Origin of the sequence: Rhodoferax sp. AJA081-3 (assembly GCF_017798165.1) — a bacterium.
In the GTDB taxonomy this organism is placed as follows: Bacteria; Pseudomonadota; Gammaproteobacteria; order Burkholderiales; family Burkholderiaceae_C; genus Allorhodoferax.
Genome location: NZ_CP059068.1, coordinates 3,665,363 through 3,719,847 on the forward strand (window position 1 = coordinate 3,665,363; position 54,485 = coordinate 3,719,847).

At 59.9% G+C, this 54,485-nt stretch carries 63 protein-coding genes (2 of these 63 running past the window's edge); 41 read left to right on the forward strand and 22 right to left on the reverse strand.

Annotation, left to right across the window (positions count from 1 at the left end):
* The 7 genes from HZ993_RS17165 to HZ993_RS17195 form a co-directional block, all read left to right on the forward strand.
* Window positions 1–46, forward strand: the 3' portion of a protein-coding gene (locus HZ993_RS17165; protein WP_209398554.1) for an alpha-D-ribose 1-methylphosphonate 5-phosphate C-P-lyase PhnJ. It extends 851 nt beyond the left edge of the window; 46 of the gene's 897 nt are visible here — the last part of the coding sequence; the start codon falls outside the window, past its left edge; it ends in the stop codon at window positions 44–46.
* A gap of 61 nt (window positions 47–107) precedes the next feature.
* Window positions 108–914 carry a phosphonate C-P lyase system protein PhnK gene (gene phnK, locus HZ993_RS17170; RefSeq protein WP_209393956.1) on the forward strand — a complete coding sequence of 269 codons (807 nt, stop codon included), beginning with the start codon at window positions 108–110 and terminating at the stop codon, window positions 912–914.
* An 11-nt stretch (window positions 915–925) separates the two neighbouring features.
* Window positions 926–1,624, forward strand: coding sequence for a phosphonate C-P lyase system protein PhnL (gene phnL / locus HZ993_RS17175; protein WP_209393957.1), 699 nt, complete (start codon window positions 926–928; stop codon window positions 1,622–1,624).
* A 20-nt stretch (window positions 1,625–1,644) separates the two neighbouring features.
* Window positions 1,645–2,787, forward strand: a complete 1,143-nt coding sequence (locus tag HZ993_RS17180) for an alpha-D-ribose 1-methylphosphonate 5-triphosphate diphosphatase (RefSeq protein WP_209393958.1) — start codon at window positions 1,645–1,647, stop codon at window positions 2,785–2,787.
* A gap of 17 nt (window positions 2,788–2,804) precedes the next feature.
* Entirely contained in the window at window positions 2,805–3,452 is a 648-nt protein-coding gene (locus HZ993_RS17185; protein WP_209393959.1) for a DapH/DapD/GlmU-related protein, read from the forward strand.
* 108 nt (window positions 3,453–3,560) lie between these two features.
* Window positions 3,561–4,064: a helix-turn-helix domain-containing protein gene (locus tag HZ993_RS17190; protein WP_209393960.1), complete on the forward strand. Its 504-nt coding sequence runs from the start codon at window positions 3,561–3,563 to the stop codon at window positions 4,062–4,064.
* The gene (locus HZ993_RS17195; RefSeq protein ID WP_245213993.1) at window positions 4,022–4,549 is read left to right on the forward strand and encodes an IS30 family transposase; all 528 of its coding nucleotides are present in this window, start codon (window positions 4,022–4,024) and stop codon (window positions 4,547–4,549) included. The genes HZ993_RS17190 and HZ993_RS17195 overlap by 43 nt, the downstream gene beginning before the upstream one ends.
* Before the next feature lie 85 nt (window positions 4,550–4,634).
* Here the strand turns inward: HZ993_RS17195 and HZ993_RS17200 are convergent, their stop codons facing one another.
* Window positions 4,635–6,143, reverse strand: a complete 1,509-nt coding sequence (locus tag HZ993_RS17200; RefSeq protein WP_371816939.1) for a cytochrome P450 — start codon at window positions 6,141–6,143, stop codon at window positions 4,635–4,637.
* 24 nt (window positions 6,144–6,167) lie between these two features.
* Here HZ993_RS17200 and HZ993_RS17205 point away from each other — a divergent pair, with 24 nt between their 5' ends.
* On the forward strand, window positions 6,168–7,082 hold the full coding sequence (locus HZ993_RS17205; RefSeq protein WP_209393962.1) for an AraC family transcriptional regulator: 915 nt from the start codon (window positions 6,168–6,170) through the stop codon (window positions 7,080–7,082).
* Between the two features lie 7 nt (window positions 7,083–7,089).
* On the opposite strand, the gene HZ993_RS17210 is transcribed toward HZ993_RS17205, so the two are convergent.
* The 14 genes from HZ993_RS17210 to HZ993_RS17275 all read right to left on the reverse strand — a co-directional run bounded on the left by HZ993_RS17210 (window position 7,090) and on the right by HZ993_RS17275 (window position 18,478).
* The gene (locus tag HZ993_RS17210; protein ID WP_209393963.1) at window positions 7,090–8,277 is read right to left on the reverse strand and encodes a trans-acting enoyl reductase family protein; all 1,188 of its coding nucleotides are present in this window, start codon (window positions 8,275–8,277) and stop codon (window positions 7,090–7,092) included.
* Window positions 8,278–8,379: 102 nt separating this feature from the next.
* Window positions 8,380–10,137 (reverse strand): hypothetical protein, encoded by a 1,758-nt coding sequence (locus HZ993_RS17215; RefSeq protein WP_209393964.1) that lies wholly within the window; start codon window positions 10,135–10,137, stop codon window positions 8,380–8,382.
* A 154-nt stretch (window positions 10,138–10,291) separates the two neighbouring features.
* Window positions 10,292–10,645, reverse strand: a complete 354-nt coding sequence (locus HZ993_RS17220; RefSeq protein ID WP_209393965.1) for a DUF1428 domain-containing protein — start codon at window positions 10,643–10,645, stop codon at window positions 10,292–10,294.
* Window positions 10,646–10,672: 27 nt separating this feature from the next.
* Window positions 10,673–11,041 carry a YciI family protein gene (locus HZ993_RS17225; protein ID WP_209393966.1) on the reverse strand — a complete coding sequence of 123 codons (369 nt, stop codon included), beginning with the start codon at window positions 11,039–11,041 and terminating at the stop codon, window positions 10,673–10,675.
* Between the two features lie 13 nt (window positions 11,042–11,054).
* The gene (locus HZ993_RS17230; protein ID WP_209398558.1) at window positions 11,055–11,624 is read right to left on the reverse strand and encodes a YceI family protein; all 570 of its coding nucleotides are present in this window, start codon (window positions 11,622–11,624) and stop codon (window positions 11,055–11,057) included.
* Between the two features lie 11 nt (window positions 11,625–11,635).
* Window positions 11,636–12,043 (reverse strand): SRPBCC family protein, encoded by a 408-nt coding sequence (locus tag HZ993_RS17235; RefSeq protein ID WP_209393967.1) that lies wholly within the window; start codon window positions 12,041–12,043, stop codon window positions 11,636–11,638.
* Window positions 12,044–12,145: 102 nt separating this feature from the next.
* The gene (locus HZ993_RS17240; protein ID WP_209393968.1) at window positions 12,146–13,405 is read right to left on the reverse strand and encodes an RNA polymerase sigma factor; all 1,260 of its coding nucleotides are present in this window, start codon (window positions 13,403–13,405) and stop codon (window positions 12,146–12,148) included.
* Window positions 13,406–13,658: 253 nt separating this feature from the next.
* Complete coding sequence (locus tag HZ993_RS17245) at window positions 13,659–14,069, reverse strand: hypothetical protein (protein ID WP_209393969.1); 411 nt, start codon at window positions 14,067–14,069, stop codon at window positions 13,659–13,661.
* 111 nt (window positions 14,070–14,180) lie between these two features.
* Complete coding sequence (locus HZ993_RS17250) at window positions 14,181–15,539, reverse strand: ATP-binding protein (protein WP_209393970.1); 1,359 nt, start codon at window positions 15,537–15,539, stop codon at window positions 14,181–14,183.
* Entirely contained in the window at window positions 15,536–16,207 is a 672-nt protein-coding gene (locus tag HZ993_RS17255; RefSeq protein WP_209393971.1) for a response regulator transcription factor, read from the reverse strand. The genes HZ993_RS17250 and HZ993_RS17255 overlap by 4 nt, the downstream gene beginning before the upstream one ends.
* Before the next feature lie 5 nt (window positions 16,208–16,212).
* Window positions 16,213–16,458: a PepSY domain-containing protein gene (locus tag HZ993_RS17260; RefSeq protein ID WP_245213670.1), complete on the reverse strand. Its 246-nt coding sequence runs from the start codon at window positions 16,456–16,458 to the stop codon at window positions 16,213–16,215.
* 23 nt (window positions 16,459–16,481) lie between these two features.
* Window positions 16,482–17,012 carry a glycine zipper 2TM domain-containing protein gene (locus tag HZ993_RS17265; protein WP_245213671.1) on the reverse strand — a complete coding sequence of 177 codons (531 nt, stop codon included), beginning with the start codon at window positions 17,010–17,012 and terminating at the stop codon, window positions 16,482–16,484.
* Window positions 17,013–17,237: 225 nt separating this feature from the next.
* Window positions 17,238–17,717: a hypothetical protein gene (locus HZ993_RS17270; RefSeq protein ID WP_209393973.1), complete on the reverse strand. Its 480-nt coding sequence runs from the start codon at window positions 17,715–17,717 to the stop codon at window positions 17,238–17,240.
* A gap of 353 nt (window positions 17,718–18,070) precedes the next feature.
* Window positions 18,071–18,478: a DUF1428 domain-containing protein gene (locus tag HZ993_RS17275; protein ID WP_209393974.1), complete on the reverse strand. Its 408-nt coding sequence runs from the start codon at window positions 18,476–18,478 to the stop codon at window positions 18,071–18,073.
* 199 nt (window positions 18,479–18,677) lie between these two features.
* Between HZ993_RS17275 and HZ993_RS17280 the strand changes: the two genes are divergently transcribed.
* A complete protein-coding gene (locus tag HZ993_RS17280) occupies window positions 18,678–18,968 on the forward strand; it encodes a hypothetical protein (RefSeq protein ID WP_209393975.1) in 291 nt (96 codons plus the stop codon).
* A 198-nt stretch (window positions 18,969–19,166) separates the two neighbouring features.
* Here HZ993_RS17280 and HZ993_RS17285 read toward each other — a convergent pair whose 3' ends face one another.
* Window positions 19,167–19,613 (reverse strand): GNAT family N-acetyltransferase, encoded by a 447-nt coding sequence (locus HZ993_RS17285; protein WP_209393976.1) that lies wholly within the window; start codon window positions 19,611–19,613, stop codon window positions 19,167–19,169.
* 337 nt (window positions 19,614–19,950) lie between these two features.
* Here HZ993_RS17285 and HZ993_RS17290 point away from each other — a divergent pair, with 337 nt between their 5' ends.
* Window positions 19,951–20,364, forward strand: a complete 414-nt coding sequence (locus tag HZ993_RS17290) for a hypothetical protein (RefSeq protein ID WP_209393977.1) — start codon at window positions 19,951–19,953, stop codon at window positions 20,362–20,364.
* Between the two features lie 132 nt (window positions 20,365–20,496).
* Here HZ993_RS17290 and HZ993_RS17295 read toward each other — a convergent pair whose 3' ends face one another.
* Genes HZ993_RS17295 through HZ993_RS17305 form a run of 3 tightly spaced genes read right to left on the reverse strand, consistent with a single transcriptional unit; the run spans window position 20,497 to window position 22,414 of the window.
* Window positions 20,497–20,973 (reverse strand): DUF6152 family protein, encoded by a 477-nt coding sequence (locus HZ993_RS17295; protein ID WP_209393978.1) that lies wholly within the window; start codon window positions 20,971–20,973, stop codon window positions 20,497–20,499.
* A gap of 41 nt (window positions 20,974–21,014) precedes the next feature.
* Window positions 21,015–21,461 carry a hypothetical protein gene (locus HZ993_RS17300; protein ID WP_245213672.1) on the reverse strand — a complete coding sequence of 149 codons (447 nt, stop codon included), beginning with the start codon at window positions 21,459–21,461 and terminating at the stop codon, window positions 21,015–21,017.
* A gap of 8 nt (window positions 21,462–21,469) precedes the next feature.
* Entirely contained in the window at window positions 21,470–22,414 is a 945-nt protein-coding gene (locus HZ993_RS17305) for an AraC family transcriptional regulator (protein ID WP_209393979.1), read from the reverse strand.
* Between the two features lie 137 nt (window positions 22,415–22,551).
* Between HZ993_RS17305 and HZ993_RS17310 the strand changes: the two genes are divergently transcribed.
* From HZ993_RS17310 to HZ993_RS17320, 3 genes are all read left to right on the forward strand, one after another.
* The gene (locus tag HZ993_RS17310) at window positions 22,552–23,394 is read left to right on the forward strand and encodes an NAD(P)H-binding protein (protein WP_209393980.1); all 843 of its coding nucleotides are present in this window, start codon (window positions 22,552–22,554) and stop codon (window positions 23,392–23,394) included.
* A gap of 105 nt (window positions 23,395–23,499) precedes the next feature.
* On the forward strand, window positions 23,500–23,772 hold the full coding sequence (locus tag HZ993_RS17315; RefSeq protein ID WP_209393981.1) for a YlcI/YnfO family protein: 273 nt from the start codon (window positions 23,500–23,502) through the stop codon (window positions 23,770–23,772).
* A complete protein-coding gene (locus HZ993_RS17320; protein WP_209393982.1) occupies window positions 23,769–24,089 on the forward strand; it encodes a type II toxin-antitoxin system RelE/ParE family toxin in 321 nt (106 codons plus the stop codon). Before HZ993_RS17315 ends, HZ993_RS17320 begins: the two co-directional genes overlap by 4 nt.
* 127 nt (window positions 24,090–24,216) lie before the next feature.
* Here the strand turns inward: HZ993_RS17320 and HZ993_RS17325 are convergent, their stop codons facing one another.
* Both HZ993_RS17325 and HZ993_RS17330 read right to left on the reverse strand, forming a co-directional pair.
* Window positions 24,217–26,445 carry a malate synthase G gene (locus HZ993_RS17325; protein WP_209393983.1) on the reverse strand — a complete coding sequence of 743 codons (2,229 nt, stop codon included), beginning with the start codon at window positions 26,443–26,445 and terminating at the stop codon, window positions 24,217–24,219.
* 106 nt (window positions 26,446–26,551) lie between these two features.
* A complete protein-coding gene (locus tag HZ993_RS17330; RefSeq protein ID WP_209393984.1) occupies window positions 26,552–28,450 on the reverse strand; it encodes an SEL1-like repeat protein in 1,899 nt (632 codons plus the stop codon).
* A gap of 221 nt (window positions 28,451–28,671) precedes the next feature.
* Here HZ993_RS17330 and HZ993_RS17335 point away from each other — a divergent pair, with 221 nt between their 5' ends.
* The 11 genes from HZ993_RS17335 to HZ993_RS17385 all read left to right on the forward strand — a co-directional run bounded on the left by HZ993_RS17335 (window position 28,672) and on the right by HZ993_RS17385 (window position 45,413).
* Window positions 28,672–30,591: an RNA-binding domain-containing protein gene (locus tag HZ993_RS17335; protein WP_209393985.1), complete on the forward strand. Its 1,920-nt coding sequence runs from the start codon at window positions 28,672–28,674 to the stop codon at window positions 30,589–30,591.
* A gap of 79 nt (window positions 30,592–30,670) precedes the next feature.
* Window positions 30,671–31,867 carry a CaiB/BaiF CoA-transferase family protein gene (locus tag HZ993_RS17340; RefSeq protein ID WP_209393986.1) on the forward strand — a complete coding sequence of 399 codons (1,197 nt, stop codon included), beginning with the start codon at window positions 30,671–30,673 and terminating at the stop codon, window positions 31,865–31,867.
* Window positions 31,868–31,937: 70 nt separating this feature from the next.
* Complete coding sequence (locus HZ993_RS17345) at window positions 31,938–32,855, forward strand: LysR family transcriptional regulator (protein WP_209393987.1); 918 nt, start codon at window positions 31,938–31,940, stop codon at window positions 32,853–32,855.
* 173 nt (window positions 32,856–33,028) lie between these two features.
* Window positions 33,029–34,849, forward strand: a complete 1,821-nt coding sequence (locus HZ993_RS17350; protein ID WP_209393988.1) for a thiamine pyrophosphate-binding protein — start codon at window positions 33,029–33,031, stop codon at window positions 34,847–34,849.
* Window positions 34,846–35,652 (forward strand): citryl-CoA lyase, encoded by an 807-nt coding sequence (locus tag HZ993_RS17355; protein WP_209393989.1) that lies wholly within the window; start codon window positions 34,846–34,848, stop codon window positions 35,650–35,652. Before HZ993_RS17350 ends, HZ993_RS17355 begins: the two co-directional genes overlap by 4 nt.
* On the forward strand, window positions 35,649–36,452 hold the full coding sequence (locus HZ993_RS17360) for a hypothetical protein (protein WP_209393990.1): 804 nt from the start codon (window positions 35,649–35,651) through the stop codon (window positions 36,450–36,452). Before HZ993_RS17355 ends, HZ993_RS17360 begins: the two co-directional genes overlap by 4 nt.
* Before the next feature lie 89 nt (window positions 36,453–36,541).
* Window positions 36,542–38,629, forward strand: a complete 2,088-nt coding sequence (locus tag HZ993_RS17365; RefSeq protein ID WP_209393991.1) for a TonB-dependent siderophore receptor — start codon at window positions 36,542–36,544, stop codon at window positions 38,627–38,629.
* Window positions 38,630–38,792: 163 nt separating this feature from the next.
* The gene (locus tag HZ993_RS17370; RefSeq protein WP_209393992.1) at window positions 38,793–39,419 is read left to right on the forward strand and encodes an IS30 family transposase; all 627 of its coding nucleotides are present in this window, start codon (window positions 38,793–38,795) and stop codon (window positions 39,417–39,419) included.
* Window positions 39,416–39,781 (forward strand): IS30 family transposase, encoded by a 366-nt coding sequence (locus tag HZ993_RS25110; RefSeq protein ID WP_209393993.1) that lies wholly within the window; start codon window positions 39,416–39,418, stop codon window positions 39,779–39,781. Before HZ993_RS17370 ends, HZ993_RS25110 begins: the two co-directional genes overlap by 4 nt.
* 98 nt (window positions 39,782–39,879) lie before the next feature.
* Window positions 39,880–40,956 (forward strand): ABC transporter substrate-binding protein, encoded by a 1,077-nt coding sequence (locus HZ993_RS17380; RefSeq protein WP_209393994.1) that lies wholly within the window; start codon window positions 39,880–39,882, stop codon window positions 40,954–40,956.
* 14 nt (window positions 40,957–40,970) lie between these two features.
* On the forward strand, window positions 40,971–45,413 hold the full coding sequence (locus HZ993_RS17385; protein WP_209393995.1) for an EAL domain-containing protein: 4,443 nt from the start codon (window positions 40,971–40,973) through the stop codon (window positions 45,411–45,413).
* 87 nt (window positions 45,414–45,500) lie between these two features.
* On the opposite strand, the gene proC is transcribed toward HZ993_RS17385, so the two are convergent.
* A complete protein-coding gene (gene proC / locus HZ993_RS17390; RefSeq protein WP_209393996.1) occupies window positions 45,501–46,322 on the reverse strand; it encodes a pyrroline-5-carboxylate reductase in 822 nt (273 codons plus the stop codon).
* Window positions 46,323–46,621: 299 nt separating this feature from the next.
* Here proC and rplN point away from each other — a divergent pair, with 299 nt between their 5' ends.
* From rplN to rpoA, 17 genes are all read left to right on the forward strand, one after another.
* The gene (gene rplN / locus HZ993_RS17395) at window positions 46,622–46,990 is read left to right on the forward strand and encodes a 50S ribosomal protein L14 (RefSeq protein ID WP_117178124.1); all 369 of its coding nucleotides are present in this window, start codon (window positions 46,622–46,624) and stop codon (window positions 46,988–46,990) included.
* Between the two features lie 9 nt (window positions 46,991–46,999).
* The gene (rplX, locus tag HZ993_RS17400; RefSeq protein ID WP_209393997.1) at window positions 47,000–47,320 is read left to right on the forward strand and encodes a 50S ribosomal protein L24; all 321 of its coding nucleotides are present in this window, start codon (window positions 47,000–47,002) and stop codon (window positions 47,318–47,320) included.
* 2 nt (window positions 47,321–47,322) lie between these two features.
* A complete protein-coding gene (gene rplE / locus HZ993_RS17405) occupies window positions 47,323–47,862 on the forward strand; it encodes a 50S ribosomal protein L5 (protein ID WP_209393998.1) in 540 nt (179 codons plus the stop codon).
* Between the two features lie 8 nt (window positions 47,863–47,870).
* Window positions 47,871–48,176, forward strand: coding sequence for a 30S ribosomal protein S14 (rpsN, locus tag HZ993_RS17410; protein ID WP_209393999.1), 306 nt, complete (start codon window positions 47,871–47,873; stop codon window positions 48,174–48,176).
* Between the two features lie 18 nt (window positions 48,177–48,194).
* Window positions 48,195–48,590, forward strand: coding sequence for a 30S ribosomal protein S8 (rpsH, locus tag HZ993_RS17415; RefSeq protein ID WP_209394000.1), 396 nt, complete (start codon window positions 48,195–48,197; stop codon window positions 48,588–48,590).
* Window positions 48,591–48,613: 23 nt separating this feature from the next.
* Entirely contained in the window at window positions 48,614–49,147 is a 534-nt protein-coding gene (gene rplF, locus HZ993_RS17420) for a 50S ribosomal protein L6 (RefSeq protein ID WP_209394001.1), read from the forward strand.
* Window positions 49,148–49,158: 11 nt separating this feature from the next.
* Window positions 49,159–49,524 carry a 50S ribosomal protein L18 gene (gene rplR, locus HZ993_RS17425; protein WP_209394002.1) on the forward strand — a complete coding sequence of 122 codons (366 nt, stop codon included), beginning with the start codon at window positions 49,159–49,161 and terminating at the stop codon, window positions 49,522–49,524.
* 17 nt (window positions 49,525–49,541) lie between these two features.
* Window positions 49,542–50,066, forward strand: a complete 525-nt coding sequence (rpsE, locus tag HZ993_RS17430; RefSeq protein WP_209394003.1) for a 30S ribosomal protein S5 — start codon at window positions 49,542–49,544, stop codon at window positions 50,064–50,066.
* Window positions 50,067–50,080: 14 nt separating this feature from the next.
* Window positions 50,081–50,263 (forward strand): 50S ribosomal protein L30, encoded by a 183-nt coding sequence (gene rpmD, locus HZ993_RS17435; protein ID WP_209394004.1) that lies wholly within the window; start codon window positions 50,081–50,083, stop codon window positions 50,261–50,263.
* A gap of 13 nt (window positions 50,264–50,276) precedes the next feature.
* On the forward strand, window positions 50,277–50,708 hold the full coding sequence (gene rplO / locus HZ993_RS17440; protein ID WP_209398564.1) for a 50S ribosomal protein L15: 432 nt from the start codon (window positions 50,277–50,279) through the stop codon (window positions 50,706–50,708).
* 23 nt (window positions 50,709–50,731) lie between these two features.
* Window positions 50,732–52,042 (forward strand): preprotein translocase subunit SecY, encoded by a 1,311-nt coding sequence (gene secY / locus HZ993_RS17445; protein WP_209394005.1) that lies wholly within the window; start codon window positions 50,732–50,734, stop codon window positions 52,040–52,042.
* Between the two features lie 16 nt (window positions 52,043–52,058).
* Window positions 52,059–52,277, forward strand: coding sequence for a translation initiation factor IF-1 (gene infA / locus HZ993_RS17450; protein ID WP_007869286.1), 219 nt, complete (start codon window positions 52,059–52,061; stop codon window positions 52,275–52,277).
* Window positions 52,278–52,337: 60 nt separating this feature from the next.
* Window positions 52,338–52,451 (forward strand): 50S ribosomal protein L36, encoded by a 114-nt coding sequence (gene rpmJ, locus HZ993_RS17455; protein ID WP_012348927.1) that lies wholly within the window; start codon window positions 52,338–52,340, stop codon window positions 52,449–52,451.
* A 24-nt stretch (window positions 52,452–52,475) separates the two neighbouring features.
* Window positions 52,476–52,841, forward strand: a complete 366-nt coding sequence (gene rpsM / locus HZ993_RS17460) for a 30S ribosomal protein S13 (protein ID WP_114972516.1) — start codon at window positions 52,476–52,478, stop codon at window positions 52,839–52,841.
* 19 nt (window positions 52,842–52,860) lie between these two features.
* Window positions 52,861–53,265: a 30S ribosomal protein S11 gene (gene rpsK, locus HZ993_RS17465; protein ID WP_209394006.1), complete on the forward strand. Its 405-nt coding sequence runs from the start codon at window positions 52,861–52,863 to the stop codon at window positions 53,263–53,265.
* A gap of 82 nt (window positions 53,266–53,347) precedes the next feature.
* Window positions 53,348–53,971 carry a 30S ribosomal protein S4 gene (rpsD, locus tag HZ993_RS17470; RefSeq protein ID WP_209394007.1) on the forward strand — a complete coding sequence of 208 codons (624 nt, stop codon included), beginning with the start codon at window positions 53,348–53,350 and terminating at the stop codon, window positions 53,969–53,971.
* A gap of 107 nt (window positions 53,972–54,078) precedes the next feature.
* On the forward strand, window positions 54,079–54,485 hold the start of the coding sequence (gene rpoA, locus HZ993_RS17475; protein ID WP_209394008.1) for a DNA-directed RNA polymerase subunit alpha. It continues 583 nt past the right edge of the window; 407 of the gene's 990 nt are visible here — the first part of the coding sequence; it begins with the start codon at window positions 54,079–54,081; the stop codon falls past the right edge of the window.

The window sequence follows — 54,485 nt, forward strand, 5'->3', positions numbered from 1 at the left end:
GGCCGTTACCCTGCACAACGCGCTGGCCCAGCAGGAGGCCGCATGAGCGCCGCGCCGGGCCGCCCCAAGCAAGCTCGCACCGCAGTGCGCAGCACGAAGGTTATCCAATGACCGCGCCGGTTCTGCTGTCTGCGCGCCAGGCCGGCAAGGCCTTTATGCACCAGGGCCAGCCGCGCTGGGCGTGCCGGGGTGTGAGTTTTGATCTGTACCCCGGAGAGGTGCTGGCCGTGGTGGGGGAGTCCGGCTCCGGCAAAAGCACCCTGCTGCGCCTGCTGGCAGCGCGCCATGCCTGTGACGAGGGATCGGTGCACTACGACGTGCGTGCAGAGTCCGACGCAGCGTCTTCCGGTTTGGTGGACCTGGCGGAGCTGTCCGAAGCGCGTTTGCGCTGGCTGGCCCGCACCGATTGGGGTTTTGTCGAACAACATGCCCGCGACGGTCTGCGCATGAACGTATCGGGCGGTGCCAATGTGGGTGAACGCCTGATGGCGTTGGGCTCGCGCAACTATGGCGGGCTGCGCAGCGAAGCTCTATCGTGGATGCAGCGTGTGGAGCTGGACACCACCCGCATAGACGACTTGCCCGCCACCTACTCCGGCGGCATGCAACAGCGCTTGCAGATCGCGCGCAACCTGGTGACCCATCCGCGGCTGGTGTTCATGGACGAGCCCACCACGGGTCTGGATGTGTCGGTGCAGGCCCGCCTGCTGGACCTGCTGCGTGAGCTGGTCGACGAGTTGCAACTGGCCGCGGTGCTGGTCACCCACGACCTTGCCGTTGCTCGCCTGCTGGCCCAGCGCATGCTCGTCATGAAGGACGGCCAAGTGGTCGAGCAGGGGCTGACCGACCGGGTGCTGGACGACCCCCAGCACCCCTACACCCAGCTGCTGGTTTCTTCGGTTTTAACCCCTTGAGAGCGGACACTATGGTGACTGTCATTGAAACCATTGCATTGTGCAAAACATTCACCCTGCATCACCGCGCAGGGGCCAAGCTGCCGGTATTTGCCAACATCGACCTGCAGGTTCAGGCCGGTGAATGCCTTGCGCTGACCGGCCACTCCGGCAGTGGCAAAAGCTCTTTGCTGCGCTGCCTGTATGGCAACTACGGTGCCACCAGTGGTGAGGTGCGCATCCGCCATCTGGACCACTGGGTCAACCTGGGCCAGGCCGAGGCGCGCGAAGTGTTCGATGTGCGCCGGCGCACCATGGGATATGTGTCGCAGTTTTTGCGGACCATTCCCCGTGTTTCCACGCTGGACATCGTGGCCGACCCGCTGCGCCGCCTGGGGCATAGCGCCGCCGAGGCCCGCGCCCAGGCCGCGCAGTGGCTCACCCGGTTGAACCTGCACGAACACCTGTGGCACCTGCCACCCGCCACGTTTTCAGGCGGGGAGCAACAGCGCGTCAACATCGCTCACGGAATGATCACCAACCCGCCGGTGCTGCTGCTGGACGAGCCCACGGCCTCACTGGACGCCGACAACCGCCGCGTGGTGGTGGAGCTGATACATGCCGCGCGCGCCAAAGGCAGCGCCATCGTGGGCATCTTCCACGACGACGAAGTGCGCGAGGCCGTGGCCACCCGCAGTTTTGACGTGGAACAACACCGTAAACCCAATTGATTTTGCAGAAAGACATTTGTATGAACCAACGCATCATTCGCAACGCCCGTGTGGTCACGGCAGACGAAGAATTTACCGGCACCGTGTGTATCGAGGACGGCATGATCCGCTCCGTGGACCGTGGTGACACCGCTGTGCCAAACGCGCAGGACTGGGCCGGCGACTGGCTCATGCCCGGCTTGGTGGAAGTGCACACCGACAACCTGGAGAAACACCTGTCGCCCCGCCCCGGTGTGTTGTGGAACGCCCACTCCGCCATGATGGTGCACGACGCCCAGTGTGCCGCGGCCGGCATCACCACGGTGCTGGACTCGGTGGTGATTGGCGACCTGGACGCCGGCGGCGCGCGCTGCCAGACACAACACACGTCGATTGCCGCGCTGCACCAGTGCCGTGATGAAGGCCTGATGCGCGTGGAGCATTTGTTGCACCTGCGCTGTGAAGTGTCGGCCCCCGATATTCTGGAAGTGTTCCACCAGTATGCGGATGACAGCCTGCTCAAGCTGGTCAGCGTGATGGACCACACGCCCGGCCAGCGCCAGTGGCGCGACCTGACCAGCTACCGCCGTTACTCCGAGCGCAATGGCCGTTACAGCGATGCAGAGTTCGATGCCATGATTGCCGAGCGCAAGGCCGACCAGCAGGCATTCGCCTTGCCCCACCGCAAAGTGATTGTGCAGGCCAGCCGTGCGCGCAACATCCCCCTGGCCAGCCATGATGACACGCTGGTCAGTGATGTGGAGCTGGCGATTGAGGAGGGCGTGGGCATTTCGGAGTTCCCCACCACCGTGGCCGCCGCACAGGCTGCGCGCAAGGCCGGTTTGGCCATCGTGATGGGTGGGCCCAATATGGTCAAGGGCGGCTCCCACTCGGGCAATGTGTCGGCAGCGGAGCTGGCGCAGCTGGATTTGCTGGACGTGTTTTCGTCTGATTACGTGCCCAGCAGCCTGTTGCTGGCCACCTTCATGCTGGGGCAGCTGGACGGCTGGAGCCTGCCCAAGGCGGTGCGCACAGTCACGCGCAATGCGGCGCACTCCATAGGCCTGCAGGACCGTGGCGAAGTGGCCCCCGGCCTGCGCGCCGATCTGCTACGGGTGCGCATGACCCAGGTGGGCACACCCATGGTGGTGGAGACCTGGCTGGGCGCCCAGCGCGCGCATTGAGCACAGGTGCTACCGCGATGCCACTGACCCATATTGCCGCCCACAACCTGCCCAGCGCCGTGCGCCTGGGTGAGGCACCCACACTGGCGTCCAGCGCCGTGGTGCGCGATTGCCACTTTGGCCGCTACACCCAGGTGGGTGAACAGGTGCAGATGCAGGACTGTGTGCTGGGTGACTACTCTTACCTGCAACCCCACTGCGACCTGATCTCCACCGACATCGGCAAGTTTGCGAATATTGCCGCCATGGTGCGTATCAACCCCGGCTTCCACCCCATGGAGTGCCCCACGCTGCACCACTTCACCTACCGGCCCGTCATGTACGGTATGGCCGAGCAGAACGATGAAGACTTCTTTGCATGGCGGCGCCGGCAGCGGGTCATCATCGGCCACGACACCTGGATAGGGCACGGCGTGGTCATCATGCCCGGCGTGCACATTGGCAATGGCGCTGTGGTGGGCAGCAATGCAGTGGTCACCAAGGATGTGCCGCCTTATGCCATTGTGGGCGGGGTGGCCGCCAAGCTGATCCGCTACCGCTTTCCCCGCGCCATTGCGCAGGCGCTGGAGGCTACCGCCTGGTGGGACTGGGACCATGCCACGTTGACCGCGCGTTTGCCCGAGTTCAAGGACCTGCGGAAATTTTTGGCCCAGTACGCTCCCTGAGTGGTTTATGGGGCGGATTCAAGTACGAAGTGCAACGTTTTAGAAACGGGTTAGGCCAAGAGTGAATAGGATGCACTTTTGTGACCGGCCAGTCCCAAACGTTGCACCATGACCTATACACACTTGACCCAAGAAGAACGATACCAAATTCACAACCTCACGCGCCAAGGCATTCATCTGTCGCAAATTGCAGCAGAGCTTGGACGTAGCAGCTCGACGATCAGCCGCGAGCTCAGGCGCAATGCCAGTGCCCGGGGCTACCAACCTGCACTGGCCCAAGACAAAGCGACTCAGAGACAGACACAGCGTCGCAATGCACGCCAGTTCGAGCCAGAGCAGTGGCAACTCGTGGAGCTGTATCTGCGCCTGAGCTTGTCTCCCCAGCAAGTCAGTGACCGCCTGGCTTTAGAGGATCGTTTGTCGATTAGCACCGAAGCCATCTACCAATACGCCTATGCCAACAAAGCCCAGGGCGGTGATTTAGTCGGGTACTTGCGCTGTCAAAACTTCGTAGAAAGCGCTATGCCAGTGGTCGAGAGCGCCGTGGGGTACTCAAGAACCGGGTCGGAATTGAACATCGCCCCGCAGTGGTGGATAGCAAGAAGCGCATAGGCGACTGGGAGGGCGATACGGTGATCGGCGGGGGGCGCAAAGGCGTGTTGGTGACACTGGTGGAACGCAAGTCCCGCTATACCTTGGCGCATCCACTACGCTCCAAGCACAGTGCGGGGGTGACGCAGGCCATTGTCGATTTGCTGCGCCCCCACAGACATGCCTGCAAGACACTGACCTTTGACAACGGCAAGGAGTTCGCTGAGCACGAATTCATTGCAAGTTGTTTGAGGGCGAAGGTGTACTTTGCCAAGCCCTACTGCTCATGGCAGCGTGGGCTCAATGAGAACACCAACGGGCTGCTGCGACAGTTCTTTCCAAAGGGGTGCAGTTTGCTCAAGGTGACACAGGCTCAGGTCGATGAAGCTGTGTACTTACTCAATCATCGGCCTCGTAAGTGCCTGGGCTATCGCACACCGCATGAGGTCTTCTACAACCTACCCGTCAGACCTCTTACACTGCATTCCGTTGCGCTTTGTACTTGAATCCGCCTGAAAAAATGGCCTCTAGCTCCCGATAAATATAACGATATAGCTATCAAATATATAGCATTTGGCTCTGAGGCAAACCTCAGGGCGCGACGATGCGGCTGAGCCGCAACTGAACAGACTGCTTGGGGCGCAGCGTCACATGCAGCTCTGGCGTGCAGGCTGCGGCGCCCGCGGGCAATTCCAGCGTGAAGCGTTGCAGCAGCATGGCCGACAGCAGCGTCATTTCCACCATCGCGAAGTGCTGACCCAGGCACACGCGCGGGCCGGCGCCGAAGGGCATCCAGGCGCCTTTGGGAATGGGCGGCGCACCGTCCATGAAACGCTGTGGCCGGAAGGCGTGGGGCTGGTCAAACCAGCGTCCGTCGTGGTGCAGCACCCAGGGTGTGATGCGCAGCATCGCGCCCTTGGGAATGTGCCAGCCATCGACCATGATGGGTGCGGTGGTGCGCCGGCTCATGATGGCCGCCACGGGTGGGTACAGGCGCATGGCCTCCTTCAGCGTGGCAGTCAGCCACGGCAGCTGGGCCATGTGCTGCGGCCCAGGCGTGCCGCTGCCTACTACGGCGCGCACCTCGTCCCGCGCGCGTTGTGCCACCTCGGGGTGTTCGGCCATCAGCCGGCTCCACCACAGCAAGGCCGTGGCCGAGGTTTCGTGGCCGGCCTGGAAGCTCACCATGCACTGGTCAAAAACCTCCTGGTCCGACAGACCGGTGCCGGTTGCCTCGTCGCGCAGGGCCAGCAGGCGGCCCAGCAAGTCCTGCTGGTTGGCCTGGTCGGGTTGTTCGGCGATGGCGGCTTGGCGTTCGGTGATGTGGCCTTGTATCAGCTGGCGCAAGTTGCGCAGCGCTTTGCGTTTGGCGGCCTTGCCGGGCAATGGCAACCAGTCTGGCAGCGTGAACAGGCGAAACATTTCACGGAAGGCGGTGGCTGACAGGGTTTGTGTGGCGCCGATGGCGGCCAATGAGTCCTGTTGCGCCGAGCGGCTGAACATCGTACGCAGAATAACATCCATGGCCACCCGGTTCCACAGTGCATCCATCGTTACCAGTGCGTGGCTCTGACCCTCTGCCACCAGCTTGTCAAACGCTTCCTGTGCGGCAGCCGTCATCAGCTCGGCATAACCCGCTACTTGCTTGGGCGTGAAGGCAGCCATCAGCATGCGGCGCTGGCGTTGCCAGGTGGCGCCCTCGGTGACCAGCACACTTTGGCCAAAGACCTGGGCGAACACTTCGATGCCACGCTCCCAGCGGATCAGGGCATCGGCATGGGTGACCAGGGCCTCGCGCACCAGATCGGGCGACATCAAGTCCCACGCGTGTTCATTGCCCAAACGCATATAGCTGATGTCGCCGTGGTTGCGCTGCAGCTTGGTGACAAAACCCAGGTAGTCGCGTTTCATTTCTCTCAGCAGGGGCAGACCCCACCAGCGGGACACGGGGCCGGGAGCGTGGGTGCTGCGGGCGGGACTTGGAGGGGTGGACGGTGTGGTGGCGGAGGGGGCGGAAGGGGCGGAAGTTGGGGTTAGGACTGCGTTCATGTGGGGCATTGTGTTGCGCCCATGGGTTGCCGTATTGAACGATTGCGACATGTGGCCCACACTACACTGCGGGCCATGGCAAGCCCCAGCACTAACACGATTGCGTTTGATCCCGCCCTGTGGCCCAGCGGCACGCTGTGGCAACCCCGCGCATCGCTGTCGGCTTGTGTGCGTGCCAGCATGGTGCGCAACACGCTGGGTGCTGACCATACGGACGCGCAGCGGGTCAACCATTTCCCGGCCTCGCCCATGTGCAGCCTGAGCTGGTGGTTCAGTGGCAGCAGCCAGTGTTTGAACAGCCCGCCCGCCGTTGCTGCGGAAGGTGTGTTTGGTGAAACCATGCCCATGCCAGGGCGGTGGGTGCTGTGCGGGCCACAAACGCGGCCCGTCTCCACCTGGTGCCCGGGGCCGGTGCACTCCATGATGGTCTTGGTGATGCCCGACGCCTTGCATGCGCTGACGGGGCTGCAGGTGTCCGATCTGATCGACCAGTTTTTTGACGCCAGCACCATATTGCCACCCGATTGGCTGCCCATGCTCCAGCAGGTGCAGGACGCACCGGACGATGCGCAGCGGCTGCAGGCCCTGGAGGAATTTCTGGAGCCCCGCTGGCAACGGTACAGACCCAGCCAACCCTTGGTCCAACAGCGCTACTCGGACTGGGTTGCCCACCTGGCGCTACGGGCGGCGGTATCGGCTCCGGGGCGCAGCCTGCGCCAGCTGGAGCGGCGCATCAAGCAGTGGTCCGGTCTGCCTCTGCGTGAACTGCGGGTGATGGGGCGGTCTGAAGAAGCCTTTTTAATGACCGCTGCACTGGCCACCCAAACCACGGCCAAGCTGGACTGGGCGCAGATCGCGGTGGATACGGGCTACTCCGACCAATCCCACCTGATCCGCACCACCCGTCGCATCACCGGGTTTACGCCGGATGCGTTGGGCAAAGGCATACAGCAGCAGGAGAGTTTTTGGGCCTACCGCTTGTGGATGTAGGCTGCAGCTACTCTTCCATCGCAAACGTCAGGCCGGCATTGGCCTTCAAACGCGCGATGAGTTTGGTGCCCATGGCAGCAGCGGGCGTCCAGATGCCGCCCTTGGTATCCGTCGCATCCGTCAACAGGCACACGGCAGACTCGGCAATCATCTTGGACGTGGAGCCGTAGCCGGGGTCGCGGTCGCCGGTGACGCCCACCCGCACGGTATGGCCCGCTGCATCGTGGCCCAGGAACAAGGCGTCGTAGTGGCCGGCGTCGCGCTCGGCCTTGGACGGGCCTTCGCCGGGCTTGGGGCCATCGTCGGCACCCATGGATTTGTCGTTGGCCAGTGCATTGGCGCGCGCCTCGCCCTTTTCGCCGGTGCCGGTGACGGTCATCTCGTCGTAGACAAAATCGGTGCCATAGGGGTGGCCCAGCAAGAAGTTGGAGCGGTGCACATTGCGGGTGTTGATGGCGGCCATGACAAACGGTCCCACCCAGGCGCCTATGGCTTCGTCAAACAGCGGCTTGTTGCCAAAGGGTTGGGGCGGTCCTTCGAAACCCGGCGTCAGCGAAAAGGCGTTGCGCAGCAAGGCCATTTCTGCTGGGTTCTGCTTGGCGGAGACCATGGTCTCTTTCAGGCTGGCCGAGGTACCGCCGGAGAAGGTGCCCTTGAGCTTGCGCACCCGCCCGCGCACGCGGTTGGCGGTGGTGCCGTACTTCGCTTTCATCTCGTTTTGCAGCATCAGCACACCCAGGTCAAACGGAATGGAGTCAAAGCCGCACGAGAACACGATGCGCGCACCGCTGGCCTTGGCCGCGGCTTCGTTGGCGTCGATCATCTTGCGCATCCACACGGGCTCGCCGCAAAGGTCCACGTAGTCGGTGCCCGATGTGGCGCATGCCGCTACCAGTTCATTGCCGTACAGCTGGTAGGGGCCAACCGTGGTCAGCACCAGGCGCGTGCGGTCGGTCAAGGCCTTCAGGCTGGCCGGGTCCGTGCCTTCGGTGACGATCAGCGGTGTGTCGGCCGGGGCACCAATCTCCTCGCGTACCGCCGCCAGCTTGCTGGCACTGCGCCCGCCCATGGCCCAGTGCAGGCCGCTGGTGTTGGACCCATTGGGGTAACGGGCCATCAAGTACTCGACAACCAGGCGACCGGTGAAGCCGGTGGCGCCATGTACGACGATGTCGAATTCTTTGCTCTTGCTCATGGTTTGCGCTCCTGAATTGTTGGCTCTTGGGGTAGGGATCAGTCTACCGAAACTGCCCCAGCATGGCATCCATTTGCAGTCCCTGTGGCGACTGGGGGTGGGTCAGCGAATGGTTGGCAAAACGACCAACAGCAAAATGGCCGCAAACAGGCCAGCCAGCAATACCTTTTGAACCAGCGGCTTGTTTTTGAATGCCAGCCAGGCCAGCGCCTGATCGTCGACCAGGTGATCTGGTGGCAGGCGCGACAACACGGCGCGGTTGAGTAGGTCCATGTCGAACATGGGCTCTCCTACTGCTGCCGTCCTTCCGAGTGTTCTGAAGCGTATGACTTTTGCGCCCAATAGCAGGGCGTTACTGGAGGCGTGCACCTCATTCAACGGCGCTGCACACACCACTTGGTTGCTTCTGAACCATCCCACACGGTGCTCAGTGACTCGCAACTCAGAGGTCCGCAACAGGTCGCGCCAGGCGAACCAGGCGCTCGCGCAGGATGCGGCAATGCCGAGCATAGCGACGAACAGCAGTTTCCAGTTGCGAAGGACACTTTCAAGATTGCCAGGTGTGAGCCAAAGCCCCGCCAACGCTGTTGTAGCCGAAACGGCCAAAAGAAACGGCAGTAGCACAAAGAGCAGCACCTGCTTGCGTATCGCCTTGCGATAAGCCGCTGTCTGCTGCAACACTACCGGAAACTCCAGTGTGGTACCAACCCCACCCAAGGCTGCCAATGCAAGCTTGGCCTGGTTGTCAAATTGCCCGGGCAGCTTGGGTTTCTGGCCAAATCGCCAGCCCAGCAGGAGCCCCACCACAATGACGACCCCGCCACCCACCATGGCTCCTGTGCGCCACAACGCGCCCGTCCGCGCCTTCGCTTGCAGTGGGGCCAGTTCTGCCTGGAAGGCGGCACCACCAAACGTGCCCAGGTCGCGGCCTTGTGTGTCAATGCGGTTGATCGTGATCCGGGTGTAGTCGGCTACCAGGGCGGAATCACCCAATGTGTCGATGAACAGCGGGTCGCTGTCCTCGGCAAGTCCCGCCCTTGCGACGGGGAGCCGTTGGGCATCGAATACCAGCACATCGCCGTCGCGTTGCCGCTGCTTGACCGCCAGCATCCAGACCGTGCCGTCCGGGCCAAAAGCCACGTCCGTGACTTTGCCGCGGCCTGCCCTTGCCTTCCCGTGGTCGGCCGAGTACAGGCTGCGCAGCAGCTTGGGTGGCTGGCCGGGTGTGACCCGCAGCCAGATCAGGCGGCGGTTGTCGTTGTCGGCTACGGCCAATGTGTCGTCGCCAAGGTAGCGCAAGCGGTTGGGAAAAGCCAGAGGCAGCGTCTGCGGATCCGTGCTGGTCAGGGCCTTGCCTGCCAGGTCGAATACCTGCACGCGGCCGCTTTTGGCATCGGCGATGAAGACACGCTGCCCGATGGCGTCCACCGCCAGGTGGACGGCGAGGGAGCGCGGGTTGGTCTTGAGCTGCGGGCCCGTCATGGCGTTGCGGCAATCCTGCAGGCGCAGTTGCTCGGGGCTCCATATGCAGCGCAGCACTCGGGGCACCGTATCGTCAAAAAACCAGGCTTCCACGCGCTGCTGTGCGTCTACGGTCCAGTCCATATCGTTGGGGGCCTCGGTCAGGCCTAGCGTCTGCAGCTCTTGGCGCACGATGCGTTGCCCCGCGGCATCCAGCACATGCAAGGCCTTGTTGGCGATGACCGCGACGTGTTCACCGCCTTGCACGGTCTTGAAGACGCGCAGGGCTGTAATTCCATTGCCAGGGTCTTCCAGCCTCTGACCATGCACAAAGGCCGCTAGGCACAGTGCAAAGCTGATCAGCAGCGGGATTGCCAGTTGCCATTCGCGTTTTGTCATGGGGTTTCGGTGATGGATGAAAGGGGGGCAGAATGTTTTGAGTATAAATGGCCTGCAGCCCTTGTCCTTGCTATGTAAATTGCTCCTAAATTAGGAGCAATATGGATTTTTAATCCCACGACAAACGGCATCCGAATGCGCCTGACGTGCGAGGCTACATCTCCACAATCGTCTGAAAGCCCCCATAAATCAGCCGTTTGCCGTCAAAAGGCATGGGATTGGCCTCTGATGTCATGCGGGGATCGGCCATGAGTTTTGGCCATGCCGAGTCGCGCACTGCGCGCGAAGGCCACACGACCCAGGAGAACACCACGCTTTCGTTCTCTTCTTTCTTGACCGCCAGCGGAAAGGAGGTGAGTTTTCCGTCTGGCACGTCATCACCCCAGCACTCCACCACCTTTAGCGCCCCGTATTCCTTGAAGAGCGGCGCGGCCTGCGTGGCGTGCTGGATGTATTTTTCCTTGTTCTCGTTGGGCACGGCGGCCACAAATCCATCGATGTAGTGCATGTTGAGCTCCTTGTTGTTTGAGTTGTTTTAGGAAGAAAGTTCGGGCGTGAAGGATTGAAAACCCGCTACGTCCAGTTCCCTCACCGGCCGTACTTCGATGCTGCCGTATTGCACCGGCGGGATCTTGGTGGCCAGGCGGATGGCGTCGTTCAGGTCTTTGGCCTCCAGCAGGTAGAAGCCTGCCAGTTGTTCCTTGGTTTCGGCAAAGGGGCCATCGGTCATGGACAACTGGCCATTGCGCACCCGCAGCGTGGTGGCGGTTTCTACCGGGTGCAGGGGTTCGGCAGCCAGCAGGTGCCCGCTTGCTTGCAGTCCCTTGGCCGCCTCGAAACACACGGCGTCCGGGCAGGCGCTCCACTTTTCTTTGGACAGGTAGACCAGGCAGAGGTACTTCATGGAAGTCTCCTACTCACTTTGTGGCCACCGCTTCGACCTGGATGCGCAGGCCCACATCCATGCTGAAGCCATAGTCCTTGCCGGCCGACAGACCAAAGGCGTCCCGTTTGAAGCTGCCACTGGCGTCCGCGCCACAGAGCTCGCGTTTGAGCATGGGGTGAGGGATGCACTTGAAAAGATGGATGCTGAGGTTGACCGGATGTGTGTGGCCATTGAGCGTCAGCGCACCGCTAACCTGTGTCGGGCTGCCATCCACAAACTTTTCCAGGCTGCCTTTGTAGGTGGCGCGGCGAGACTTCTTCACGTTGAAGAAGTCTTTGCCCGTCGCCCAGGCGTTCATGGCAGGCAGGCCGAAGTCGATGGATGCCAGATCAATGGTGATCTCCACCGTGCCGGTTCCTGCAGCGTTGTCCAGCATCACGGTGCCGGAATTTTTGGTCATCTTGCCCCGCCAGACCGAGATACCCATGTGGTCGGCCTCAAAACTGGGGTAGGTGTGGGCCGGGTCTATGGTGTAGCTGACCGGTGCAGCCACAGCACTGCCAGATGCGACCAGCGCAAGTGCAGCCCACAAGGTTTTCAAACGGGACGTGATCACTTGGATGCCTCCACGTGTTGCGCAAACTTGTTCAGAATGGATTGCCAGCCGAAGCGCTGCTGCTCCACCGGGTGTTCGTTCTCAGCGTCAAAGGTAGAGCGCACGGTGACACCGTCGGCACCTTCAATGAATTCGACAGTGCCGGTGCGGTCGCCAAAGGCGTATTCGATGCGCTGGTTGGGCACGATCTTGGTGTAGGTGCCCGCAAAGTCAAATCCAAAGCTGCCGTCCTTGGCCTCCATGCGGGACGAGAAGGCACCGCCTTCGCGCAGATCGACCGTGGATTGGGTGGTGTGCCAGTCGTCGGACGCGGCGTTCCACTGGACGATGTCGGCGGGGGTGGTGTACGCGGCCCAGACCTTGGCAACAGGGGCGTGGATAAGGGTTTCAACGGTGATTTGCATGGGAGTGAGTCCTTTGGGTTGGATGCCTTTAGGCGGCGGGTTTAAACAAACTAGTCGAACAAGCCAGGGCCATTTCGACATCGACGACAAAAAAATATTGGATCAGCTTGCAATTTCCGACAAACGCCGCTCCAGGAAGCGGCGTTCGGGCTCCAGTTGTACCCGTGCCAAAGCTGCCTGGTAAGAGGCACGTGCTTCGTCCCACCGTTGCAACCTGCGGCACAGGTCGGCCCGCGCCGCATGGGCCAGGTGGTACTCCTGCATGGCAGGGATCGTGAGGAGTTCATCCACCAACGCGATACCTTGCGCACACCCGGCGTGCATGGCAACAGCCACCGCTCGGTTGAGCGCCACGACGGGGGAGGGCTCCATGCGCAGCAGCTCGTCGTAGAGGCCAACAATCTGGGCCCAATCGGTCTGGTCGGCAGTTTGGGCCTCTGCATGTACTGCAGAAATGCCGGCCTGCAGAGCATAGGGACCAATGCCGGGCATGTGCAGGGCCTTCTCCACCAGGGCGCAGCCCTCTGCAATCAGGTCGGCATTCCAGCGTGTGCGGTCCTGTTCTTCCAGAGGGATCAGCTTGTCCGCGCCGTCTGTTCGTGCGGCGCGGCGCGACTCGTGCAGCAGCATCAGCGCCAGCAAACCATGGACTTCGGCCAAGGGCGGGGGTGGCAACACGGTGGCGATCAGCCGGGTCAGGCGTATGGCCTCTTGCGACAGGTCGGCACGGGTCAGCAGCGCGCCCGATGACGGAGAGTAGCCTTCGTTGAACACCAGGTAGAGCACCCGCAACACGCTGGGCATGCGCGCGGCCAGTTCATCGGCCTCGGGCACGCGGTAGGGAATCTTGGCGTCCCGTATCTTGGCCTTGGCACGCACGATGCGCTGCGCCAGCGTGGGCGCAGGCGTCAGGTAGGCGCGTGCGATCTCTTCGGTGGTCAGGCCACAAACCTCGCGCAGCGTGAGCGCCACCTGGGCATCGGGCGCGAGGGCAGGGTGGCAGCAGGTGAAGATCAGGCGCAGCGAATCGTCTTCCAGCTCGGCCGATGATGCGTCGGCGGCGGGCTGCGTTTCATCGGCAATCGCATCCAGCGGCTGGTCCATGGTTTCGGTGGACGTGAAACGTGCCTGCCGGCGGATGCTGTCAATGGCCTTGAAGCGCCCGGCCGACACCAGCCAGGCTGAGGGGTTGCCGGGCACACCCTGCGCGGGCCACTGCTCCAGCGCAGCGCGAAAGGCCTCGTGCAGCGCCTCTTCTGCCAGATCAAAATCACCCAGCAGCCGCACCAGCGTGGCAAAGACGCGCCGCGCATCGCGGCGGTACACGGTTTCAATCGCTTGTGTGGTGTGGGCCGTGCTCATGTCTCAAGAATATCGCAAACGACCGGTACATCCGAGGTCGGCGCGTATTCCTGAAATTGCTGACCGGCCTGCGTGTCTTGGCTAGGATGTTCATCGAAAGGCGCGCTGAATCTTGGCTGGACTCGACCCGAACCTGCGGTCGCTTCCAAACACACTCCAGACTATTGCCATAGCCCCAACTGGGTGTGCTGGGGTGCCGTCTGGTGCCCACCGGAATGACCCCGAGGCGTCAGATGGACGAAGACATCTCCGCTCACCGCCAGTTCGGATTACCCGGGAAACGGTCGTAGCGGTTGGGGATGCCGTCATTGTCGTAGTCACGCATGTGGCGACGGTTGTTCATGTCGCGGCCATGGTGGTGGCGTTGGTGGCCCCAACCACCGTACACAGGAGCCGGCTGCGTGTAGTAGACAGGGCGGGGATTCCGATAGCTCGATATCGGCTGGGCATAGACGGGCTGGGGCTGCACATAGACTGGAGCTGGCTGCACGTACACAGGGCGGGGGTGCGCATAGACCGGAGCCGGTTGCACATAGACCCCAGGGGTTCCCAGCGTGATGGAGAATTGCACGTCGTCGCGCGCATGGGCCGTGGTGGCGGCAGCCAAAGTGCCCAGAGCCAAAGCGGCTGCGGCAAGAGACTTGAGGATAGTGATGCGGTTCATGGATTGCTCCTTGGATTGACAGGGTTCCATGGTGCGCCCTGGTGCCTGAACGCAAACTGAACCAAAGCAACAAAACCCGGCTAGAAGCTTGAATGAACGTAACACCGTGTTTCAGGCTGCGGGCAGCGCAATGTCCACATGAGCCCCACCCCAAGCAGAAGCCCCCAGCGCCAGAGTACCTTCGTGGCTGGCCACCAGGTCATTCACCACGGCCAGACCCACGCCGTGGCCGGGCACTTTTTCGTCCATGCGCACATGCAGTTGCAGAACGGCCTGCGTGTCGGTAAAGCCGGGGCCGTCATCTTGAACACTGATGCGCAGGTCACTACCTTCGCGCCACAGCCGCACGTCAACGCGCCCCGCGGCCCACTTGGCTGCGTTGTCCAACACATTGCCCAGCATCTCGAATGCGTCACCTTCGTCCATGCGCCAAGTCAGGTCGGGCGGGCAATCCACCGTGAAGACCAACTGTTTGTCGGCATAAACCTTGGCCAGCGAATCGCGAATGCGCCCCACCACCGGTGCTAGCGCCAGCGAGAGCGCAAAACGCGTGGCACCTCTAGCCCCTGCTCGGCCCAGTTGGTGCTGCACGATGTTGTCCATGCGCTTCACTTGTTGCGCCACGGTGTCAGCCAGTTGGTCGGGTTGGCCCAGGGCGGAGCGCAGCACGGCCAGCGGCGTTTTCAGGCTATGGGCCAGATAGCTCAGCGCCTCTTTGTAGCGCGTCTGGCGCACCCGCTCTTGTTTTATAAGGGTGTTGAGGTTGCCGGTGAGGGCGGCGATTTCGGCGGGGTAGCGACCCTGCACCTCGGCCTGCTCGCCGCTTTCAATACGGGCAATTTCTTGTGACACCCTATGCAGCGGCGCCAGGCCCCAACGCAACAGCAAGGTCTGCGACAGTAACAACAACAGACCCGCCCCGCCCAGCCAAGCCCACAGCGTGCGCTGAAAGGCCCTTGTTTCGCGATCGAACGCGACGCTGCTCTCCACCACCGATAACACCAGTCGCACACTGGCCTTGTCCTGCCCTGCCCAGCGCACGCCGTAGCTGGCAGACAAGAATGCGCCCGCAGGCGCCTGCACGGTGTCGTAACGCCACTCGCCCACCGGAACGTCGCCATCAAAGGGAGGAGCCAGCCCAAGGGTGGATGCCGATTGCCATGCCTCACCCCGCGCCACATTGACGATGCGGGCGTAGAGGCCCGAGCTAGGCAGGGACAGGCGGGGTTCGGCAAACTCAGCCGGCATGACCAGCGCCCCCGCAGCGTCCAGCTCGGCCCCGGCTAGCAAAAGGTATACCGTACTTTGCAAACGCGCGTAATGCGCGGCGCGCACGCCATCAGTATGGGCCCGTTGCAGGGCCACGCCGGCCACGGCCATGAATGACAACAACACTGCGGCTCCGCCCACCATCAGCCGCGCGCGGATCGACAACGCGTCAAACTTTATGGGAGGGGCGACTCGCGTCATTCAAGGGTGAAGCGGTAGCCGCGCCCGCGCAAGGTTTCTATCGGGGCCAGCGTGCCATCGGGGTCCAGTTTGCGGCGCAGGCGGCCCACCAGCACCTCCAGTACGTTGCTGTCGCGGTCCTGGTCGTGGGGGTAGAGGTAGTCGGCCAGCTCTTGCTTGCTGACCACACGTGCACGCTCGCGCACCAAGAATTCGAGCACACGGTATTCAAACGCCGTCAGCTCCATGGGCGCACCGTTTAGCTGGGCGGCCTGCGCAGCAATGTCCAGGCTGAGCGGCCCCACGGTCAGCACATCAGTAGCAGCCTTCATGGCGCGGCGCAGCAGCGCCTTGACGCGCGCGGCCAGCTCGGGGTATTCAAACGGTTTGACCAAGTAGTCGTCGGCGCCCGACTCCAGCCCAACCACCTTGTCTTGCCAGCTGCCGCGTGCAGTGAGGATGAGGATGGGCAAGGCTCTGCCATCGGCGCGCAGCCGTTGCACCACCGTGAGTCCATTGAGCTTGGGTAAACCTAGATCGACGATGACCAAGTCCACTGGGTACTCGCGTGCTTGGAACAGGCCGTCTTCCCCATCAGTGGCCTGATCCACCCGGTAGCCATCGGCCTCCAGACGCAGTGCGAGCGAAAGCCGCAGCGGCGCATCGTCTTCAATCAGCAGCAGGCGCATTTAAATTAAAGCGGCTTGCCCGTGGCGGCGTCGATCATCACCACCCGCACCTCGCCACCCGCAGTGACCAGCTTGACGCGCCACGCTGCCCTGTTGCCGACCTGGGCCTTGTCTACCGCCAGCACCCGCCCACCCGCCGCCTGACGAGCGGCAGCAGCAGCTTCATCTCGGCCCACGTCGGCCCACGCGGGCGCGCAGGCCAGCATAAGGGCGACGAGCAGCGAGTGTGCAATGCGGGAAGTCATGGGCATCATCGTACTACCGGAAGAGCGGTTTACCGCAGGGCAGGGCCAACGGGGTCCACCGACACACGCACCTGCAGGTATGGTCCGGGGTTTTCACGCATCAGGGTGGTGTAGGTCTGGCCGCGGTAGTCGTAAGCCACGCTGTAACCGGTCAGGCGTGCCTGGACATCGTTGACCACTTGGCAGCGGTTGACTTGGTGCGGGGCTTCCTGGACTTGCGCGTAGCGGCTATTGTTATTGCTGGCAATGCGGTCGCCAGCAATGGCTCCCACCAGCGCGCCCAAGGCTGTGGCAGCCTCGCGGCCCCCGCTGCCGCGGCCAACCTGATTACCCACTACACCACCGGCCAGCGCACCCAGTGCCACGCCACCATAGTGAGGGCCTTCGTTGTAGACGCGCGGGAGCGGAGTCACCCAATCGGTGCGGCACTCTTCGCGCGGCACGGTAACGTTTTCATACTGCGGCTCGGCGCTGCGCACGTGGGCGTTGTCAAAGAAAGTGTTGGCCTGCGCAGCAAAAGCGCCAACAGTACATGCGAGAGCGATAGCAAGACGTTTCATAGGATGCCTCTTTGGATTGGTATGGGGCATCTTGCGCGCGACTGGGTGAACGGTAGCTGAATGGATGTGAGAAAACGGCATGATCTATATGCACGGCCAATGCAGGCTACGGCCTGCGTCAGCAGAATTGGACCGGATGGTCCTAGCGCACATAAAAAAAGGACAGGTAAACCCTGTCCTTTTTTGAACCGTTGCAGGCATAACCTGCAAACAAGTGCTTGTCGATTACTTGCTACCGGCTGCTTTCACATCGGCCTTGGCTTCTGCTTTGACTGCAATGGTTTCAACTTTGGCAACACTCTTGTCTGCAGCGGCGTTGGTCTTCACGGTCTCTACCTTGGCGTCTGCCTTGATGGCAGTTTTGTCGGCTTTAGCGTCTGCGTTGGCACCGGCTTTTTCAGCTTTGGCAGTGGCCTTGGCTTTGTCTTCGGGGTCAGCCTTGGCTACGTCGGCCTTGGCCTTGGCTTTGGTGTCGGCGGACTTGGTCACAGCCTTGGTTTTCTCTTCAGCGGCTTTGACTTCTGCCTTTTCCACTTTGGCGTCGGCCTTGGCCTCAACCTTGGCTTCGCTCTTCACGGCAGCAGCGACTGCTTTTTCGGCCTTGGCTTCTGCCTTCACTACCGCTGGAGTGGCAGGGGCTGAGGCTTGCGCGAAAGCAGCGCCGGTAACCAGGGTGGCGATCAGAGTGGCGAGTAATTTGTTCATGGAAGTCCTTTGAGTAACATGTTGTCATCAAACAATGTTTGGTGATCTCATCCTCAACGCATCGCGTGACCATTCCGATGACACAAACTTACTTTAGCCCCGACAAAAGGCAAAGCGGAAGTGACTGCTGCCACCGGTAACTTTGGCTTAGGGATTGGATGATTAACGGCCACGCGATAGAAGACTGAATCGTTGCATACCGATGAAGCAACAGACCTTTGCTATGACGGTCAAGGCAATCCAAGAAACCAATCGCTAGTAGGCCAACTGCTTTAAGAACTGTACGCGGCTATCGCTTGTCTTCCGGAAAGCTGTCACTCGCCAATGCCCGCAGCTGGCCCTCAGCTGCGTGATTACGCATCTCTGACACCGAGTTGCATAGGTTTAAAGCCCGCCGCAATAAGCCGCCTGCCGTCGAATGCGGGAGGCTGATCACCAAACTGCATGCGCGGATCATTCGTGACCTTCACCATTCCTGCGTCCCGCGTGGCCTTGTCCGGCCACTCGACGTACGATAGAACGACCGTCTCACCCTGCCGAGCTCCTGCGGCAGCGACAAAACTTCCGTATTCAACCTGGGATTGTTTGGTTTCCGCACCGTGGTACGAGCTGACATCTGGTCCTGATTCATCAAGCCAGCATTCGATGACGTTTAGAGCTCCATACTCTGTAACCACCTTGGCAGAGATCCTGGCGAGCTCTTCGTAGGCAGCCTTGTTGGCTCGGGGAACCGGGGCGAGGAAGCAGTCGATGTAGTTCATGTGAACTCCTATGGCAATGGCGAACTGAGAAAAAACGTCCCGCCCATCAAAGCGGCTGATGCGACATACATTCTGGACTCATTGATTCAGGCTCACACCTCATCGCACAAGACTACGGTTGTGCTGGTTTTGTGTTCCCGAATACACTGAGGAAGAGTATCCCTGTACGTAGAGGCCCACCGTCAAATGGAGGAAGTTCATGAGTCAAGGATTTGGTCGTGAAGTACCAGCTCGCCATGTTCACACGGAACATCGAGAGGCAGCCAAGTACTTGGTCGTCATACCAGCTGCGGAGGGCCCGATTGCCAAGCTGCTTCTTGCCAACCGAGAGCAGACGGCGGAGTTGGACGCCAATACCGAAGAGGCAACGTCAATGACCAATGGGCTGACTGCTTTGATCGGCGCTACCGGCCCAGAGTGGGACCAAGCGCTTTCAGGCTATAGCGCTGCGGAACGCGCCGCCGCGAAGGTCTATACATTTAAGACGTAAGGTCGTTCCGGTCAGACGGATAGCAGAACGCGGTGAGATATCGCGTGCTGCGTTGGAATGCCAGTCTATTCTTTGTACGCCAATGTTTTGATGACCTTGACATCATTGATACCAATCAGATTCGTCAAATCGGTCATACATCAATCACTGCAATTGGCCCCATACGGAATTCCTTTGCACGTAAACTCTAGCCAGCGCCTACTCTGCACATTTCACAACGAACGCCTTCTTTGATTGGGCATCGAATCCTGCGCTTTCGTAGAAGTGATGGGTCGCGGCATCCTTGCGACCGGTCATTAGCATCACCTTGTAGCAGCGTTGCGACCAGCCAAATTCTAGGGCCCGGGCCAGCAGTGCCTTTCCATAGCCATTGCCTCGATGTTCTCTGTGGGTCACAACGTTTTCAATAAGCCCGTAAGGCCTAGCACCCCGCGTCAAGTTTGGGATAACCATGATCGTGCAACTAGAAATAAGTGCTTGGGCTATGAATCCACCAAAGTATCGACAGCGCGGATTTTCAAGCGCTTCTGCCCAAACTTGTCCAAGTTCGCGGCTACCCGGTGACGGATCGTCGTTGATGTGAAGATGGGTATATAGCTGAAGCAATCCATCAAGGTCCCCGGTTTGAAGCGTGCGAATCTGCATTTTTGAGTCCTAGCGAATTTGTGGAGGGTCCATTTTCAGAGAGACCTAGCCCACTGGAGCACACATTTGGTTGTCCGCTTTCGCTACGTTGTCCAAGAATAGATGGCGCTAAATTTACCTCAACCCGCTTCCCGAAACCGATCGTTCGCGATAGCCCGCAAGTGGCCCCAATTTCCACTCGACTCAAAGCGAGTCTGTCATATCGCGATAGGGATCTGTCAGTTGCTGTCGTTCAGTTAAAGTCCTCGCCCACAGGGTGAGGCTTGCCCATGTCGAGCACTTCGCATTTCGGTGGGCATCGATCCCCAATGACTTGGTTTGAAAAGAGAAAAACAAAATGCTGTTAACTGATATCGCCGTCGAGCACACGCTTGTGTCGAAAAAGAATGGGGTTCGTCAGACTTTTTTGCTGCATCCGTTTACCAATACGCAGCGCGATACGCTTGGTAAATTCGAGATCGTTCGTGACATCCGTGAGCCAGGGTTTAAGGGCGTTAAACGCTCAGCCTTTGTGACGTTTCAACAATTGGCGGAGTTGTATGCGAAAGGGGTACTCGAAGAATTCGGGTTTTCCGTTCGCATGTGTCCGGGTCAGGGCACGTACCCCACGGTGAATCCCGTAAAAAAGATACTGCCAACCAACATCAGTCCCAGTTCACCGTTCGACCTTGCTGTTCAAAAGGTGGATGTTTCAAAACCTGCCAATCGCGAATTGAGAACAGCTTTGCTTCGCACTAACGTCAAAATTTAAGGGCTTCTTCCTCATAGCAGTCATATTGGAATGTCTGAAACTGGCCCGGTACACACGAAACTAGGCAGACGCTCCAAAACATTACCAACACCGTTGGGCACTTCAGCGGATATAACCGACGAGCCCGCGCCATCAAGCTGGCGAAGACCGCAAGGCGTAGGTTTTGCCATCGAGCCACAGGTATTCAACCCGCAGTATGGCGCCGCCCTTTTCCTCTTTGAAGGTGAAGCCCAGCATGGCCAGTGTTTGCCCTGGTTTGATTTCGGGCACTTTCCAGGCTTCCATGCGCGAAAGTGGCGCTAGTTCAATTTCCCATGTTCTGTCCGTCCGTTTGGGCAAAACCGCCTTTTTCAACAAAGTGGGCCCGTCAACGCTGGCCGTTTGTGCCGGAACGCTGCGGCTGGCCAAGTCAGCAGGCAGCGCCAGCGTGGCCGACAGTTCAAGCATCAACTCAGTATGTGGGTTCTGCCATTTCACCCGTGTGGCCTTGCCCTCAAGGTACAGCGGGCGATCCAGATCAAAACTACTCCAACCGTGGTGCGCCAATGCATCCAGGCTGAATGGCAAAGTCGTAGTAGCAAGCAATTGAATAGCGGTTCGTCTGTCCATGCAAAACTCCGGTGGGTCGTGGTGTGATGAAAGGTTCAAGATTAAATATAGGCGATCCAGCGTCCACACCCTATCACCGCAATCCAGATGAGGGTGGACGCCACGGTCTGCAGTCGGGCGATGCCATCCAGCTTTACCAGCGAACCACGCCCGTGAAACCACGCCGCGTTGCATGCAGCCAGCGTCAGCAAACCCATCTTGACAACAAACGCGCGGTTGGCAATGAGCTCGTTGGCCTGGCTCACAAACATCAGCATCCCGGAAAGGGCAGCCAGCCCGAACCCGGTCGCAACCAGCACCAAAGTCAGGCGGGCCAGGGCGGGCACGGGCAGCGCAGCCCCAGCGCCCCACACACGCAGCTCCAGCAACACCAGATTGCCCAACAGCAACGCGATGCCAATGATGTGGAAAACCTCTAGCGCAGGGTAGGCAAAAGCGTGTGTTCTGATGGGGGAAAAGGCCAGGGCCAAGGCGTCGATGGGTTGCACAATCGGCCTCAGGCGATACGCCAAGCCAGTGACTTGTCCTGCATATCCTGGCGGCGGAAGTCGCGCGGGGCCAAGCCCACCGTGCGCTTGAACACCTTGGAAAAGCTGAACGCATCGGTGTAGCCGACCTCCCGGGCAATCTGCTCCAGTGAGCGCTCAGACTCGCTCAGCGCGGCCATGGCCTTTTGCATGCGCACCGTGCGCAAATAGTTGAGTGGCGTATTGCCCATGGATTCGCGAAAACGCTCCGCCAGACTGGTGCGCGACAGCCCTGCGTGTTGTGCCAATTTGTCCAGCGTCCAGGCGTGTGCGCAGTCGTCGTGCATGGCCTGTACCGCCTTCATCACCAGAGGGTCCTGGATGCCGTGGCTCCAGCACGATGCGCCCTCACCCTGGCGCTGCAGCATTTCGCGCATCAGCAATACAAATATCACGTCCATCAGCCCGTACACCAGGGTTTCACTGCCCAGCTCGCGCAACGCCAGTTCCTGCTGCAGCAGCTCCATGCTGTGCGCCATGGCGCGGGGGTAGGGTCCATCCTGTGCACGCAAAACCAGCCAGTCAGGCATCTCTGCAAAAAACGGATGCACCGGTGTGTGCCAGAACTGGTAAGCACCGCTGAGGAGGGCGTTCTGCGGGGCCTCGCCAGGCGCCCCATTCTCTGGCAAGGGCAATGGCTGGTCGAGGGCAAAGGTCTGCACCGATCCCATGTCTTCATGGGTGCTGATGGTGTGCACGCAGCCGCGCGCCATGACGGCCACATCTCCGGTTTGCAGACACAGGGGCTGCGGCAGGGTTGGAGCATGCAAATACACCTGCCCCGCCGTGACCACGTGCAAGCCCATGCTGCGTTCGCACGGGAACTGCAGGGCGGTGGCTTCGCGCAGGTGGCGCTGGTCCAAGAGCCGGCGGCGCAGCCCCGCCTGGCGGAAGATGTCAGTCAATAGGTCCATAGGTCTGAAGGCCAGTTGCGAAGTGAGTGGGATGATTCGTTTGTACGATTGGACATGAAAAATGGTTTTTTGTCTATTCAGAGTTCGGTGTTTTGGACGGATCATCCACCCATCAACCACTCTGATAGGAAATGAATATGTCTCGCACACTCGTCATCGGTGCCAACGGCACGGTCGGTTCTGAACTCGTACGCTTGTTGCGCGCGGCAGGGCACAACGTGCTCAAAGCGACCAGCCGCCCGGTCACCGACCCCGCCACCGAGGTACACCTGAATCTGCTGACCCGTGCCGGCCTGGACACTGCGCTGCAGGGTGTCAGCAAAGTGTTCATGTTGTCCCCACCCGGCCATACCAACCAGGACGAACTGCTCAACCCGGTGGTGGACGCAGCCAAGGCCAACGGCGTGCAGAAGATCGTTCTCATGACCGCCATGGGGGCCAATGCCGATGACAACGCGCCCCTGCGCAAAGCCGAGCTGCATCTGCAAAACTCGGGCCTGGCGTACAACATCATCCGGCCCAACTGGTTCATGCAGAACTTCAACACCTTCTGGATCCAGGGCATTCTGGAGCACGGCAAGATTTTCCTACCCGTGGGCGCCGCCAAAGGCAGCTTCATTGATGCACGCGATATCTCTGCCGTGGCTGCGCGACTGTTGAGTACGGATGACTTCAACCAGCGCGACTTTGACCTGACCGGTGGGGTGGCAATGGACCACGACGCGGTGGCCGCGATTCTGTCGAGAGTGACCGGCCAGACGATCACCTACCAGGACATCCCTGAGGGCGACATGCGCGGCGCCTTGTTGCAGGCAGGCCTGCCACCGGCCTATGCCGAGTTTCTGCTGATGATCTTGGGCTTCTTTAAGCTGGGCTATTCAGAGCGCACGACGGACGCCGTGCAGACCCTGTTGGGCCGCCCGCCCATTACGCTGGAGCAATATGCGGCCGACTACCGTAGTGCGTGGGTTAAGGCCTGAAGCGCATCCGCCACGCTGACACCCTGTGGAGGGCCGGCGTGGCGGTACCGTACAAAAAAGGCGCTACACTGATTGCATCGCAACTGCAACGCAATACCTGCCCCCATGAAAACCGCCACCCTGCCTTCGCTCCGCGTGGAACCCCAGTTGCGCGCTGCTGCCGAAAGCGTGTTGCGTGATGGCGAAACGCTGACCAGCCTGATGGAAACCGCCGTGCGCGAAACCATTGCACGGCGGCGCACGCAAGGCGAGTTTCTGGCACGCGGGCTGCGTGCAGCGCAAGACTCCAAGCAGACCGGCATCTATTACGCCGCCGAGGCGGTGCACGATGAGCTGGCCCAGCGGCTGGATGCCCGGCGCCGGCAGGTGCTGGGTTGAAGGCGCAGTTTGAAGTCCGCTACACCGCAGCGGCGCGTGAGGATGTGCTGCGTTTGTTCGATTTTTTGCTGGAGCGGGTGCAAACTATCGAGGACTTTGACGCCGCTCAGGCCGCCATTGACGCCCTGCGCAATGCGGTGCAAAACCACCTGAGCCGCACGCCGTTCATCTACCGCAAGGCCGGTGACAGTGCATTTGTGCGGGAGCTGATCATTCCCTTTGGCCACTCGGGCTTTGTTGCGCTCTTTGAGATTGCAGGTGCTGAGACCGTCAACATTTTGGCCGTGCGGCATCAGCTCGAAGACGACTACCACTGAGCCAAAAGCAAAACGGCACCCTAGGGTGCCGTTTCATTCAGGAAGACTATAAGCCAAATCGGCCTCTAGCCCCCGTATTCATTCACGGAGTTGCTCCTAATTTTGGAGCAAATTCCCGCCCTGCCGATCAGGCCGCAGCCTTGACCTTCAAGCGCCAGGCATGCAACAGCGGCTCGGTGTAGCCGCTAGGTTGGGCCAAGCCCTTGAACACCAGCTCACACGCCGCCTTGTAGGCCATCGACGTGTCAAAGTTTCCGGACATGGGCTGGTACAGCTTGTCACCGGCATTCTGCTTGTCCACCACGGCCGCCATGCGCTCAAAGGTCTCGGTGATCTGCTCTTTGGTGACGACACCGTGGTGCAACCAGTTGGCCATGTGCTGGCTGCTGATGCGCAGTGTGGCGCGGTCTTCCATCAGGCCGATGTTGTGGATGTCGGGCACCTTGGAGCAGCCCACTCCTTGGTCAACCCAGCGCACCACGTAGCCCAAGATACCCTGGGCGTTGTTGTCCAGCTCCTGCTGTTTCTCGGCAGCAGTCCAGTTGGGGGTAGCGGTCACAGGCACTTGCAGCAGGTTGTTCAGGATGCCATCGCGGGCCTTTTCGTAGTTGGTCTTTTCCAGATCCTTTTGCACATCGCTGACCAGCAACTGGTGGTAGTGCAGCGCGTGCAGCGTGGCGCCGGTGGGGCTGGGCACCCAGGCGGTGTTGGCGCCGGCCTTGGGATGGGCAATCTTCTGCTCCATCATGGCCTTCATCAGGTCAGGCATGGCCCACATGCCCTTGCCGATCTGCGCCTTGCCGCGCAGGCCGCAGCTCAAGCCCACCAGCACATTGTTCTTCTCATACGCAGCGATCCAGGCGCTGGTCTTCATGTCGCCCTTGCGGATCATGGGGCCGGCTTGCATGGCGGTGTGCATCTCGTCGCCGGTGCGGTCCAGGAAGCCGGTGTTGATGAAGGCCACACGGCTAGAGGCGGCGGCAATACAGGCCTTCAGGTTGACGGATGTGCGGCGCTCTTCGTCCATGATGCCCAGCTTGACGGTGCTGTCCTTCAAGCCCAGCATCTTCTCGACACGGGTGAACAGTTCGGCGGCAAAGGCCACCTCGGCGGGGCCGTGCATCTTGGGCTTGACGATGTAGACCGAGCCTTTGCGCGAATTGCGGATCGCGTCTTTTTTGGTGCGGGCCAGGTCGTGCATCGCGATCGTGGTGGTGACCACGGCGTCCATGATGCCTTCGGGAATCTCTTGCGTGCTGCCGTCTTTGGCGGTGTACAGGATGGCCGGGTTGGTCATCAGGTGGCCGACATTGCGGACAAACATCAACGAGCGGCCGTGCAGCGTGACTTTGCCCTTGCCGTTGGCTGCGGAGTACACACGGTCTGCGTTCAGGCCACGGGTTAGCGTCTTGCCACCCTTTTCAAATGATTCGGTCAGCGTGCCATTCAGAATGCCCAGCCAGTTGCTGTAGGCCAGCACCTTGTCATCGGCATCGACCACGGCAACCGAGTCCTCCAGGTCCAGGATGGTCGAGAGTGCGGCTTCCAGCACTAGGTCGGCCACGCCGGCGGCGTCACTTTTGCCGATGGGGGTGGCGCGGTTGATGATGATGTCCAGGTGCAGACCGTTGTGCTGCAGCAGAACGGATGAAGGTGTTTTAGCCTCGCCCTGGAAACCGATGAACTGCGACTTGTCTGCCAGTTTGGAGGTAGAGCCATCCTTCAATGTGACCACCAGGTCACCGCCCTTGACGGCGTAACCGGTGGAGCCCACGTGTGAACCCTTCTTCAGCGGCGCCGTACGGTCCAGCACATGGCGTGCATATTCAATAACCTTCTTGCCACGTTTGGCGTTGTAGCCCTTTGGCCCAACCTTTTCGCAGCCTTTTTCTTCGCTTATCACATCCGTGCCATACAGCGCGTCATACAAGCTGCCCCAGCGTGCGTTGGCGGCGTTCAGCGCGTAACGGGCGTTCAGCACCGGCACCACGAGTTGTGGGCCGGCTTGTTTGGCCAACTCGGCATCCACATTGCTGGTCGTGATCTTGGCCTTCTTGGGGCTCTCCACCAGGTAGCCGATTTTTGTCAGAAAGGCCTTGTAGGCGGGCATGTCGGTGATGGGGCCGGGGTTGGCGGTGTGCCAGGCATCCATCTCGGACTGGATGCGGTCGCGCTCAGCCAGCAGGGCGATGTTCTTGGGGGCCAGGTCGGCGACGATGGCGTCAAAACCCTTCCAGAAAACCTCGGGCGTTACGCCGGTGCCGGGCAACACCTTGTCTTCAATGAATTGGTGCAGAACGGTGGCCACTTGCAGGCCATGTGCAGCGGTGCGGGGGGTAGAGGATGGGGTGGTCATGGGAGAACTCTCCTAGAGTGATACGGGAATGGCTCTACTGTATTCGATACTTGTTGTGCGACTATATGGAGAAATATCAATCTATTCGTGACAATAAAGCGTGTAATCAGGTGCGGCCCCGCAGCATGTGCAGCAACACGGCCGCACCCACCAGAAAACCCGCGCCTGGCAACAGCGCCAGTGCACTCATCACCGCGCGTTTTATCCCGCCCCAGTCCAGATCGGCCGTGCAGCGCCAAACGCCAAAGGCACTCACCAGGCCCACGACCAGGGCGATGGGCTTAAAACTGCCCTTGCCCAGCGAGGTGATGAACATAAACCACAGCACAAAACCGAACATGCCCAGGCCCAGCGCCAGGTGGCCTACATGCAGGGCGGGGCGCGGGGCAGGCGTGTCTTGCCAATGCGCGTCGTCGTCCTCGTCTTCATCTTGCAGCGGCCGCGGTTGGCGGGACGATGGGCTGGGAGCCGTGGCCACGGGCAAAGCGCCCGCTGCAGCGGGCGGCACGGCGCGGGCCAGCGCTGCATGGCGCGCGTTGATCACGGCGGGCAGTTGTTTCAGATCGCGGCCCAGCTCCTGCGCCAGCGCCATCACTTCCTTGGAGTCGGCCGGGGTGGTGGCCATCAGGGCCAGTGTCTCCGGCTGCTCGACGCAGTATTTGGCGGCACGGGTGCGGGCCAGCTGCATCACGGCCTTGGCCGCCACGTCGTCGCGCGGCGTGCCGACCTGGTCCCACAGACGCACCGCCAGCCAGAACAGGCCGCGCGGGCTCTCCAGTGCGGCCGCGCGCATCAGCAGTTGGGGCACACGCGCCAGGTTGCGCTGGCTGGTGGGGTCCTTGAGACGCTCGGTGTCTTGGCCGGGGCGACGGCGAACGCTCTTGTCATACAGGTACTGGGCCAGAAAGTTCAGCCCGTCCACATCGTCCTGGGCCGCTGCGGCCTCCAGCAGGGCCAGCCCGCGCGCCATGTCCACCGGCACATTGCGCCAGCCGCGCAGCAGCACGTCGCCCAACAGGGCCTGGGCCAGGCTGAAGTTCTGGGCGGCAGAGCGCTCCAGCCACAACACGGCCAGTTTGACCAAGGCCGGCGTACCCTTGCCCGGGGCCTGCATGAACTTCAGCGCGAGTTTGCACTGGGCTTGCGGGCTGCCACCTTCTGCGCGGGCAACCAGGGCTGGCTCCACGCCCAGTGCCGCAGCTGCTTCGGCGGTGGCTGCGTCAGGAAGCGCGGCAGGGGCTGCACCACCATCGCCCGTGCCCTGCGTGGAAGGCGCACGTTGCAGTTCAGCGTCCACAAAGGCGACCAGGTCGGTGGTATTGCGCAAACCGTCCAGCAGTTGCGTCTGCAGTGATCGGTGCGCGGCCGGCACCTTGTCCAGGCACCAGCGCACCCGTTTGTCACGCTCTGGTGCCGTGCCACCCAGTTGGGCCAGCGCAGCGCCCAGGGCAGGGTGCGGCGGGGCCTTGCGGCCTTGCACAACCATCAGGGCCCATACGGTCAGCGCCTCGGGCAGGCGCTGGGGGGCGAGGCGGCGGCATTCCAGCCAGGCGGCGTTCCAGTCTTTGCGGACCACCGCATCGTCCAGACGGCAGGTGAACGAGGCGGCACTGTTCGGGCCTAGTGTCAGCACCTCGCCATGGGCCAGGTAGACCACACCGTTCTGGCCATCCATCACGTGCAGGCCCAGGTCATTGGCCTGCACGATGAGGTGGTTGAAGCTGAGCTCAAAATTGTCATCCCGTGCCCACAGGCCAATGTTGTAGGCGCGGTCCTTGTCGGGGCTGCTTTCCATCAACTCCAGGCCATGGTCATACATGTCGCCTTCACCGTCTTCCGTGTCGGGGAAGCGGGCCGCAAGGGCGCGGGCCAGCGCCAGGAAGCGCGGCTCGGGTGCGGCGCCCTCGGTGGCCCACACGGCATCGAGCTGGGCTTGCGCCTGCATCACGGTGGTGGGCAAGGGCTGGTCGGTGGGCTGGGGCCAGGCGGTCAGGGTAAAGCTCATAACAGGGCGTGGGTGTTTGGAGTGGCAGGAATCTTAGCGGAGCTGCATTGCATCCGTGGGCGATTACGATATGCAGAAATCACAATCCATTTGTGACCATTCAGGATGTAGTTCATGCCCCCAGCCGAAGCAAAAACCCTGCCGTTAAGTGGCATCCGCGCACAACGGGCAGAACATGATGTTGTACAAAACCCGCATGACCCGGAAGCCAAGGAGGCGACATGACTGAACACTGGAACAGTCTGGACCTGACCAGTCTTGCCGAGTCCAGCGACCTGGAGTGCAAGGCCGCCCAAGGGCGCGATGGGCGGGGTGAGTTGCCTGAGGATGTGTGGAGGAGTTATAGCGCCATGGCCAATGCCGAAGGCGGGGTGATTTTGCTCGGAGTGCAAGAGAAGCCTCGCGGCGTGTTTCATGCCATTGGCATTGCCGATGTGGAACGCGTGCGCAAAGCCCTGTGGGACAACTTGCACAACCGCAAGCAGGTCAGCCATAACTTGCTTACTGAGCAGGATGTGGACTTGGTGCAGATAGACGGCGCCACCGTGTTGCGCATCCGCGTGCCACGCGCAACGCGCCATCAGCGGCCCGTGCATGTGGGCAGCAATCCTTTCGGTGGCACGTATTTGCGCCGCTACGAAGGGGACTACCAGGCGGATGACGAGGCCGTGCGCCGCATGATGGCCGAGCGCGTAGAGGACTCACGCGATGACCGCGTACTCAAGGGCTTTGACTTTGACGATCTGGATATGGACACTGTGGCAGCCTACCGCAACCGATTTGCGGCAGTTAAACCAGGGCATGTGTGGACGGATTTGACGTTGCCAGAGTTCATGGAGCGCATTGGCGCATTTGGCAAGAATCGCGAGGAGGGCTACAGCGGCTTGCGATTGGCGGGCTTGCTGATGTTTGGTCGTGCCGAGGTGATACGCGATGCCTTGCCGCATTACATGGTGGACTATCAAGAGCGTCCAGAGCCTAGAGCAGAGAAACGCTGGGTGGATCGGCTAGTGCCCGACGGTAGCTGGTCGGGCAATGTGTATGACTTCTTTCGTAGGGTGTACCAAAAGCTCACGGCAGACCTGAAGGTACCCTTTCAGTTGCAGGAAGGACAGCGCTTGGACGATACGCCCGTGCATGAGGCGTTGCGAGAGGCATTGGCCAACACCCTCATTCACGCGGATTTTTCGGGGCGCGTGTCGGTGATGGTGGTGAAGCGGCCCGATATGTTTGGGTTTCGCAATCCGGGCTTGATGCGTGTACCGTTGGAGCAAGCGGTACTGGGCGGCAATAGCGATTGCCGCAACCGCCGTTTGCAAACCATGTTTCAGTTGGTAGGTTATGGCGACCATGCGGGGTCGGGGTTGCCCAAAATTTACCGTAATTGGGCTGGGCAGCATTGGCGGCGACCCGTGCTGCATGAGTTGCGCGAACCCGAGCAAACTTTGATGGAGCTGCGCATGAGCAGCTTGGTGCCTGATGAAGTGTTAGTGGACTTGCGGGCACACTTTGGCGTGCACTTTGAATCATTGCCAGAATTGGCGCGTTTGGCGTTAATTACCGCCAGTGCTGAGGGCGTGGTGAACCACGCACGTATGCGTGATGTGTCCACCGATCACCCAGCGGACATCACCAAGATGCTGGCGGGTTTGGTTCGGGATGGGCTGTTAGCCACTAAGGGTACTGGGCGTGGAATGGAATATTTCTTGCCGTGGCAATCTCAGGCTGTATCTATAGTTTTTGAGGCAGGGGGAGAAGTAGGCGTTCCACCGGAGCTAGACGGGAAACCACCGGAGTTTGAATCCAAACCACCGGAGCTTGGTGGAAGTCCACCGGAGTTTGGGACCTATTTAGACTGGAAATCCATCCCAGATAGTCTGAAGTCGGAGTTGTTGTCGCTGGCGGAGCCGGTTGCCAACCGTGGAAAGGTCAATGCACCGGTGCTTCGCGACGCAATCCTTGCCTTGTGCCAAGGACGGTTCTTGGGGCTGCGTGTGCTGGCACATGCCCTTCAACGTGACAGTGACGATCTGCGCAAGCGAACCCTGACACCTATGGTTCAAGAAGGTGTTTTGCGGGCAGCCTACACGGCGGCGCGCGACCCGCGCCAAGCCTATACGTCCAATACTACGAAGCCATAGACATGAACATCTCCACTTTCTTCCAGACGGTTTGGAACTTCTGCCGCACCCTGCGCGGCGATGGCGTGGGCCTACGCGCATGACGACTGCCACTCCCCCATCTGAGCGCCTCCCCCTCGCCGGCATCCGCGTCGTTGAATTCACCCACATGGTGATGGGCCCCACCTGCGGCATGGTGCTGGGCGACCTGGGGGCCGAGGTCATCAAGGTCGAGCCCCTGGCGGGCGACAGCACCCGCAAGCTGCTGGGCAGTGGCGCCGGTTTCTACCCGCTGTTCAACCGCAACAAGAAAAGCATTGCGGTGGACATGAAAAGTGCCAAGGGCCGCGAGGTGGTGCTGAAGCTGGTCGCCACCGCCGACATCGTCAGTGAGAACTTCAAGACCGAGACCATGCAAAAGCTGGGGCTGGATTACGCGGCCCTCAGCAAGCTGGATGACCGCCTGATCTACGTCAGCCACAAGGGTTTTCTGCCCGGCCCCTACGACCACCGCACCGCGCTGGACGAGGTGGTGCAGATGATGGGTGGCCTGGCCTACATGACCGGCCGGCCTGGTGACCCGTTGCGCGCGGGCAGCAGCGTCAACGACATCATGGGTGGCATGTTTGGCGCGATTGGCGCCATGGCTGCACTGATGCAGCGCCAGCAGACTGGCAAGGGCCAGGAGGTGCAAAGCGCGCTGTTCGAGAACAACATCTGGCTGGTGGCCCAGCACATGATGCAGTTTGCCGTGACCGGCAAGGCCGCCGCGCCCATGCCCGACAAGATCTCACCCTGGGGTGTGTACGACGTGTTCAGCGTGCAGAACGGCGAGCAGATCTTCCTGGCCGTGGTGGGCGACGGGCAGTGGAAGACCTTTTGCGACGCCTTTGGTTACGGCGACCTCTTTGCCGACACCCGCACCACCACCAACAACGACCGCGTGATGGCACGCAGCTGGCTGATACCGCTGCTGCGTGAACGCCTGGCGCGGTTCACGTCAGCCGAGTTGTCCAAAACCTTTGAAGCCCACGGCCTGCCGTTTGCCCCTATCACCGATCCGCAGCATTTGTTTGACGACCCGCACCTGCAGCAAACCGGTGGCCTGGCGCCCATGACGCTGCCCGATGGCCGCAAGACCCAGGTGCCGTTGTTGCCCATCAAGCTGGGCGGCGAACGCCTGGGCCTGCGGCTGGACCCGCCCAAGTTGGGCGAACACACCGACGCGCTGCTGCAAGGCCTGGGTTACTCTGCGGGCGATGTGGCCGCACTCCATGCAGAGGGCGTTGTGCTATGAAAATTATAGCTATACCGGTATATTTATCGGGGGCTAGAGGCCTATTTCATTCAAGCGGTCTTGGCTAGCCATGGACAAGCTCAAACAACTGGAGTCCTTTGTATCGGTGGCCACCCGCGGCAGCCTGACCGCGGCCGCCAATGCCGAGGGTGTGGCCCCTGCCATCATGGGCCGCCGGTTGGACGGTCTGGAGGAACGCCTGGGCGTGAAACTGCTGCTGCGCACGACGCGGCGCATCACCCTCACGCACGAAGGCAGCGCCTTTCTGGAAGATTGCCAGCGCCTGCTGGCGGACCTGGCCAACGCCGAGGCCAGTGTCAGCGCCGGGGGTATCAAGGCCAGCGGCCACCTGCGCATTACCGCGCCCGCGGGTTTTGGCCGCCGCCATGTTGCGCCTTTGGTGCCACGGTTTCGCGAGCTGCACCCCGAGGTCACGATCTCGCTGAACCTGAGCGATCGTGTGGTGGACATTGCCGGCGAGGCCTATGACTGCGCGGTGCGGGTGGGCGATATGCCGGACTCGTCGTTGGTGAGTGTGCGTATGGCCGACAACCGCCGCCTGTGTGTGGCCACACCGGCCTATCTGAAGCGCCATGGCACGCCGCAGACCCCGGCCGACCTGTCGCGCTTCCACTGCCTCACGCTGTCCAGCGACGCATCACAAACCCGGGGCTGGGCGTTCAAACACGGCGACGGGGAGGTGGTCTACCTCAAACCCGCCGGCCCGCTGGATTGCTCCGACGGCCAGGTGTTGCACGACTGGTGCCTGGCCGGCTACGGCATTGCCTGGCGCAGCACCTGGGAGGTGGAGTCTGAAATAGCGGCGGGGCAACTGGTGGCGGTGTTGGAAGACTATGCCGCACCGCCCAATGGCATCTACGCCGTGTTCCCCCAGCGCAAACACCTGCCACTGCGCGTGCGGCTGTGGATCGACTTTCTGAAGGACTGTTACGGTTCCCCCGGGTTTTGGCGAGCGCTATCAAAATAGTAGCTAACGGCTGATGCAGTGCGGGGGCGGTAGCACTGTTGCGTGAATGCCGATTCTTGCGCGCGCAAGGGTTCCAACGGTTGCGGCTTCTGCGTTTCGATGCGATGCTGCGGCACGTCGTATCCGCACCCAGCGGATAAAAATACTCTTTGTCGTTGGAAGCAAAAAGCAGTATGAACAACATTGTTTTACCGGGCCGCGCGGGTCATGCGGGCGAGGCGGGCGCGACCGTCCACCCGCCCGAAGTTGCAGACCTCATCGTTGCCTACATAGAACAGCTCGGTGTGGAATACGTCTTTGGTGTTCCCGGTGGTGCCATCGAACCGCTGTACAACGCACTGGCCCGCAGCGCACGCCGCGGGGGCCCACGCCACGTGCTGGCCCGCCATGAAGCCGGTGCTGCGTTCATGGCCGACGGTTATGCCCGCGAGACCGGCAAGATTGGCGTGTGTTGTGCCACATCGGGCCCCGGTGCCACCAACCTGCTGACCGGCGTGGCTTGTTCCTACGACAACGGTGTGCCCATGCTGGCCATCACCGGCCAGCCGGCCCTGCCGTCGTTTGGTAAGCGGGCCTTGCAGGAGTCGGCCTGCACGGGGGTCAATACCCTGGGCATGTTCCGGCACTGCACGCGGTATGACACGCTGGTATCCCACGTGGACCAGGTGGAGAGCAAATTGGTCAATGCGCTGATGCGTGCGTCCAAGGCGCCGCGTGGTCCGTCGCATCTGTCCATGCCGGTGGACATTCTGCGCAGCCCTATTGAGAGCATGGTGCCTTCGTATAACCTGCGCTCCCTGTTGCACCGCCCTGCGCTGGTGGACGATGCCCTGGTGCGGTCCTTGTGTGAAGAAATCAGACAAGCGGGACGCACCGTCATCCTGATCGGTGGTGGCCACAGTTGTGGCGAATCCATAGAGGCCATCATCAAACTGGCCGAAATGACGGAGTCGTGTTTTGTGACCTCGCCAGACGGCAAGGGCCTGATCAATACCCGACACCGTTTGTACCGCGGTGTGTTTGGATTTGCGGGTCACCAGACGGCGGACCAAGTGCTGCAAGACGAACCAGACCTGATTCTTGCCATCGGCACAACCCTGGGTGAGTGGACCAGTGGGGCGTGGTCCGCAGCGGTTTTGAACCAGCGCCTGGTACACATCGATTCGTCCGAAGACCATTTGCTGCGCTCCCCCATGGCGCGCCTGCATGTGCGCGGGCGTATCCGTTCGGTGTGTGAGCGCCTGATCGAAATGTTGTCCGAAGCCAAGTTGTCCAACGTATCCCAAATTGGCCTGAAGAACCCCGACTACATGCTGCACGAGCGGGACAAGTTTGTGTCCGACGCCAGCCCGATCAAGCCCCAGCGGCTGATGCGTGAGCTGTCGCGCCTGTGCCCATCCCGAACCCGATTTTTTGCGGATGCCGGTAACAGCACAGCCTGGGCCATCCACTACCTGCAACCACACGACCGGCGGGTGGCACGCCAGCATGACTATGCGGCCCGCAACGACGGTGGCAAACGCCGCAAGGGCGACGCCGGCTGGCTACGCGTGTTGATGGACTTTGCGCCCATGGGCTGGGCCATTGGCGCCGCCATTGGTTGCGCCCGCGGCAACCCCAAATGCCCCGTGGTGTGTATCACCGGCGACGGCAGTTATTTGATGAACGGTCAAGAGATTTCGGTGGCAGCAGCAGAACAACTCACCGTGGTGTTTGTGGTGCTCAACGACAGTGCATTGGGCATGGTTAAACACGGCCAGCGCCTGGCCGGTGCCGAGCCCACAGCCTTCGAACTGCCGACCGTGGACTTTCGCATGCAGGCTGATTCCCTGGGTATTCCGGGCCACATCATCCACTCACCCGAAGACATGGAAGCGCTGGACATGGCGGCCATCTTCTCGCGCAAAGGGCCAACCCTGTTGGATGTGCGCATTGACGGGGAAGAGGTGCCGCCGATGAGCTTGCGCATGAAAACACTGGGGTCTGCCCAATGACGGCCAAACCCAAGGAAAGCATCCACACCCGCATCTGGCGTGAAGAGCCGGAGCCCAACAATCCCTTTGCCACACGTGCCGCGTATTGCCATGGCTACGATGTGTATGGCGATATGCTGGGCCAGGCGCGCTGGGCGCAGATGCTGTACCTGCTGTTCCGCGGCGAGGCACCCACCGCAGAACAAACCCATCTGCTGGATGCCCTGGCCCTGGCATTGGCCAACCCGGGGCCGCGCGACGCTTCGGTCCATGCAGCCATGTGTGGCGGCGTGGCCGGCTCCACCGCGGCAGCGTCCTTGATGGCTGCGCTGTCGGTGGGGGCCGGGCGGTATGGCGGTGCCCGTGAGGTGTTTGATGCGATGAACATCTGGGCCGATGCGGGCCATGACATGGCCGCTTGGGTGCGCCGGGCGAGCGCCTGGGAATCTGCCAGCTTGGGCATCTGGCCTGAAGCCGAGCACCCGGCGGGGTTTGATCCGTATGGCGCCACGACCGCTACTGCCGTGCTGCAAACTCTGGACGGTCTGGCAGGCATGGGGCCATTTTCAAACCTCCACTGGTTGGCGGCCAACCGTGCGCAGTTGGAGCAGGCGATGGGTGTGCCCTTGGCCATGGTGGGTGTCGCGGCTGCCGCCTTGTCCGATCTGGGCTTTACGGCCCCGCAGGGGGAAATGCTGTACCTGATGTTGCGCCTGCCGGGTGCAGCAGCCCATGCGTTGGAGCAAGGGCAATACGGGGTCAAAAAGTTTCCGTTTTACCCAGTGGAGCTCACCGACGACCCATTGCAACGGGAGGCGTTATGAACGGACCTTCACAGTTGCAGTCCCACGTGGGGCACTTGAAGACACGGGTCGGGGCTTGCTGGCCCGGTAGCCGCGCGGTTTTTCGTGGCCAGGATTTGCACGGCGACATGCGGGGTATTGACTGGCTGGAGCTGTATGTCTTTGGCATCACCGGGCGGCGTTTTTCGACGGCAGAAATTACGCTGCTCCATGGCATCTGGACACTCACCAGTTATCCCGATACACGGCTGTGGAACAACCGTGTTGCAGCCTTGGCCGCCAACGCGCGCAGCGCCTCGGTGTTGGGTCTGTCGGCCGCCGTGGCCGTGAGCGAGGCAGGTGTTTACGGCGGTGGCCCCGGCCTGCGCGCAATTGACTTCTTTTTGCGGGCGGGCCAGGCGGTGCAAGCCGGGCAGGACATCCGCTCGTTTGTGCACCAGGAACTCGCCGACCGAAGAATCTACGGCTATGGACGCCCCATCAACTCCACTGACGAGCGGCTGCCCGCCTTGGTCGCTTTGGTGAAGGCGCAGCATATGGATAGCGGAAAACACTACCAGTTGGCCTTCGCGGTCGAGGAAATTTTGCTGACCGAGAAGAAGCCATTTCTCAAAATGAACTATGCGGCATTGACGGCCGCACTGGCGGCAGACATGGGGTTTACGCCACGGCAATACCAGCTGTTCAATATTCTCAAAACACTGGGTGGCATGCCGCCGTGCATCATGGAGGCTGCCGAAAAACAACAAGGCGCGCTTTTTCCAACGCCTTGTGCTGACGTCTCCTACGAGGGAGTGGGAAAACGGGCCTGGTGCTCGTAATTGATTACTAACCATTGCGCACGTCTGCCCCTAGAATGGGGCAGAAAAAAATGGGGAGTTGGAGCGCACATTCGAAGGGGATTTGAATCATGAAGCGACTTGGCCAACTCACACTGCTTGCAACCTTGGTGTTGCCGACGCAAGCCGTATTTGCACAAAGTACTGGGGAAGAAGAAGACGACTTGTTGCTCTCCTATGGCGACAAGGCCACCGTCAGCATTGCAACCGGAAGCCAGCAATCCTTGCGCCGCGCGCCAGCGGTTGCCACCGTCATCACCGCCGAAGACATTGCCGCCATGGGGGCAACGGATCTGGATGAAGTGTTGGCGACGGTGCCGGGTCTGCACGTGAATCGCGCTGCGAATAGCTACACCCCCTTGTTCGTCATCCGTGGTGTCTTCAGCCAATTCAATCCACAGGTTTTGATGCTGCAGAACGGCGTTCCCATTACCACCCTGTTTGTTGGCAACAAGGGCAATATTTGGGGTGGCTACCCGGTTGAACATATCGCCCGTATTGAAGTCATCCGGGGCCCCGGCTCTGCGCTGTATGGTGCGGATGCCTTTTCGGGCGTTATCAACATCATTACCAAATCCGCCGCCGAGATCTCGGGAACCGAGGTTGGCTTGCGGGGTGGCTCTTTTGCGACCCGAAACGCCTGGATTCAACACGGTGGCAAGATCGGATCGGTGGATGTGGCGGCTTATGTGCGCATCGGCAGCAGTGACGGTTTCAAGGGAACCATAGACGCCGACGCCCAGACGCGGTTTGACCGGATCTTCGGCACACGCGCCAGCGTGGCACCCAGCCCCGTGCGCACGGGGTATGAAGCGGTGGACGGCAACCTCGAACTGGGGTTTGAGAAGTGGCGGGCGCATGTTGGCTACAAGCTTCGCGACAACGTCGGCCCAGGTGCGGGGATTGCGTCTGCAGTGGACCCGGTAGGTCGCGGAAGAAGTGAACGTATTACGGGTGATGTGTCTTGGACGGATCCCCACGTTTCCAATGACTGGGGCTTGGGTTTTTCTGCCAGCTACTTGCACTACGCACAAATCATTCCGGTACCGTTTCAACTGTTCCCACCGGGGGCCAATATTGGCGGTGGCGTTTCACCCACCGGGTTTTTTGGTGCCCCCGAGACCTGGGAGCGTCAGCTTCGGCTGTCCACCTTCGCCACCTACTCGGGCTTTGCGGGGCATAACCTGCGCCTCGGTCTGGGCCATGATGACCTGGACCTCTACAAGACGGCCGAACTTCGGAATTTCACCTATTCACCGGCCGGTGCCCTGATCCCGGTCCCAGGCGGTGGGCTGGTTGATTACTCCAACACCAATCCCTTCATGTTTCCCCACCGGCGGCAGGTTGACTATGTCTACGCACAAGACGAGTGGAACTTTGCCAAGGATTGGGCGTTGACAGCCGGTGTGCGCCATGACAAGTATTCAGACTTTGGTGGTACCACCAACCCGCGGGTGGCCCTGGTCTGGGATGCTTCGCTGGACGTCACCGCCAAACTGATGGCCGGGCGGGCTTTTCGCGCGCCAGCATTCAACGAGGTCTACGGCATCACCAATCCGGTGGCTTTGGGTAACCCGAATTTGGTGCCGGAATTGATAACCACGGTAGAGACAGCCGTGTCTTGGCAGGCTCGGCGTGACCTCCAGGTCAACCTAAGCCTCTTTCACTATGACATGAAGGACACCATCCGGCTGGTGGGCGGCAAGTACTTCAATACGGGTGCGCTGTATGGCGATGGAGGCGAGTTGGAAGCCGTGTGGGATGCCAGCCGCAATGTCCGACTGACTGGCAGCTACTCGTGGCAAACCTCGATTGATGTGGCATCTGGTCAGGATGCCGGGTACGCACCACACAAGCACCTGGTCGGCCGGGCGGATTGGCGCGTCGCTGGCAATTGGATGTTGGGTGCGCAGCTGAATTGGGTGGCCGACCGCAAACGCGCCGCGGGCGATGTGCGTCCACAAATTGCCGACTACACCACGGTTGACATAAACGTGAGCACCGTCGCCAAGCGCCAGCAGTGGGGGTTTGCCTTGGGCTTGCGCAACCTGTTTAATGCGGATGTGCGAGAGCCCAGTGTTGCGCCGGGTACGGCGCTTCCCAATGATTTGCCGATGGCGCCGTTTTCAGCCTATCTGCAGGCAACCTACAGGTTGTGACATGCTTAAACTATCATTTTGATAGCATCTTGTGCAGATAACACGGGGGCTAGCGTCGTTTTTCTTGGCGGATTCAAGTACGAAGTGCAACGTTTTAGAAACGGGTTAGGCCAAGAGTGAATAGGATGCACTTTTGTGACCGGCCAGTCCCAAACGTTGCACCATGACCTATACACACTTGACCCAAGAAGAACGATACCAAATTCACAACCTCACGCGCCAAGGCATTCATCTGTCGCAAATTGCAGCAGAGCTTGGACGTAGCAGCTCGACGATCAGCCGCGAGCTCAGGCGCAATGCCAGTGCCCGGGGCTACCAACCTGCACTGGCCCAAGACAAAGCGACTCAGAGACAGACACAGCGTCGCAATGCCCGCCAGTTCGATCCAGAGCAGTGGCAACTCGTGGAGTTGTATCTGCGCCTGAGCTTGTCTCCCCAGCAAGTCAGTGACCGCCTGGCTTTAGAGGATCGTTTGTCGATTAGCACCGAAGCCATCTACCAATACGCCTATGCCAACAAAGCCCAGGGCGGTGATTTAGTCGGGTACTTGCGCTGTCAAAAACTTCGTAGAAAGCGCTATGCCAGTGGTCGAGAGCGCCGTGGGGTACTCAAGAACCGGGTCGGAATTGAACATCGCCCCGCAGTGGTGGATAGCAAGAAGCGCATAGGCGACTGGGAGGGCGATACGGTGATCGGCGGGGGGCGCAAAGGCGTGTTGGTGACACTGGTGGAACGCAAGTCCCGCTATACCTTGGCGCATCCACTACGCTCCAAGCACAGTGCGGGGTGACGCAGGCCATTGTCGATTTGCTGCGCCCCCACAGACATGCCTGCAAGACACTGACCTTTGACAACGGCAAGGAGTTCGCTGAGCACGAATTCATTGCAAGTTGTTTGAGGGCGAAGGTGTACTTTGCCAAGCCCTACTGCTCATGGCAGCGTGGGCTCAATGAGAACACCAACGGGCTGCTGCGACAGTTCTTTCCAAAGGGGTGCAGTTTGCTCAAGGTGACACAGGCTCAGGTCGATGAAGCTGTGTACTTACTCAATCATCGGCCTCGTAAGTGCCTGGGCTATCGCACACCGCATGAGGTCTTCTACAACCTACCCGTCAGACCTCTTACACTGCATTCCGTTGCGCTTTGTACTTGAATCCGCCCTTGTTTTTCCTGCGGTTTGACCGGGGAAGGGGTGGGGGTATTTGTCTTTGTGTGCGCGTGGCACTGTTGGCCCTGGTGGTCGGGCCTACCATGGCACAGACCACCGAATTAACGAGTCTTGCCCGCCACGCAGGACTGGCCAAAGCGCACATGGGCGAGCCCGCGTTCAGGGGCGACTGGCCACAGGTGCTACAACGTCTGGAGATGTCCAGCGACATCTTGGTCTATCGGTTTCAAGTCGCTGCCAATGACCAGGTGGTCGCGCAACTGGGGCGCGTGGAACGTGTCAAGGTGGCGTTGGCATCGGAGACCGGCAGTATTGCCGTTCTCTACCCCGACCTGGAAGAACCCTACCGCAGCATTTTTACCAAGATCATCGAAGGGATAGAGGCGCAGGTCGGCTCACCGGTTGCCAGTTACGCCGTTGGCGGCGCCCGTTCGGCCCAGGACATCATGGCCCAGTTGAAGCGCCAGGACATCAAGGTGGTGATCGCACTGGGCCGCCAGGGCATGAAGGCAGCGTCTACCCTGGACCACGAAGTAGGCGTGGTGGCCGGCGGTGTGGTGTCACCACCCACCGGAGACGGCCGCAGCTTCCCTGTCGTCAGCTTGGCACCCGATCCCAAGATGCTGTTTGAGCGGCTTAAACACTTTATGCCCGATGTGCGGCGCGTTACCGTGGTGTACGACCCCAAACAAAACGCGTGGCTGATGCGCCTGGCCCGCGACGCGGCCCGCACCCACGGTCTGGAGTTACAGGCCATTGAGGCCGGGGACTTGAAGAACGCGGTGCGGGTCTACCAGGAGGTGCTGGCCAGCGCCGACCCCAAACGGGACGCTTTGTGGCTGCCCCAGGACTCCACCACGGTGGAAGACTCATCGGTGCTGCCGCTGATTCTGGAGAGCGCCTGGAACCGCAACCTGGCGGTGTTTTCCAGCAACGTGACCCATGTCAAACGGGGCGCATTGTTTTCCCTTTATCCCAATAACGTGGCCCTGGGTCGCCAGCTGGCGTCTTCGGCCATGAGTCTGCCCAGCGGCAATGCGGCCTTGGTCGTGCCCATGAAGGACGCGTTGTTGGCCGTCAATACCCGGACAGCAAGCCACCTGGGTTTGCAACTATCCTCCCGCCAGCAGGCTTTTGACCTGGTGTTTCCCGCTCGCTGAACTGTGCCCATTTAATGAATTCTCGCAACCCACTTCTGGTCGTTCTGCGCAAGACGACATTTCGGCAGCAACTCTCCTTTATGGCTGCGATGGGCGTTTTGCTGTTGGCGCTGCTGTCTTCATTGGTGATCTCCTGGCAAAGCAGCCGTGACATACGCCAAAACCGCCAGCAGCAGGGCCAACACCTGGCAGATAGCCTTGCCCGCCAGGCCCGCCTGGCCCTGCTGTCTGACGCCAGCGAGAATATTGCGGACGCGGTGGCCGGCGCCCTGGCGTTTCCGGATGTGGACCGTGTTGAAATTCGGCGCATCGACGGCAAACCGTTGAGCGCCCATGGTGCGGGGGACGTGGCGCTGGCACTCGGTGATGAGTTGCCACCCAAGGCCGTCCTGACGGCGACGGGTGCCTTTCTCGATGTTGAGAACATCCAGTCGTGGCAGTTCGTGGCGCCGGTGCGTATTCTGGACAGCAGTTCGCCGTTCGAAGCAGAAAGCCCCAAGACGCAGACCATTGGTTATGTGCGGGTGGTGTTGTCCAAGGCATCCTTGGGCAGTGCCCTGTTGACCCTGTTTGCACTCAATATGGGTATTGCACTGTCGTTCGCCGTGTTCTTCTTGCTGATAACTCGCGAGCTGACCCGGCGCATGACACAACCCTTGGTGCAACTGGCCGAGTCCATGGGGCGCGCAGAGCAGGGCGAGTCTGGGGTACGCGCCAAGTTGACCGGGCCGCGCGACATCACCGACATGGCCCACGCTTTCAACAGCATGATGCGGGTGCTCGACGAGCGCGAACAGGCCTTGCGCCTGGCCAGTGAAGAAGCACTGCGATTGGCACACCTCAAAGCCGAGTTTGCCGCCACCATGAGCCACGAGCTGCGCACGCCACTCAATGGCGTGGTCGGCACGTTGGATATGTTGCGTGCCTCGCCGCTGCCGCCCATGGCGCGCAACTATGTGGCCCTGGCCTGGGACTCGTCGCAGTACCTGCTGGACCTGATCAACAATATTCTGGACTTTTCGTCGCTGGAGGCCGGCAAGCTGCAGCTGGCGAACGGCGATTTTGATATCGCACGTTTGTGTGAGCAGACGATAGAGCTGGTGATTCCACAGTCAGGCAGCAAGGGGCTGGAGATCGCCTACGTGGTCGACCCGGGTGTGCCGGCCAGTTTGCGCGGGGACGCGCGGCGCTTGCGCCAGGTGCTGCTCAATCTGGTGGGCAACGCGGTCAAGTTCACCGAACGCGGCGAGGTGTCGGTGCGTGTGTCCTGCGTCGGTCCGTTTGGTGAGCAGGGGCGGTTGCGTATAGCGGTTTCTGACACGGGCATTGGCGTAGCCGAAGACGAAGTGGCGAGTATTTTTGACGCTTTTACACAGGCCGACCCCTCCACCACGCGCGGGCACGATGGCTCTGGCCTGGGCCTGTCCATCTGCAAACAGTTGTGCGCACTGATGGGTGGCGAAATCGGCGTGGACAGCGTGCAGGGTGTGGGTAGCACGTTCTGGTTCGTCTTGCCTCTGCAGTTGGGTAGCAACCCGCCGTCCGCGAGCGCCACGCGCTTCGGGCGCGTGCTGGTGGTGGATGAGAGCAGCATGGTGCGCCAGTTCGTGCAGCAAAACCTGGTTGCGGTGGGTTACGAGTGCCATGCCGTTGGCAAGTTGGCAGACGCGGCCCAATCCCTGGTGCAGGCCCAGCAGGCTGCGCAGCCGTATGGCCTGTTGCTGGTTGACATGGTCCTGGCCACGGCCCAGGCCCAGAGCGTGCAAGATTTGCGTTCTTTGCCGGGGTATGGCCAGCCCCGCCTGGTATTGATGAACCGCTATGGGGTTGAAAGCCCTGCGACCGCCCCCGCGGCCGACGCCTATTTGGCCAAGCCTCTGCGCCAGGAGCGCCTGCTGGAGTGCATTGACCAGGCCATGGGAACCCGTGGCGAGCTACAGCGTTTTGTTCCCAAGGCAAGAAAGCGTCTGCCCCAGATTTTGATCGTTGAAGACAACCGCACCAGCCAGACCATTGCCTCTGGCATGCTGGAGATGCTGGGCTGCAAGTCAGAAGTGGCGGCGAACGGCCGCGTCGCCGTGCAGGCCTTTAAACGCAAACCCTGGGACCTGATCCTGATGGATTGCAATATGCCGGAGATGGATGGCTACCAGGCGACGGCCGTGATCCGTGGCATGGAGGCCGAAAGTGGCCGCCGCATTCCTATCGTTGCCATGACCGCCAACACCCAACCCATGGATATGGAGAAATGTCTGTCGGCTGGTATGGATGACCACTTGCCCAAGCCACTGACCTTGGGGAACCTGACGGCGCGCCTGCAGCGCTGGTTGGCGGATTTGGACATTGCCGTGCCTGTCTCGGTGGTACTGGGGCAGACCGCAGCGACACAGGCGTCTGAACCGGAGGGCCCGATCGACCCGGTGGTGCTGGCCCGCTTGCGGGAAGCTTTGGGAGGTGCCATTGGGCAGGCCATACGCCCGTTCCTGGAAGACATGCCTGCTTACCTGGATGAGCTGTCGGCCGCTGTGGTGGTGGAAGATGCTGAAGCCCTGCGCCGCGTGGCCCACGCCATCAAGGGCGCGGCCTGGAACTTTGGTGCGGTGGAGCTCGCGGCGCTCGCCAAGTCCATTGAATCCCTCGCGGAGGGGGAACAGGTCGACGCAGCGGGGCGTGTGATGCCGCGCTTGCGCGCCGAGTACGGCGTGGTTGAGCAGGCTTTGTTACTGGCGCTGGAGAGCGAGGTCGAGGTGCTGGCACCGCTTCCCGTGGTGGGGGAGGCGCTGGTCCTGATCGTGGACGACGACCGCAGCACCCGTTCGGCCTTGCGCGCGGCCTTGCAACGCAGCGGCTTTTTGGTGACCGAGGCCGCAGACGGCAGCGAAGTAGAGGCCGAGGTGCAACGCATGCGCCCGGACGTCATCCTGATGGATGCCCTGATGCCGGTGATGGACGGTTTCACCGCCTGCGCACGCCTGCAGGAATCACCCGAGTGGCGCCAGATCCCCATATTGATGATTACCGCATTGGAGGACAGCGCGTCGATCGAACGGGCCTTTGCGGCTGGGGCCAGCGACTACATACCCAAGCCCATCCACCTGGCGGTTGTCAACCAGCGGGTACGCCGCCTGGTTGATGCCACCCGTGCCGAGCGCCATGTGCGCCATTTGGCATACAACGATGCGTTGACCGGGCTGCCGAATCGGACACTGTTCCACGACCACCTGAGCCGTTGTATAGAGCGGGCCCAGCCCGCGGCCACATCGCTGGCCTTGTTGTACCTGGATCTGGATCGCTTCAAACTGGTCAACGACACGCTGGGACACGAGATCGGCGACAAGCTGCTGAAAAGTGTTTCCGAGCGCATCCGCGGTTGTGTGCGTGGCAGCGACTGCGTAGCCCGTTTGGGGGGCGACGAGTTCGCCATCGTCATCGACGACCTGCCCAATGTGAATGTGGCATCGGGCACGGCGCAAAAGATCTGCCATGCGGTCACGGTCCCCTTTGAAATTGACGGGCACGACATCGTGGTGTCCGCCAGTATTGGCATTGCGGTGTTCCCCATCAATGGGGCGGATTCCAGCACCCTGTTGCGCCACGCGGATACGGCCATGTACCGGGCCAAAAAGAAGAGTAGTGGTTTTCAGTTCTTCGAGGAGAACATGGAGGCCTCTGCCAGCGAACACATGCGGTTTGAGGGCGCTTTGCGCCGGGCGCTGGAGCGTGACCAGATCGTGGTGTTCTTCCAGCCGATTGCCAATGCTGCCGATTGCCGCATTGTTGGCATGGAGGCATTGGCGCGCTGGAGCCATCCGTCACGCGGCCTGGTGTCGCCGCTGGAATTCATCCCGCTGGCAGAAGAAACCGGGCTGATCATCCCCATCGGCGAAGCGGTTTTGCGGGCGGCCTGCTTGCAGTTGAAGAAATGGCATGAAGCCGGGTCGTCGGGCTTGTATGTCACCGTCAACCTGTCGGGCTTGCAACTGCAGCAGGTTAACTTCATTGACACCCTGCGCAGTGCGCTGCGCGATACCGGTGTAGATCCACGGCTCTTGACGTTGGAAATCACCGAAAGCATGCTGATGGTGCACGCCGAGGAAACCCTGTTGTTGCTGCGGGCCATCAAGGCCACGGGCGTGGGGCTGGCCATTGACGACTTCGGCACCGGCTATTCATCACTGGCGTATCTCAAGCGTTTTCCGGTTGATGTGCTGAAGATTGACCGGGCCTTTACCCGCGACATGACCAAGAATGTGGACGACGCTTCCATCGTGTCGGGCATTATTTCCCTGGCCCACAACCTGCGGCTGAAAGTGGTGGCCGAAGGGGTGGAAACCGAGCAGCAGCGGCAATTTCTGGCGCAGCTGCAGTGTGACTGTATCCAGGGCTATCTGCTCAGTGAGCCCCTGCCAGGCGACGCGTTTGAGGCGCGCTTTCTGCTTGAGAACCACAGCCCGTAAGCCTGGCATTCAGGGTAATTAAAGATGTTTGCTATCTAAAATATAGCGATAGTCTGAGGTTTTACGGGGGCTATAGGATGTTTTGGCTTATGGGGCTTCGCCAAACTCGGCGCCCATTTCCTGGGCCCGTTGGTGTGCCGCATGCAAGGCTTGGGCGAACAGGTCCTTGACGCGGTTGTTGTCCATGGACGTGATGGCCGCATGGGTGGTGCCGCCTTTGGACGTAACCCGCTGGCGCAGGATTTCGGGGGGTTCGTGACTAGACTGTGCCAGCTCCCCGGCGCCAATGAATGTGGCCACCGCCAACTGGTAGGCCTGTTCCCGGTCCAGGCCCATGTCAGCGCCAGCGGCGGTCATGGCTTCCATGAAATAGAACATATAAGCTGGCCCGGAGCCGGAAATGGCGGTCACTGCGTCCAACTGGTTTTCGTTGTCCAGCCACAGGAATTGCCCCATGCCCGAGACCACACGTTCGGCATGCTGGCGGTCAGCCTCCGTCACGGCGGGGCGGGCAAACAGACCGGTGATACCCTTGCCGATCAGGGCCGGGGTGTTGGGCATGGTCCGTATCACGCGTTCATTGCCTAGCCATTTGGCAATGGCGTCGCTGGGAATGCCGGCTGCCACGCTGATATGCAAGGCTTCACGGGTGTGAAACCGGGACTGCAGCGCGGCATCCTTAAAAGACTGGGGTTTGACAGCCCAGATGACAATGCTGGCCTGGCCCAAGAAAGGCCCGGCTTCGTGCTGGGCGGTGATGCCCAGCTGGGACTGCAGCCGTTCCCGCGCTTCCGCAAAGGGTTCCACCACGTCGATCTGAAGGGTGGGGAACCCCTGTTTCAGCAATCCGCTGACCATGGCGGTGGCCATATTTCCGCCGCCAATGAAGGCAATGTGGTGTGGGTGCATGGAGTTCTCCTGAGGGACTGGGCGCAACTTATATAGAGAGGCTGGATTGTCGCAGGGCAGAAATGGCGTCCCGCCCCCTGCGAAGCCGGCTTTTTGAAACAGGCCCACAAAAAAGTGTTGCACAAGTAAAAAAGCTGTGGCATACTAGCGGGCTTCGCTTGTAAAAGCTGAAGGTTCTGCCCAAATGGATGTGGCGCGAGTGGTTCGCGCCAAGTACAGCGGGCCCAAGACTGACTCGTTGTTGGTGTTTGCCAGAGAGCTGGCAAGTGCTGCTCCTGGTGCAAGTTGGGAATATTGAAATGATCCAGACTGAATCTCGATTAGAAGTCGCTGACAATACCGGCGCTAAGTCCGTCCTGTGCATCAAGGTGCTCGGCGGTTCCAAGCGTCGCTACGCCAGCGTCGGTGACATCATCAAAGTTAGCATTAAAGAAGCTGCTCCCCGCGGACGCGTCAAAAAAGGCGAAGTCTACAGCGCGGTTGTGGTTCGTACTGCTAAGGGCATCCGTCGCAGCGACGGCTCTTTGGTGAAGTTTGACGGTAATGCAGCAGTGTTGCTGAATGCCAAATTGGAGCCTATCGGCACCCGTATCTTTGGACCCGTGACGCGTGAACTGCGTACCGAGAAGTTCATGAAGATCGTGTCCCTGGCCCCTGAAGTTTTGTAAGGACGCGCCATGAATAAGATTCGCAAGGGCGATCAAGTTATCGTTATCGCTGGTCGCGATAAGGGTAAGCGCGGGACTGTGTCCCTGCGCAAAGATGACTCCCATCTGGTTGTCGAGGGTGTTAACTTGGTGAAGAAACACACCAAGCCAAACCCCATGAAGGGTGCGGTCGGCGGTATTGTTGAAAAGACAATGCCCATCCACCAGTCCAACGTAGCAATTTTTAATGCTGCGACTGGCAAGGCGGACCGCGTAGGTATCAAGGTGTTGGCTGACGGCAAACGCACGCGCGTTTTCAAGTCCAGCGGCGAAGAAATCAAGGTGGCATAAACATGGCACGTCTGCAACAACAATACCGCGAAAAGCTGGCTCCCGAGCTGATGGCCAAGTTTGGCTACACCTCGCCGATGCAAGTGCCGCGTCTGACCAAGATCACTCTGAACATGGGTGTGAGCGAAGCCGTAGCCGACAAGAAGATCATGGACCACGCGGTCAGTGATCTGACAAAAATCGCCGGCCAAAAGCCCGTCGTGACCAAGTCCAAGAAGGCTATTGCGGGTTTCAAGATCCGTGAAGACCAGGCGATTGGTTGCATGGTGACTCTGCGCGGCGTGCAGATGTATGAATTCCTGGACCGTTTCGTGACCGTGGCGCTGCCTCGCGTTCGTGACTTCCGTGGTATTTCTGGTCGTGCATTTGATGGCCGTGGTAACTACAACATCGGCGTCAAAGAGCAGATCATTTTCCCTGAAATTGAATATGACAAGGTTGACGCCTTGCGTGGTCTCAATATCAGTATCACCACGACGGCCAAGACCGACGAAGAGTGCAAGGCGCTCCTCACCGGCTTCCGTTTTCCGTTCAAGAACTGAGGTGACCCGTGGCTAAAATGGCTTTAATCCAGCGTGAGCTGAAGCGTGATCAATTGGCTGCTAAGTACGCCAAGAAGTACGCTGAATTCAAGGCAATTGCCGGTGACTTCAAACGCACCGAAGAAGAGCGTGCTGCTGCCCGTATGGGTCTGCAAAAGCTCCCGCGCAATTCCAACCCAACCCGCCAGCGTAACCGTTGCGCCATTACTGGTCGCCCACGTGGTACGTTCCAGCACTTTGGCCTGGGTCGCGCCAAGATCCGTGAAATGGCCTTTGCTGGGGAAATCCCTGGCATCGTCAAGGCCAGCTGGTAAGCGACAGGAGAACCAAACATGAGCATGAGTGATCCCATCGCCGACTTGTTGACACGCATCCGCAATGCACAAATGGTGGCCAAAACTACCGTTTCCGTGCCTTCTTCCAAAGTGAAGGTTGCGATTGCCCAAGTGTTGAAAGACGAAGGCTACATCGACAACTTCAAGGTCTCTACAGCGGACGGCAAGTCCGAGTTGGAAATCGCCCTGAAGTATTACGCAGGCAAGCCTGTGATTGAACGTATCGAGCGCGTCAGCCGTCCTGGCCTGCGTGTTTACCGCGGTAGCGATGCCATCCCCCAGGTCCAAAACGGCCTTGGCGTTGCCATCGTGACTACGTCCCAGGGCGTCATGACAGATCGCAAAGCGCGCGCTACCGGTGTCGGTGGTGAAGTTTTGTGCTACGTCGCTTAACGCTACATTGAGGAGAAATACAAATGTCCCGTGTAGGTAAACTTCCCGTAACTGTTCCCGCTGGTGTGGATGTGTCTATCAATGGCAGCCAAATCAGTGTCAAGGGTACAGGCGGCACTTTGCATCTGACGTTGAACACGCTGGTAACAGTGGTTAACGACGCAGGCAAGCTGAGCTTCAAGGCGGCCAATGAGTCCCGCGAAGCCGATGCCATGTCCGGCACCATGCGCCAATTGGTGAACAACATGGTTGTTGGTGTGACCAAAGGCTTTGAGAAAAAGCTGAGCCTGATTGGCGTGGGTTACAAGGCCCAGGCTACCGGCGCCAAGTTGAATCTGGCTGTGGGTTACTCCCACCCTGTCAACTTTGATATGCCTGCTGGCATCACGGTTGCTACGCCAACCCCAACCGAAATCCTGATCAAGGGTGCGGACCGTCAGCGTGTGGGTCAAATCGCCGCTGAAGTTCGTGCTGTTCGTCCGCCAGAGCCCTACAAGGGCAAAGGCATCCGCTACGCGGACGAGAAGATCACGATCAAAGAAACCAAGAAGAAATAAGGAGCTGCAACATGTTGACCAAAAAAGAGCAGCGTCTTCGCAGAGCCCGTCAAACCCGCATCCGCATTGCTACGCAAGGCGTTGCACGTTTGACCGTGAACCGTACCAACTTGCACATCTACGCCAGCGTTATCTCTGGCGACGGCGGCAAGGTGTTGGCTGCAGCTTCTACGGCCGAACTCGAAGTTCGCAAGGCCTTGGGTGCTTCTGGCAAGGGTGGCAATGTTGCCGCGGCCCAAATCATTGGTAAGCGTGTGGCTGAAAAAGCCAAGGCTGCCGGTGTCGAAAAAGTCGCATTTGACCGTGCAGGTTTTGCGTACCACGGCCGCGTCAAAGCGCTGGCTGATGCGGCACGTGAAGCTGGCTTGCAGTTCTAAGCAGATCGGAATACAGAATGGCTAAAGTTCAAGCGAAGATGCAGGGTAAGGCTGAAGGGCCTGAAGACGGACTGCGCGAAAAAATGATCGCGATCAATCGCGTCACCAAAGTGGTTAAGGGCGGCCGTATTCTCGGTTTTGCAGCTTTGACCGTGGTCGGTGATGGCGAAGGTCGCATCGGTATGGGCAAGGGTAAATCCAAGGAAGTTCCTGCTGCCGTGCAAAAGGCGATGGAAGAAGCCCGCCGCAACATGATCAAGGTTTCGCTGAAGAATGGTTCCATCCACCACAAGGTGATGGGTCACCACGGCGCCGCCAATGTGATGATGGCTCCGGCTCCCAAGGGTACTGGCATCATTGCCGGCGGTCCTATGCGCGCCGTGTTCGAAGTAGTGGGCATTACCGACATCGTGGCCAAGAGCCATGGTTCGACCAACCCTTACAACATGGTTCGTGCAACACTGGACGCGCTGTCGGTGTCGACTACGCCATCCGAAGTCGCGGCCAAGCGTGGCAAGACTGTTGAAGAACTCTTCGTCTGAAAGCGAACTTCAAAATGACAACACAACAAACCGTAAAGATCCAATTGGTGCGTAGCCCGATTGGAACCAAAGAGTCGCACCGCGCCACTGTGCGTGGTCTGGGTCTGCGTAAGCTCAACAGCGTAAGCGAGCTCGCCGATACACCAGAAGTTCGCGGCATGATTAACAAGATCAGTTACCTGGTCCGAGTGCTCTAAGAGGTCGATGATGATGGAACTCAATAGCATTAAGCCAGCAGATGGCGCCAAGCATTACAAGCGTCGTGTTGGTCGCGGTATCGGCTCTGGCATTGGTAAGACTGCAGGTCGCGGCCACAAGGGACAAAAATCCCGTGCTGGTGGTTACCACAAGGTTGGCTTTGAAGGCGGTCAGATGCCTATGCATCGCCGTTTGCCCAAGCGCGGTTTCAAATCGCACCTGCTGCAATTCAACGCTGAAATTACACTGACTACTTTGGAAGTGCTGGGTCTGGCGGAAGTTGACGTGCTGGCGCTGAAGCAAGCCAAGCTGGTCGGCCAAATGGCCAAGGTGGTCAAGGTTATCAATACTGGCGCATTGACCAAGTCGGTCAAGCTCAATGGTATTGGTGCTACGGCTGGTGCCAAGGCAGCTATTGAAGCTGTCGGTGGTAGCGTCGCGTAAGTTAGAAGTCGAAAGATAACTCAGTGGCAACTAACGGTGCTCAAATAGCAAAGACGGACAAGTTTGGTGACTTGCGTCGTCGGCTGGTGTTTTTGTTGCTCGCCCTGGTCGTGTACCGCATTGGTGCACACATACCAGTGCCAGGCATTGACCCCACGCAGTTGCAGCAGTTGTTCAAAGGGCAACAGGGCGGTATTCTGAGCCTGTTCAACATGTTTTCGGGCGGCGCGCTGTCTCGGTTCACCATTTTTGCGTTGGGGATCATGCCGTACATTTCGGCGTCGATCATCATGCAGTTGCTGACCTATGTGCTGCCTGCTTTTGAGCAGTTGAAGAAGGAAGGTGAAGGCGGACGTCGCAAGATTACGCAGTACACCCGTTACGGCACCTTGGGCTTGGCTCTGTTCCAGTCCCTGGGTATTGCCTTGGCGCTGGAATCTTCCGCTGGTCTGGTGATTGCACCTGGGTTTGGTTTTCGTATGACGTCGGTTGTGACTTTGACCGCCGGAACCATGTTTTTGATGTGGTTGGGTGAGCAGATCACGGAGCGCGGCTTGGGTAACGGGATTTCGATCCTGATCTTTGGCGGTATCGCAGCTGGTTTGCCCAGCGCGATCGGTGGACTGCTGGAGTTGGTGCGCACCGGTGCTATGAGCATTGTGGTGTCGCTGCTGGTAGTGGTTCTGGTTGCCTTGGTGACGTATTTTGTGGTTTTTGTCGAGCGTGGCCAGAGAAAAATTCTGGTGAACTACGCTCGGCGCCAGGTTGGAAACAAGGTGTATGGCGGCCAGTCCTCCCATCTGCCTTTGAAGCTGAACATGGCGGGTGTGATCCCTCCGATCTTCGCGTCCAGCATTATTCTGTTGCCTGCAACAGTTGCCAATTGGTTTAGTTCGGGTGATTCGATGCGCTGGTTGAAAGACATCTCCAGCACCTTGAGTCCAGGTCAGCCGGTGTACGTGATGTTGTATGCCGCAGCGATTGTGTTTTTCTGCTTCTTCTACACCGCTCTGGTGTTCAACAGCAAAGAAACCGCAGATAACTTGAAGAAAAGTGGTGCGTTCATTCCCGGGATTCGTCCTGGCGACCAAACCGCCAAATATATTGATAAAATCCTGCTTCGCTTAACGCTGGCCGGTGCGATATACATCACTTTTGTGTGTCTGTTGCCAGAGTTTTTGATTCTCAAATACAACGTGCCGTTCTACTTCGGTGGGACCTCATTGTTGATTATTGTTGTGGTGACCATGGATTTCATGGCACAGGTCCAGAATTACATGATGTCCCAGCAATACGAATCGCTGCTGAAGAAGGCTAATTTCAAATCTTCTTGAGTAGCAGTGGATTCATATGTCAAAGGATGACGTAATTCAGATGCAGGGTGAGGTGGTAGAAAACCTCCCAAACGCGACATTTCGCGTCAAACTGGAAAACGGGCATGTAGTGCTGGGGCACATTTCCGGCAAGATGCGGATGCATTACATCCGGATCTTGCCTGGTGATAAGGTCACAGTTGAATTAACCCCGTACGACTTAAGTCGTGCGCGGATAGTGTTTAGAGCAAAGTAAATAGCGCATGTTCCGCGCGAATCAAAGTCGGAACGGGGCGAAGGGTTTTAGGAGAGAAATATGAAAGTTTCGGCTTCGGTCAAGAAAATTTGCCGCAACTGCAAAATCATCCGACGCAAAGGCGTTGTGCGCGTGATCTGTACAGATCCACGCCACAAGCAGCGTCAGGGTTAATTGCAAGAGTTTTAGAGGACGAAAATGGCACGTATCGCTGGCATCAACATTCCGCCGCAACAGCATTCCGAGATTGGCCTGACCGCCATTTTTGGTATCGGTCGCACCCGCGCTCGCAAAATCTGCGAAGCCTGTGGCATTGCATATTCCAAGAAGGTCAAAGACTTGACGGATTCTGATCTGGAGAAAATCCGTGATCAGATCGCTCAATTCACCATCGAAGGTGATTTGCGTCGTGAAACCACGATGAACATCAAGCGTTTGATGGACATCGGTTGCTACCGCGGATTCCGCCATCGCCGTGGCTTGCCCATGCGCGGTCAGCGTACCCGCACGAACGCCCGTACCCGCAAAGGCCCGCGTAAGGCTGCTGCGTCATTGAAGAAATAACAGGGATTGAGAAACCACCATGGCAAAAGCTCCCGCCAATAACGCAGCCCAGCGCGTTCGCAAGAAAGTCCGCAAGAATGTTGCAGACGGTATTGCACACGTGCACGCTTCGTTCAATAACACCATCATCACGATCACCGATCGCCAGGGCAATGCTTTGTCTTGGGCGTCTTCGGGTGGTCAAGGTTTCAAGGGCTCTCGTAAGTCCACTCCGTTTGCTGCCCAGGTAGCTTCCGAAGTGGCTGGCCGTGCAGCCCTGGACCAGGGCATCAAGAACCTTGACGTTGAAATCAAGGGACCTGGTCCTGGTCGTGAATCCTCTGTTCGCGCGCTGGCGGCACTGGGCATTCGCATCAACATGATTGCTGATGTGACTCCAGTTCCCCACAACGGCTGCCGCCCTCAAAAGCGTCGTCGTATTTAATTTTTAACAAGCCCACCGCCATCAGCAACCGCTGGTGGCTCCCGCATTTCTGATGCGGCAGATGACATAAAAGGAAGATCAAGTGGCACGCTACCTCGGCCCCAAGGCCAAACTCTCACGCCGTGAAGGCACCGACCTGTTCCTGAAGAGCGCACGTCGCGCCATCGGTGACAAGGCCAAGTTCGACTCCAAGCCCGGCCAGCACGGCCGCACTTCGGGTGCTCGTACCTCCGACTACGGTCTCCAACTGCGCGAAAAGCAGAAGGTCAAGCGTATGTACGGCGTGCTGGAGCGCCAGTTCCGCCGTTACTTCGAAGAAGCTGACCGCCGCAAGGGCAACACCGGTGCCAACCTGTTGTTCCTGTTGGAATCCCGTCTGGATAACGTTGTGTACCGCATGGGCTTTGGCTCCACACGTGCAGAAGCACGCCAGATGGTGTCGCACAAAGCGATCACCGTGAACGGTAACTCGGTCAACATCCCTTCCTACATGGTGAAGGCTGGTGACGTGGTTTCAGTGCGCGAAAAGTCCAAGAAGCAAAACCGCGTGGTTGAAGCTTTGCAATTGGCACAACAAGTCGGCATGCCTGCATGGGTTGAAGTCAACATTGAAAAGGCCGAAGGCACTTTCAAGACCGTACCTGACCGTGACCAGTTTGCTGCAGACATCAACGAATCGTTGATCGTCGAGTTGTATTCACGCTAATCGCGTCTGAATTGTTGAAATCGTTCCTTGGCCGTGGGGCACTGCAGTCAAGGTGCTTCACCAGCCTTACCGACGTAACGAGTCGGGGGTATTGAGAGGAAGTCTGCATGCAAAACAGTTTGCTAAAACCCAAGTCCATCAGTGTTGAGCAACTTGGCACCAACCGTGCCAAGGTTGCTCTGGAGCCCTTTGAGCGTGGTTACGGCCACACATTGGGTAACGCGCTTCGCCGCGTGTTGTTGTCTTCCATGCCAGGTTTCGCGGCCACTGAAGTGACCATCGCCGGCGTGTTGCACGAGTACTCCTCTATCGATGGCGTTCAAGAAGACGTTGTCAATATCTTGTTGAATCTGAAGGGTGTGGTCTTCAAGTTGCATAACCGCGACGAAGTCACACTGAGCCTGCGCAAGGATGTTGAAGGTCTGGTGACAGCCGCCGACATCCAGACGCCGCATGATGTAGAAATCATCAACCCCGGTCACGTCATTGCCAACCTGTCGCATGGTGGCAAGCT

Bases quoted from the DNA above. Each gene is read 5' to 3' on its own strand.
- HZ993_RS17330 (WP_209393984.1), bottom strand. From the start codon at position 28,450: ATGAGCTTTACCCTGACCGCCTGGCCCCAGCCCACCGACCAGCCCTTG.
- rpsE (WP_209394003.1), top strand. From the start codon at position 49,542: ATGGCTAAAGTTCAAGCGAAGATGCAGGGTAAGGCTGAAGGGCCTGAA.
- HZ993_RS17270 (WP_209393973.1), bottom strand. From the start codon at position 17,717: ATGAACAAATTACTCGCCACTCTGATCGCCACCCTGGTTACCGGCGCT.
- rplF (WP_209394001.1), top strand. From the start codon at position 48,614: ATGTCCCGTGTAGGTAAACTTCCCGTAACTGTTCCCGCTGGTGTGGAT.
- HZ993_RS17285 (WP_209393976.1), bottom strand. From the start codon at position 19,613: ATGCAGATTCGCACGCTTCAAACCGGGGACCTTGATGGATTGCTTCAG.
- HZ993_RS17255 (WP_209393971.1), bottom strand. From the start codon at position 16,207: ATGCGCCTGCTGCTGATTGAAGACGATGCGCCGCTGCGGCTTTCGCTC.
- HZ993_RS17340 (WP_209393986.1), top strand. From the start codon at position 30,671: ATGACGACTGCCACTCCCCCATCTGAGCGCCTCCCCCTCGCCGGCATC.
- HZ993_RS17210 (WP_209393963.1), bottom strand. From the start codon at position 8,277: ATGAGCAAGAGCAAAGAATTCGACATCGTCGTACATGGCGCCACCGGC.
- HZ993_RS17295 (WP_209393978.1), bottom strand. From the start codon at position 20,973: ATGGACAGACGAACCGCTATTCAATTGCTTGCTACTACGACTTTGCCA.
- rpsK (WP_209394006.1), top strand. From the start codon at position 52,861: ATGGCAAAAGCTCCCGCCAATAACGCAGCCCAGCGCGTTCGCAAGAAA.
- HZ993_RS17235 (WP_209393967.1), bottom strand. From the start codon at position 12,043: ATGCAAATCACCGTTGAAACCCTTATCCACGCCCCTGTTGCCAAGGTC.
- rplX (WP_209393997.1), top strand. From the start codon at position 47,000: ATGAATAAGATTCGCAAGGGCGATCAAGTTATCGTTATCGCTGGTCGC.
- rpmJ (WP_012348927.1), top strand. From the start codon at position 52,338: ATGAAAGTTTCGGCTTCGGTCAAGAAAATTTGCCGCAACTGCAAAATC.
- HZ993_RS17335 (WP_209393985.1), top strand. From the start codon at position 28,672: ATGACTGAACACTGGAACAGTCTGGACCTGACCAGTCTTGCCGAGTCC.
- HZ993_RS17315 (WP_209393981.1), top strand. From the start codon at position 23,500: ATGAAAACCGCCACCCTGCCTTCGCTCCGCGTGGAACCCCAGTTGCGC.
- HZ993_RS17380 (WP_209393994.1), top strand. From the start codon at position 39,880: ATGGCACAGACCACCGAATTAACGAGTCTTGCCCGCCACGCAGGACTG.
- HZ993_RS17310 (WP_209393980.1), top strand. From the start codon at position 22,552: ATGTCTCGCACACTCGTCATCGGTGCCAACGGCACGGTCGGTTCTGAA.
- HZ993_RS17225 (WP_209393966.1), bottom strand. From the start codon at position 11,041: ATGAAGTACCTCTGCCTGGTCTACCTGTCCAAAGAAAAGTGGAGCGCC.
- rpsM (WP_114972516.1), top strand. From the start codon at position 52,476: ATGGCACGTATCGCTGGCATCAACATTCCGCCGCAACAGCATTCCGAG.
- HZ993_RS17305 (WP_209393979.1), bottom strand. From the start codon at position 22,414: ATGGACCTATTGACTGACATCTTCCGCCAGGCGGGGCTGCGCCGCCGG.
- HZ993_RS17185 (WP_209393959.1), top strand. From the start codon at position 2,805: ATGCCACTGACCCATATTGCCGCCCACAACCTGCCCAGCGCCGTGCGC.
- HZ993_RS17220 (WP_209393965.1), bottom strand. From the start codon at position 10,645: ATGCACTACATCGATGGATTTGTGGCCGCCGTGCCCAACGAGAACAAG.
- HZ993_RS17325 (WP_209393983.1), bottom strand. From the start codon at position 26,445: ATGACCACCCCATCCTCTACCCCCCGCACCGCTGCACATGGCCTGCAA.
- rplO (WP_209398564.1), top strand. From the start codon at position 50,277: ATGGAACTCAATAGCATTAAGCCAGCAGATGGCGCCAAGCATTACAAG.
- HZ993_RS17200 (WP_371816939.1), bottom strand. From the start codon at position 6,143: ATGTCGCAATCGTTCAATACGGCAACCCATGGGCGCAACACAATGCCC.
- HZ993_RS17190 (WP_209393960.1), top strand. From the start codon at position 3,561: ATGACCTATACACACTTGACCCAAGAAGAACGATACCAAATTCACAAC.
- HZ993_RS17360 (WP_209393990.1), top strand. From the start codon at position 35,649: ATGAACGGACCTTCACAGTTGCAGTCCCACGTGGGGCACTTGAAGACA.
- infA (WP_007869286.1), top strand. From the start codon at position 52,059: ATGTCAAAGGATGACGTAATTCAGATGCAGGGTGAGGTGGTAGAAAAC.
- HZ993_RS17240 (WP_209393968.1), bottom strand. From the start codon at position 13,405: ATGAGCACGGCCCACACCACACAAGCGATTGAAACCGTGTACCGCCGC.
- HZ993_RS17350 (WP_209393988.1), top strand. From the start codon at position 33,029: ATGAACAACATTGTTTTACCGGGCCGCGCGGGTCATGCGGGCGAGGCG.
- HZ993_RS17260 (WP_245213670.1), bottom strand. From the start codon at position 16,458: ATGCCCATGACTTCCCGCATTGCACACTCGCTGCTCGTCGCCCTTATG.
- phnK (WP_209393956.1), top strand. From the start codon at position 108: ATGACCGCGCCGGTTCTGCTGTCTGCGCGCCAGGCCGGCAAGGCCTTT.
- HZ993_RS17205 (WP_209393962.1), top strand. From the start codon at position 6,168: ATGGCAAGCCCCAGCACTAACACGATTGCGTTTGATCCCGCCCTGTGG.
- HZ993_RS17245 (WP_209393969.1), bottom strand. From the start codon at position 14,069: ATGAACCGCATCACTATCCTCAAGTCTCTTGCCGCAGCCGCTTTGGCT.
- HZ993_RS17250 (WP_209393970.1), bottom strand. From the start codon at position 15,539: ATGACGCGAGTCGCCCCTCCCATAAAGTTTGACGCGTTGTCGATCCGC.
- HZ993_RS17355 (WP_209393989.1), top strand. From the start codon at position 34,846: ATGACGGCCAAACCCAAGGAAAGCATCCACACCCGCATCTGGCGTGAA.
- HZ993_RS17275 (WP_209393974.1), bottom strand. From the start codon at position 18,478: ATGAACTACATCGACTGCTTCCTCGCCCCGGTTCCCCGAGCCAACAAG.
- rpmD (WP_209394004.1), top strand. From the start codon at position 50,081: ATGACAACACAACAAACCGTAAAGATCCAATTGGTGCGTAGCCCGATT.
- HZ993_RS17370 (WP_209393992.1), top strand. From the start codon at position 38,793: ATGACCTATACACACTTGACCCAAGAAGAACGATACCAAATTCACAAC.
- rplE (WP_209393998.1), top strand. From the start codon at position 47,323: ATGGCACGTCTGCAACAACAATACCGCGAAAAGCTGGCTCCCGAGCTG.
- phnL (WP_209393957.1), top strand. From the start codon at position 926: ATGGTGACTGTCATTGAAACCATTGCATTGTGCAAAACATTCACCCTG.
- HZ993_RS17365 (WP_209393991.1), top strand. From the start codon at position 36,542: ATGAAGCGACTTGGCCAACTCACACTGCTTGCAACCTTGGTGTTGCCG.
- HZ993_RS17280 (WP_209393975.1), top strand. From the start codon at position 18,678: ATGAGTCAAGGATTTGGTCGTGAAGTACCAGCTCGCCATGTTCACACG.
- HZ993_RS17180 (WP_209393958.1), top strand. From the start codon at position 1,645: ATGAACCAACGCATCATTCGCAACGCCCGTGTGGTCACGGCAGACGAA.
- HZ993_RS17215 (WP_209393964.1), bottom strand. From the start codon at position 10,137: ATGACAAAACGCGAATGGCAACTGGCAATCCCGCTGCTGATCAGCTTT.
- HZ993_RS17345 (WP_209393987.1), top strand. From the start codon at position 31,938: ATGGACAAGCTCAAACAACTGGAGTCCTTTGTATCGGTGGCCACCCGC.
- HZ993_RS17385 (WP_209393995.1), top strand. From the start codon at position 40,971: ATGAATTCTCGCAACCCACTTCTGGTCGTTCTGCGCAAGACGACATTT.
- rplN (WP_117178124.1), top strand. From the start codon at position 46,622: ATGATCCAGACTGAATCTCGATTAGAAGTCGCTGACAATACCGGCGCT.
- HZ993_RS17265 (WP_245213671.1), bottom strand. From the start codon at position 17,012: ATGAAACGTCTTGCTATCGCTCTCGCATGTACTGTTGGCGCTTTTGCT.
- rpsH (WP_209394000.1), top strand. From the start codon at position 48,195: ATGAGCATGAGTGATCCCATCGCCGACTTGTTGACACGCATCCGCAAT.
- proC (WP_209393996.1), bottom strand. From the start codon at position 46,322: ATGCACCCACACCACATTGCCTTCATTGGCGGCGGAAATATGGCCACC.
- rplR (WP_209394002.1), top strand. From the start codon at position 49,159: ATGTTGACCAAAAAAGAGCAGCGTCTTCGCAGAGCCCGTCAAACCCGC.
- HZ993_RS17290 (WP_209393977.1), top strand. From the start codon at position 19,951: ATGCTGTTAACTGATATCGCCGTCGAGCACACGCTTGTGTCGAAAAAG.